The sequence below is a fragment of the Candidatus Chlorohelix allophototropha genome (assembly GCF_030389965.1).
Classification (GTDB): domain Bacteria; phylum Chloroflexota; class Chloroflexia; order Chloroheliales; family Chloroheliaceae; genus Chlorohelix; species Chlorohelix allophototropha.
In genome coordinates this window covers 2076172-2133842 of the sequence record NZ_CP128400.1, presented here as the reverse complement: position 1 = coordinate 2133842, position 57671 = coordinate 2076172, and the positions used below count along the sequence as shown (strand labels likewise).

At 50.4% G+C, this 57671-nt stretch carries 57 protein-coding genes (1 of these 57 running past the window's edge); 36 read left to right on the top strand and 21 right to left on the bottom strand.

The features are described 5' to 3' along the window. Positions 1-196: 196 nt before the first annotated feature. Entirely contained in the window at positions 197-322 is a 126-nt protein-coding gene (locus OZ401_RS21790; protein ID WP_341470639.1) for a hypothetical protein, read from the bottom strand. Positions 323-396: 74 nt separating this feature from the next. On the opposite strand from OZ401_RS21790, the gene OZ401_RS21785 reads away from it, so the two are divergent. After that, the gene (locus tag OZ401_RS21785) at positions 397-741 is read left to right on the top strand and encodes a DUF1801 domain-containing protein (protein WP_425607643.1); all 345 of its coding nucleotides are present in this window, start codon (positions 397-399) and stop codon (positions 739-741) included. A gap of 24 nt (positions 742-765) precedes the next feature. Beyond that, the gene (locus OZ401_RS21780; protein ID WP_341470637.1) at positions 766-1218 is read left to right on the top strand and encodes a YdeI/OmpD-associated family protein; all 453 of its coding nucleotides are present in this window, start codon (positions 766-768) and stop codon (positions 1216-1218) included. Between the two features lie 99 nt (positions 1219-1317). Here OZ401_RS21780 and OZ401_RS21775 read toward each other — a convergent pair whose 3' ends face one another. The 3 genes from OZ401_RS21775 to OZ401_RS21765 form a co-directional block, all read right to left on the bottom strand. Further along, positions 1318-2199, bottom strand: coding sequence for an alpha/beta hydrolase (locus OZ401_RS21775; protein ID WP_341470636.1), 882 nt, complete (start codon positions 2197-2199; stop codon positions 1318-1320). 118 nt (positions 2200-2317) lie between these two features. Next, positions 2318-3922: an MDR family MFS transporter gene (locus OZ401_RS21770; protein ID WP_341470635.1), complete on the bottom strand. Its 1605-nt coding sequence runs from the start codon at positions 3920-3922 to the stop codon at positions 2318-2320. Between the two features lie 86 nt (positions 3923-4008). Further along, entirely contained in the window at positions 4009-4512 is a 504-nt protein-coding gene (locus OZ401_RS21765) for a MarR family winged helix-turn-helix transcriptional regulator (protein ID WP_341470634.1), read from the bottom strand. An 86-nt stretch (positions 4513-4598) separates the two neighbouring features. Here OZ401_RS21765 and OZ401_RS21760 point away from each other — a divergent pair, with 86 nt between their 5' ends. The 6 genes from OZ401_RS21760 to OZ401_RS21735 all read left to right on the top strand — a co-directional run bounded on the left by OZ401_RS21760 (position 4599) and on the right by OZ401_RS21735 (position 12759). Further along, on the top strand, positions 4599-4781 hold the full coding sequence (locus OZ401_RS21760; protein ID WP_341470633.1) for a hypothetical protein: 183 nt from the start codon (positions 4599-4601) through the stop codon (positions 4779-4781). Positions 4782-4915: 134 nt separating this feature from the next. Continuing rightward, positions 4916-6055 carry an MFS transporter gene (locus OZ401_RS21755; protein WP_341470632.1) on the top strand — a complete coding sequence of 380 codons (1140 nt, stop codon included), beginning with the start codon at positions 4916-4918 and terminating at the stop codon, positions 6053-6055. After that, a complete protein-coding gene (locus OZ401_RS21750; protein ID WP_341471856.1) occupies positions 5968-6282 on the top strand; it encodes a hypothetical protein in 315 nt (104 codons plus the stop codon). Before OZ401_RS21755 ends, OZ401_RS21750 begins: the two co-directional genes overlap by 88 nt. A 317-nt stretch (positions 6283-6599) precedes the next feature. Beyond that, positions 6600-7457 carry a response regulator transcription factor gene (locus tag OZ401_RS21745; RefSeq protein WP_341470631.1) on the top strand — a complete coding sequence of 286 codons (858 nt, stop codon included), beginning with the start codon at positions 6600-6602 and terminating at the stop codon, positions 7455-7457. Between the two features lie 218 nt (positions 7458-7675). Beyond that, positions 7676-8521: a response regulator transcription factor gene (locus OZ401_RS21740; protein WP_341470630.1), complete on the top strand. Its 846-nt coding sequence runs from the start codon at positions 7676-7678 to the stop codon at positions 8519-8521. A gap of 212 nt (positions 8522-8733) precedes the next feature. Beyond that, positions 8734-12759, top strand: a complete 4026-nt coding sequence (locus tag OZ401_RS21735) for a PAS domain S-box protein (RefSeq protein ID WP_341470629.1) — start codon at positions 8734-8736, stop codon at positions 12757-12759. A gap of 126 nt (positions 12760-12885) precedes the next feature. Here the strand turns inward: OZ401_RS21735 and OZ401_RS21730 are convergent, their stop codons facing one another. The 4 genes from OZ401_RS21730 to OZ401_RS21715 all read right to left on the bottom strand — a co-directional run bounded on the left by OZ401_RS21730 (position 12886) and on the right by OZ401_RS21715 (position 19259). Next, the gene (locus OZ401_RS21730) at positions 12886-13026 is read right to left on the bottom strand and encodes a hypothetical protein (protein WP_341470628.1); all 141 of its coding nucleotides are present in this window, start codon (positions 13024-13026) and stop codon (positions 12886-12888) included. Continuing rightward, complete coding sequence (fxsT, locus tag OZ401_RS21725) at positions 13008-16283, bottom strand: FxSxx-COOH system tetratricopeptide repeat protein (RefSeq protein WP_341470627.1); 3276 nt, start codon at positions 16281-16283, stop codon at positions 13008-13010. The genes OZ401_RS21730 and fxsT overlap by 19 nt, the downstream gene beginning before the upstream one ends. Positions 16284-16439: 156 nt before the next feature. Then, the gene (locus OZ401_RS21720; protein ID WP_341470626.1) at positions 16440-17810 is read right to left on the bottom strand and encodes a nucleotide sugar dehydrogenase; all 1371 of its coding nucleotides are present in this window, start codon (positions 17808-17810) and stop codon (positions 16440-16442) included. A gap of 513 nt (positions 17811-18323) precedes the next feature. Continuing rightward, positions 18324-19259, bottom strand: a complete 936-nt coding sequence (locus tag OZ401_RS21715) for a HEAT repeat domain-containing protein (RefSeq protein WP_341470625.1) — start codon at positions 19257-19259, stop codon at positions 18324-18326. A gap of 153 nt (positions 19260-19412) precedes the next feature. Between OZ401_RS21715 and OZ401_RS21710 the strand changes: the two genes are divergently transcribed. Beyond that, on the top strand, positions 19413-20225 hold the full coding sequence (locus tag OZ401_RS21710; protein ID WP_341470624.1) for a phosphatidate cytidylyltransferase: 813 nt from the start codon (positions 19413-19415) through the stop codon (positions 20223-20225). 405 nt (positions 20226-20630) lie between these two features. Then, positions 20631-21731, top strand: coding sequence for a hypothetical protein (locus tag OZ401_RS21705; RefSeq protein WP_341470623.1), 1101 nt, complete (start codon positions 20631-20633; stop codon positions 21729-21731). Between the two features lie 124 nt (positions 21732-21855). On the opposite strand, the gene OZ401_RS21700 is transcribed toward OZ401_RS21705, so the two are convergent. The 5 genes from OZ401_RS21700 to OZ401_RS21680 form a co-directional block, all read right to left on the bottom strand. After that, positions 21856-21987: a hypothetical protein gene (locus tag OZ401_RS21700; RefSeq protein ID WP_341470622.1), complete on the bottom strand. Its 132-nt coding sequence runs from the start codon at positions 21985-21987 to the stop codon at positions 21856-21858. Then, positions 21971-22024 (bottom strand): hypothetical protein, encoded by a 54-nt coding sequence (locus tag OZ401_RS25845; RefSeq protein WP_341471845.1) that lies wholly within the window; start codon positions 22022-22024, stop codon positions 21971-21973. The genes OZ401_RS21700 and OZ401_RS25845 overlap by 17 nt, the downstream gene beginning before the upstream one ends. 38 nt (positions 22025-22062) lie before the next feature. Beyond that, on the bottom strand, positions 22063-22530 hold the full coding sequence (locus OZ401_RS21690; protein ID WP_341470621.1) for a MarR family winged helix-turn-helix transcriptional regulator: 468 nt from the start codon (positions 22528-22530) through the stop codon (positions 22063-22065). A gap of 2 nt (positions 22531-22532) precedes the next feature. After that, positions 22533-24068, bottom strand: coding sequence for a pyridoxal phosphate-dependent decarboxylase family protein (locus tag OZ401_RS21685; RefSeq protein WP_341470620.1), 1536 nt, complete (start codon positions 24066-24068; stop codon positions 22533-22535). A 297-nt stretch (positions 24069-24365) separates the two neighbouring features. Then, a complete protein-coding gene (locus tag OZ401_RS21680) occupies positions 24366-24836 on the bottom strand; it encodes a nucleoside deaminase (RefSeq protein ID WP_341470619.1) in 471 nt (156 codons plus the stop codon). Between the two features lie 352 nt (positions 24837-25188). Here OZ401_RS21680 and OZ401_RS21675 point away from each other — a divergent pair, with 352 nt between their 5' ends. Continuing rightward, positions 25189-25761: a copper chaperone PCu(A)C gene (locus OZ401_RS21675; RefSeq protein ID WP_341470618.1), complete on the top strand. Its 573-nt coding sequence runs from the start codon at positions 25189-25191 to the stop codon at positions 25759-25761. Positions 25762-25862: 101 nt separating this feature from the next. Here OZ401_RS21675 and OZ401_RS21670 read toward each other — a convergent pair whose 3' ends face one another. Continuing rightward, positions 25863-26045 carry a hypothetical protein gene (locus OZ401_RS21670; RefSeq protein ID WP_341470617.1) on the bottom strand — a complete coding sequence of 61 codons (183 nt, stop codon included), beginning with the start codon at positions 26043-26045 and terminating at the stop codon, positions 25863-25865. Then, the gene (locus OZ401_RS21665; RefSeq protein WP_341470616.1) at positions 26012-28426 is read right to left on the bottom strand and encodes a tetratricopeptide repeat protein; all 2415 of its coding nucleotides are present in this window, start codon (positions 28424-28426) and stop codon (positions 26012-26014) included. Before OZ401_RS21665 ends, OZ401_RS21670 begins: the two co-directional genes overlap by 34 nt. A gap of 39 nt (positions 28427-28465) precedes the next feature. On the opposite strand from OZ401_RS21665, the gene OZ401_RS21660 reads away from it, so the two are divergent. From OZ401_RS21660 to OZ401_RS21645, 4 genes are all read left to right on the top strand, one after another. Beyond that, complete coding sequence (locus OZ401_RS21660) at positions 28466-28651, top strand: hypothetical protein (RefSeq protein WP_341470615.1); 186 nt, start codon at positions 28466-28468, stop codon at positions 28649-28651. Between the two features lie 81 nt (positions 28652-28732). Next, positions 28733-30553, top strand: a complete 1821-nt coding sequence (locus OZ401_RS21655; protein WP_341470614.1) for a hypothetical protein — start codon at positions 28733-28735, stop codon at positions 30551-30553. A 37-nt stretch (positions 30554-30590) separates the two neighbouring features. Next, positions 30591-30848: a hypothetical protein gene (locus OZ401_RS21650; protein WP_341470613.1), complete on the top strand. Its 258-nt coding sequence runs from the start codon at positions 30591-30593 to the stop codon at positions 30846-30848. 54 nt (positions 30849-30902) lie between these two features. Beyond that, on the top strand, positions 30903-31475 hold the full coding sequence (locus OZ401_RS21645) for a hypothetical protein (protein ID WP_341470612.1): 573 nt from the start codon (positions 30903-30905) through the stop codon (positions 31473-31475). Positions 31476-31575: 100 nt separating this feature from the next. Here the strand turns inward: OZ401_RS21645 and OZ401_RS21640 are convergent, their stop codons facing one another. The 4 genes from OZ401_RS21640 to OZ401_RS21625 form a co-directional block, all read right to left on the bottom strand. Continuing rightward, positions 31576-32514: a hypothetical protein gene (locus tag OZ401_RS21640; protein WP_341470611.1), complete on the bottom strand. Its 939-nt coding sequence runs from the start codon at positions 32512-32514 to the stop codon at positions 31576-31578. A gap of 32 nt (positions 32515-32546) precedes the next feature. Further along, positions 32547-33524 carry a hypothetical protein gene (locus OZ401_RS21635; protein ID WP_341470610.1) on the bottom strand — a complete coding sequence of 326 codons (978 nt, stop codon included), beginning with the start codon at positions 33522-33524 and terminating at the stop codon, positions 32547-32549. 294 nt (positions 33525-33818) lie between these two features. After that, positions 33819-34394 carry a hypothetical protein gene (locus tag OZ401_RS21630; RefSeq protein ID WP_341470609.1) on the bottom strand — a complete coding sequence of 192 codons (576 nt, stop codon included), beginning with the start codon at positions 34392-34394 and terminating at the stop codon, positions 33819-33821. A gap of 26 nt (positions 34395-34420) precedes the next feature. Continuing rightward, the gene (locus tag OZ401_RS21625; protein WP_341470608.1) at positions 34421-35257 is read right to left on the bottom strand and encodes a hypothetical protein; all 837 of its coding nucleotides are present in this window, start codon (positions 35255-35257) and stop codon (positions 34421-34423) included. A 230-nt stretch (positions 35258-35487) separates the two neighbouring features. Here OZ401_RS21625 and OZ401_RS21620 point away from each other — a divergent pair, with 230 nt between their 5' ends. The 3 genes from OZ401_RS21620 (at position 35488) to OZ401_RS21610 (ending at position 38674) form a co-directional block, all read left to right on the top strand. Next, positions 35488-35754: a hypothetical protein gene (locus tag OZ401_RS21620; protein WP_341470607.1), complete on the top strand. Its 267-nt coding sequence runs from the start codon at positions 35488-35490 to the stop codon at positions 35752-35754. Positions 35755-35776: 22 nt separating this feature from the next. After that, positions 35777-38170, top strand: a complete 2394-nt coding sequence (locus OZ401_RS21615; RefSeq protein WP_341470606.1) for a tetratricopeptide repeat protein — start codon at positions 35777-35779, stop codon at positions 38168-38170. 207 nt (positions 38171-38377) lie between these two features. Then, positions 38378-38674 (top strand): hypothetical protein, encoded by a 297-nt coding sequence (locus tag OZ401_RS21610; protein ID WP_341470605.1) that lies wholly within the window; start codon positions 38378-38380, stop codon positions 38672-38674. A 164-nt stretch (positions 38675-38838) separates the two neighbouring features. Here the strand turns inward: OZ401_RS21610 and OZ401_RS21605 are convergent, their stop codons facing one another. After that, a complete protein-coding gene (locus OZ401_RS21605; RefSeq protein WP_341470604.1) occupies positions 38839-40317 on the bottom strand; it encodes a replication protein in 1479 nt (492 codons plus the stop codon). Between the two features lie 377 nt (positions 40318-40694). Between OZ401_RS21605 and OZ401_RS21600 the strand changes: the two genes are divergently transcribed. The 18 genes from OZ401_RS21600 to OZ401_RS21515 all read left to right on the top strand — a co-directional run bounded on the left by OZ401_RS21600 (position 40695) and on the right by OZ401_RS21515 (position 57505). Next, positions 40695-40970, top strand: a complete 276-nt coding sequence (locus tag OZ401_RS21600) for a hypothetical protein (protein ID WP_341470603.1) — start codon at positions 40695-40697, stop codon at positions 40968-40970. A gap of 261 nt (positions 40971-41231) precedes the next feature. Next, complete coding sequence (locus OZ401_RS21595) at positions 41232-42062, top strand: hypothetical protein (protein ID WP_341470602.1); 831 nt, start codon at positions 41232-41234, stop codon at positions 42060-42062. 20 nt (positions 42063-42082) lie between these two features. After that, positions 42083-42343 carry a hypothetical protein gene (locus OZ401_RS21590; protein ID WP_341470601.1) on the top strand — a complete coding sequence of 87 codons (261 nt, stop codon included), beginning with the start codon at positions 42083-42085 and terminating at the stop codon, positions 42341-42343. A gap of 3 nt (positions 42344-42346) precedes the next feature. Then, positions 42347-42886, top strand: coding sequence for a hypothetical protein (locus tag OZ401_RS21585; RefSeq protein WP_341470600.1), 540 nt, complete (start codon positions 42347-42349; stop codon positions 42884-42886). A 109-nt stretch (positions 42887-42995) separates the two neighbouring features. Continuing rightward, complete coding sequence (locus OZ401_RS21580) at positions 42996-44435, top strand: SUMF1/EgtB/PvdO family nonheme iron enzyme (protein WP_341470599.1); 1440 nt, start codon at positions 42996-42998, stop codon at positions 44433-44435. 126 nt (positions 44436-44561) lie between these two features. After that, complete coding sequence (locus OZ401_RS21575; protein ID WP_341470598.1) at positions 44562-47210, top strand: SUMF1/EgtB/PvdO family nonheme iron enzyme; 2649 nt, start codon at positions 44562-44564, stop codon at positions 47208-47210. 68 nt (positions 47211-47278) lie between these two features. After that, complete coding sequence (locus OZ401_RS21570; protein WP_341470597.1) at positions 47279-48778, top strand: SUMF1/EgtB/PvdO family nonheme iron enzyme; 1500 nt, start codon at positions 47279-47281, stop codon at positions 48776-48778. Between the two features lie 609 nt (positions 48779-49387). Further along, positions 49388-50209 carry a nitrogenase iron protein gene (gene nifH, locus OZ401_RS21565; protein WP_341470596.1) on the top strand — a complete coding sequence of 274 codons (822 nt, stop codon included), beginning with the start codon at positions 49388-49390 and terminating at the stop codon, positions 50207-50209. Positions 50210-50270: 61 nt separating this feature from the next. After that, positions 50271-50588, top strand: a complete 318-nt coding sequence (locus tag OZ401_RS21560; protein WP_341470595.1) for a P-II family nitrogen regulator — start codon at positions 50271-50273, stop codon at positions 50586-50588. A 2-nt stretch (positions 50589-50590) separates the two neighbouring features. Beyond that, positions 50591-50953, top strand: coding sequence for a P-II family nitrogen regulator (locus OZ401_RS21555; RefSeq protein WP_341470594.1), 363 nt, complete (start codon positions 50591-50593; stop codon positions 50951-50953). Between the two features lie 12 nt (positions 50954-50965). Next, positions 50966-51895: a radical SAM protein gene (locus tag OZ401_RS21550; RefSeq protein WP_341470593.1), complete on the top strand. Its 930-nt coding sequence runs from the start codon at positions 50966-50968 to the stop codon at positions 51893-51895. Between the two features lie 3 nt (positions 51896-51898). Next, a complete protein-coding gene (locus tag OZ401_RS21545) occupies positions 51899-53296 on the top strand; it encodes a nitrogenase component I subunit alpha (protein WP_341470592.1) in 1398 nt (465 codons plus the stop codon). Continuing rightward, the gene (locus OZ401_RS21540) at positions 53296-54648 is read left to right on the top strand and encodes a nitrogenase component 1 (protein ID WP_341470591.1); all 1353 of its coding nucleotides are present in this window, start codon (positions 53296-53298) and stop codon (positions 54646-54648) included. Before OZ401_RS21545 ends, OZ401_RS21540 begins: the two co-directional genes overlap by 1 nt. A gap of 113 nt (positions 54649-54761) precedes the next feature. After that, the gene (locus OZ401_RS21535; protein ID WP_341470590.1) at positions 54762-54971 is read left to right on the top strand and encodes a TOBE domain-containing protein; all 210 of its coding nucleotides are present in this window, start codon (positions 54762-54764) and stop codon (positions 54969-54971) included. A 25-nt stretch (positions 54972-54996) separates the two neighbouring features. Next, a complete protein-coding gene (locus tag OZ401_RS21530) occupies positions 54997-56295 on the top strand; it encodes a molybdopterin molybdotransferase MoeA (RefSeq protein WP_341470589.1) in 1299 nt (432 codons plus the stop codon). Positions 56296-56311: 16 nt separating this feature from the next. Next, positions 56312-56641, top strand: a complete 330-nt coding sequence (locus OZ401_RS21525; protein WP_341470588.1) for a hypothetical protein — start codon at positions 56312-56314, stop codon at positions 56639-56641. Continuing rightward, positions 56638-57003 (top strand): NifB/NifX family molybdenum-iron cluster-binding protein, encoded by a 366-nt coding sequence (locus OZ401_RS21520; protein ID WP_341470587.1) that lies wholly within the window; start codon positions 56638-56640, stop codon positions 57001-57003. Before OZ401_RS21525 ends, OZ401_RS21520 begins: the two co-directional genes overlap by 4 nt. 289 nt (positions 57004-57292) lie before the next feature. Continuing rightward, the gene (locus OZ401_RS21515; RefSeq protein WP_341470586.1) at positions 57293-57505 is read left to right on the top strand and encodes a hypothetical protein; all 213 of its coding nucleotides are present in this window, start codon (positions 57293-57295) and stop codon (positions 57503-57505) included. Between the two features lie 135 nt (positions 57506-57640). On the opposite strand, the gene OZ401_RS21510 is transcribed toward OZ401_RS21515, so the two are convergent. Further along, positions 57641-57671, bottom strand: the 3' end of a protein-coding gene (locus tag OZ401_RS21510) for a pyridoxamine 5'-phosphate oxidase family protein (protein WP_341470585.1). 470 nt of this gene lie beyond the right edge of the window; 31 of the gene's 501 nt are visible here — the last part of the coding sequence; its start codon lies off the right edge, out of view; the stop codon is at positions 57641-57643.

Sequence of the window (57671 nt, the reverse complement as noted above, 5' to 3'; positions counted from 1 at the left end):
GAATAGGATTTACAAAGGTAGCGAGTGTCACATCACGCAAAAAAAAGACCCGTATAAGCGTGAGGTCTTTTTTTACAAGAAACAGAAAAAGAATTTAATTCCGTCACCCCATACGAGGTACAGGCAAGCATGGCGGAATTATGCGAAACCTTGTTAAAGGCGGGAAGGCGTTATACTATTAGTGTAGCTTTTGATACTAAAGCTTTTGCCCGCTAACGGTGACATCGTTATCGGGCTTTAAGGTGTAAGTGGCGCAAGTTGGGAGTGGATGCAAAACACGGCACAAACCCTCGCCAAGCTTTTCCCTGCTGCGTAGTATCAAACCCTCCCTGAGCAGGAGCATAATGTAAACCCGGCGGTTATTGCGCCGATAATGAAGGAGTTTTTTAAATGAGTTTGAATATAGCGGTTACCGAGTTCATTGAAAAAATTAGCCAAGATTGGCAGGCAACAATTTGTAATCAGCTTAGGCAGGACATCCAGCAAGCTATTCCAGACGTGGCAGAACGAATACAGTATGGCAAACCCCATTTTTTAAAGAATGGCAAATACGCCGCTGTCATCGGCACCGCCAAGGAATGGGTAAGCTTTACCATTTTTAATGCCACTGCTTTGGAAGCGCCCGAAGGCTTTTTTGAATCGGGACCTCCCGAAAGAAAAACCATCAAAATCCGCAAGGGGCAGGCTGTGGATTACGATTTTTTAGCAAGCCTTTTTAAACAGGCAGCAAATACTATCTAAAATTAGCCTGCAAAGGAGATTTTTATGCAATTTCGGGCGAAAGTACAGCTTCACGGTAAGACTGCCACTGGTGTAGAGGTTCCAGAGGAAATCGTAAAGGCGCTTGGTTCGAGTAAACGTCCCGCCGTAAATGTCACGATTAACGGCTACACTTACCGTAGTAGCATTGCCTTTATGGGTGGAGTCTTTTTACTGGGTATCAGCGCAGAAAATCGCCTCGGGGCGGGCGTAGCAGCAGGCGATGAGGTAGATATTACTGTAGAACTCGATACCGCCCCGCGTGAGGTGACCTTACCGCCCGATTTTGCAGAGCTGCTTGAACAGGACACAATTGCCAAACAGTTTTTTGATAGCCTATCTTATAGCCACAAACGCCAGTATTTGCTCTGGATTGAGGGAACCAAAAAAGCCGAAACCCGGCAACAACGAATCGTCAAAGCGGTTGGTATGTTGCGGGAGGGGCGTACTCAGAGCTAAACACAAAGCTAATAATTATTAATTCTTTCTGGTTTCTTTTTACCCGACCTAAACCTGATTTACTTTACATAACTCTAGGTAATTTCTTCAACAAACCCGTTATTTCAACTCGGTAGCGAAGAAAGCGGTAACGCGGCGGATATACTCGTCTGGGTTGCTGCTGTATGCCCCGACATGTCCCACCCCCGCCAGCATCCAGAACTGGGTGACGTTTGCGCCCCCCGCCTCTTTCAACTTGTAGGCGTTATCCGGCGGCACGTTCCGGTCGCTATCCCCTTGAATTATAAATACGTGACGTTGCCCCAATTGTTTTATCGCCGCTTCCGGCTTAACCTTATCAAAATCTAGCCCGGTGGTTAGGCGACCTATCAGCGATACGCCCGGACTCCAAATACCGAGCATGTTGCCCAGACTGGCAAAGCCCGAATCGCTAACCCCCGCTTGGATGCCCTCACTCTGGCTCATCGCCATTATCGCCACCGATGCACCTAAACTCCAGCCCATTATGCCGATGCTGCCCGCTTTAAACCCCCGATTTTGCAGATAGCTAACTGCCCCAACGAGGTCATATTGTTCGCGCTGCCCGTAATAATGTCGCTCACCGTCCGATTGCCCGTGTCCGCGCAAGTCGAGCAACAGCAAGTTAAAGCCCTTTTCCCATAGCGGCTTGCTAATCGGTAGGGACGCGCTACGATTGGCGTTTTGCCCATGCAGCAAAATTAGGACGTGCGGGCTATCAGCTTTAGGCACAAGCCAACCGCGAATAGTTATTTTATCTTCGGCAGGGCTGGAAAAAGCTACTTCCTCATAAGGCAAACTGTAGGAAGCGGGGGTGAGCGAGCCTAACGCGCGATCCGATACAACCGTAAGAAACAACGCGCTATAAACAGACATGGCAACATAAACAAAGGCGAGAGAGAAAATTAGCGAGACCAGCGCAAGACGCAAGAGCTTGCTTTTGAAAATAGATTGACGCTTCATATTAGATGTGCCAAGTGAAAATATTTTTAGCTAAAACCGGGCGCATCGAACCGCTCACCCATTCCAAGAGAATTAACCCGTAGGGGCGTGGCACGACACGCCCGCGATGGGTTAAACCTTACGCCACCAATTCTTTCTCGGCAACCGCAGGCTCGCTGGATTTTTGCTTCTTTCCGCCGGATTTGATGCGAATGGAAGGAACGAACAGCGCCGCCAGAAATACTACCACCGCTACTCCGGTTGAAACCAGCAAGCCGCTGTGAATGGCGGCGGTCAGCAAAGTGCGCACCGTATCCACCAGCGATTCGGGCAAGCTGGCAGCCACCTTCGCGTTCAACAGGTTTTGCGGCTCTGAGATAGTCTCCAACAATTTGGCAGGCAACCCGGCAGCGGCAGGCGCGGCGGTGATTGCCGAAGCATAGCTGTTGGTAACGATTGTGCCGATTACCGCCACGCCCATAGTGCTACCGATAGAGCGGAAGAACTGCACGCTGGAAATGCCCACGCCCAATTCGCGCCGCGAGATTGATTCTTGCACCACGATGGTCATGCTCGGCATTACCTGACCAAGCCCGAAGCCCATTACCATCATATAGACCGTAACCGCCAACAGGGAGGTATTGGTATCAATGGTGAGCATCAGCAACATACCCACCACTGCCATGATGCTACCGCTGATGAAGGGCCATTTGAGATGTCCCACCCGCCCGATGAACTGCCCGGTCAAGATGTTGGCGCTGACCATTGCCAATGCCAGCGGGGTAGTGAGTGCGCCGGAACTGGAGGCGGATTGCCCTTTCACCACCTGTATAAAGAGGGGGATGAACAGAGTTGCGCCTAGCATTGTCGCGCCCGTAGTAAAGCTCACCACCGCAATGACGCTCACCGCTTTATTGGTGAACAGCTTCAGCGGTATAATCGGCTCGGCGGCGCGAGTCTCCACGAACAGGAAGACGAGCAGCATTATCACTGCGATGCCGAACAAGCCCAAAATTTGCGGGCTGTTCCATGCGTAACCGTTTGGCTCGGTGTGACCGCCCCAAGTGAGTGCGAGTAACAAGCTGACCACCGACCCGGTCATGAAGAACGAGCCAAGCCAGTCCACCTTACGCGCTCCGCTAGGAGTAGATTTGGGCAAATTGAAGATGAGCGCCAAAACTGCCACCACGCCCACCGGAACGTTTACATAAAAGACCCAACGCCAGTCGAGATTATCGGTGATAAAGCCGCCCAGTGCCGGACCAAGTAAGGAGGAAAAGCCGAAAGCGGCGGCGATAAAACCTTGCCAGCGGGCGCGTTTGGCGGGATTAGGAAAGAGTTCGGCAATCATCGCGAAGGCGTTGGATTGCAGCATACCCGCGCCGATACCCTGAAATGCGCGGAAGATTACCAGCCAAACCATTGAGGGAGCCGCGCCGCTCAAGGCAGAAAAGCCCACAAACACAAACACCGCAATCAGCAACAAGGTTTTGCGCCCGAACATGTCGCCGAGCTTTCCCGCGATAGGAATGGTGGCAGTAGAAGTGAGCAGATAGGCGGTGCTAACCCACGCGAACAGCGAAAAGCCCTGCAATTCTTCCACGATGCGGGGCATTGCCGGGTTTACGATGGTTTGATCGAGCGCGACCAGCAAAATGCTCATGATTATGCCGGACAACGCCAGTACCAAATGTCTGTTTTCTGAGTGTTGCGGCTTTTCTACCGCTGTTTCTTTAATAACCAATTTCTATAATCCTTTTTAGTAGGGGCGCATCGCGATGCGCCCGCGTTTGATGGTAAAATCTGGTAGATTTACCTCAAACCTCTTGTTTACTCATTTCCGGTTAAATTATTTTCTATATGTTCGAACAAACGATGCATTTGCAAGATTTCTTCATCGGAAAGCCCCGCCACCATGCGCTGCTCAAATTCGGCGATGCGTTCGGGGAAAGACTCGGCGATGGCGCGCCCCTTCTCGGTGAGAAACACGCGCATATTGCGGCTGTCTTGTTCATCCACGCGGCGCGTCACCAAATCATCACGCTCCATCGCTTGCAAGGTACGGCTAATAGAAGCGGGGTCAATCCCATAATATTTGTGCAAGGCGGACTGGATTACGCCATCGGGGTCGAGCGCTTCAATTAGAATGCGCATTTGGGGAATACTCAAGCCCATATGCTCTTCGTAGCGTGGAATAACCACTTTATTCGCCCGCGCCAACCGCAGCATCAGCGGCAAACGCGCCCCGCCCGCCCATGTTACGCCTTCGGTGAGACGTTCCCATGCAATTCTAGCTTTATGAACGGACTCGTTTCCGGCAATCTGGTTTGACATTGAGCTTCCTTGCTTACAAATAATTGACCCAACAATGATTGACAAATCAACCATTGATATGACAATGATAATAAGATTTCGTTGATGTGTCAATAGTATATACGATTAATTTTGGGGGAAGGAAAAGAGAGCCACCCATCGAGGGCGTGTCGGAATACACCCTTCGTGTGGTGGCACAATCGGCGGGATTGGGGCAAAGGCGCGAACACGTGAGATTCGGGTTCGTAGGGGCGCATCGCGATGCGCCCGCGTTTGATGGTGAAATCTGATGGATTTACCCCAATTCTCGTTTTACGGATTTAATTGTTAATTTTCATGAATACGCCCTTTATCCCGTTGCTGCCCGGCAACGACCACGCCGATGCGGTGAAAGTTTTGGGGAAAAATCGGTTAGAATACTAAAATGAAGTTACTTCCTCCCACCAAGCAAGGATATTGGACGGTTTGGGTGGCAAACCTCTCGTTTTTTGCCGCCTATTACGCCTTGCTCATTCCCTTGCCGCGCTACCTCACCCAAATTGGCTTGCCCGATTGGCAAATCGGCGTGATATTGGGCGCGTTCGGAGTCGCGGCGGTGGTGGGGCGACCGCTGGCGGGGATTCTTACCGATAGCTGGGGTTATCGCCAAGTGCTACTCTTGGGAGCGGGTTCGCTGATGGTGGGCGCAGCGTTCGTGAGCCTAACCACCGACCCGGTATTGCTTTTCGGCTTGCGCTTGCTACAAGCATTCGGCTACGTGGCATTTACCACTGCCGGAACCGCCCTAATCTCGGCGTTGGCGTTGCCGGGACAACAGGGCGCGGCGTTAGCGTTGTTCGGCGCAGCAGCAAACGTGGCGATGGCGTTCGCGCCTGCCCTTATCAACAGCTTGCTCGATGTTCTCACCGTTAAAGGTACTTTCTGGCTGGTAGCGGCGTTGGCGTTGGGAGGCGGCGCGTTGTCGCTGGCATTGCATATCGAGCCGCAACCGACCCGCCCCAAGCGTAGTTGGCGGGTCATGCTGGCAATTCCGCGCGTGCTGTATTGGCAAATGTTGGTGGCATGGTTAGTGGGCTTGGGCTTTGGGGCGTTCCTGCAATTTCTGCCGATTCTGACCGAACGGCGCGGGCTAGAACCTACCGGGCTGGCTTACGCAATTTACGGCGTGGGCATCATCCTAACGCGCCTTGCCACCGGGCGTTTGCAGGATCGGGGCGATCGCAGCCGCTTGCTAGCCTTCGCCTTTTTGCTGTTGGCAGCGGCGTTGCTAGGGCTGGCGTTTGTGGACTTGGAAGGGCTATTGCTGGCAAATATGCTGCTGATGGCGGCGGCGATGGGCATCCTGCATCCCGGCGTAATGGCTAATCACGTAGAGATGGTTTCGCCGAACGAGCGTTGGCGCGGGGTGGTGGCATTTTATCTGGGCTACGATACGGGCATCGGCATGGGAAGCTGGCTGTTAGGGCTGGCGTTGGAATGGTACGGGCTGACGGGCATGTATCTGGTAGCCGCTTTGGGGGCGCTACTGGGCTTAGCCATTACGCTCAGGCAACACAAGGGTTAAAACCGGACGCATCGGAATGCGTTCCGGGATGCGCCCTTCGGTTCGGTGGCGCAATCGAGCGAGATGGGGGCAACATACGCAATCAATACCGGGCGTGTCGAGCCACGCCCCTACGAATTAAAACCATCTCACCCATTCTAAGAGAATTAACCTGTAGGGGCGACGCTCGCCCCATTCGGGGTGCAGGTGAGTCGCCCTTTAACCTGTGTCTGTTGACAATAAATTAACCCTGTAATATTATTCACTATAATTAATGAAACCTAAAATTTTCCTAAAATTCTGTTTAGGTATTGCTAAAATCGTGTACTTTAAGTTTTGAATATCTCTTCCGCTTGCCTTCTTCAAAAGCGCGTTCAGGCAATTTCCTGTTAATTATTGGATTTTTTAATTTGTAGCTGTAAATCAGGGTGTTATAAAACCCTTGCCCGTATTCAGCGGGTTTTTACAGTAGAAATTACGCGCCTATTTTGGAATTAAAATGTTTTAATATGTAGAGGGCAACAGTGGAGATAGTTGTAGTAAAGATGGGCTGGTAAGTAGTATTATGACCAAGAAAATTTTGGTGATTGAAGATGAAGTGGAAATTGGCATTAACCTGTGCTATATGTTGGAAGCCGCCGGTTATGAGGTTATTTCCGCACAAGGTGGCAAGCATGGTATTGAGCTTGCCCGCCAATTCCTTCCCGACCTGATTCTCTCTGACATCATGATGCCCGATATTGACGGTTATCAGGTGCTAGAATCGCTGCGCAAAGACCCTGCCACGCTTGCCATTCCGGTCATTTTCCTAACTGCCAAAAGTTCCCACGAAAACATTCGACAAGGTATGCAACTCGGCGTGGATGATTATATCTGCAAACCCTTTACCCATAGTGAACTGCTGGAGGCGGTTAAGGCGCGTTTGCGAAGACAAAACTCCCTGAAAGCTTCCTTACTGATGCCCGTTTCAAACGAGCTATACGCCGCCGCAAACTCTATCAAAAACATGCTATCCAGAGCGCAGGATGAAGCGCAAACGCCGCCTGTTGCCGCCAATTCTGATGAGCCTGAACCTGAACCGGAAGCTGTCGTACCCGTTCCACCAACTTCCAGATTTGATTTCGGCGAGCTTATAATTGATTTTGAACTTAGAAATATTTCGGTGAATGGGCATGAAGTTAAACTCTCACCGCATCAGTTCAACTTACTGCACTATTTGGTTGAGAACGCTGGAAAGATTGTTTCCCACAGAAATGTGCTGCTCAAGGTGTGGGGACCTGAGTATGAAAAAGAAACCCAATACCTGCACGTATTTATTAGCCAGTTGCGCCAGAAAATAGAACCAAACCCTTCTAACCCACGTTATATCCTTACTGAAAGAGGCTTTGGCTATCGCTTTGCCGAACCAACCCCTATCACCTAATTTTTAATTTTCTATGCCATTTTACCCATGCTTAACCCACCAGCGTGGTTATACTAATATTCCTTTAAAAAATTAATAACAAAACTTTAGTATAATCGCTTGAATTTTAATGTTCTCTTTAGATTTAGTTGCTATAATTCTACTATAAAAAGTGCCTGCCATATGTGGAGATAGTTTTGTAATGTGCAAAGCTGACCTAAACTTGAGTAGGGATTGCAATGAAAATCTTAGTGATTGATGACGAGTTAGAAATATTAACTAACCTTGTGTACCTATTAGAAGCTGAAGGTTACGAGGTTCTTTCTGCGCAGAACGGCACAACCGGTATTAATCTTGCCAAACAATTCCAACCCGCCTTGATAATTTCTGACATCATGATGCCCGGCATTAGCGGTTATCAGGTGCTAGAATCGCTGCGCAAAGACCCTGCGACCCTTACCATTCCCTTTGTGTTCTTGAGCGCAAAAAGCACGCACGATGACATACGGCATGGTATGCAACTTGGCGCAGAGGACTATATCAGCAAGCCCTTTAGTCAGGATGAGTTGCTGGAAGCAGTTAGAGTGCGTTTGGAAAGACATGCTTCCCTGAAATCTTCGATTCTTATGTCTGTTTCGTCCGAACTGCTTACTGCTGCCAATTCCATCAAACAGCTTATTTCCACGATTCAGGATGAGAACAACGCGGTTTATAACGAGGTTGCTCCCGAACAGGAGGCAACTCCGGTTGCTGCGCCGCATCCTGCCCCCTCGGTTTTTGTTTCCCACAAGCTCACCGTTGATTTTGAGCTTAGAATCGCTATGGTAGAGGGTCGAGAAATAAAACTCTCACCCCATCAGTTCCAATTACTGCACTATCTGATTGACAATGCCGGAAAGATTGTCACGCATAAGAACATTTTGTTCAACGTCTGGGGTTCTAAATACGAGAATGAAACCCAATATTTGCATGTTTGTATCAACCAATTGCGCCAGAAAATAGAACCCGACCCTTCCAAACCTCGCTATATAATTACTGAAAGAGGCTTTGGTTATCGCTTCCGGTCGGGAAGTATTAATACCTAGTACTAAAGGAAAATCCTACTCTAGACTAGGTACTATTTTTTTGAAATTCCTGCCGATTCCTCAGTAATTTTTATACTAAATAAGTATTTATTGGTTATAATTGAATCTATATACTTTATATATGATTAGAGTTCTAATCATATAATTAGTGCTGTCTCTAATATTGGTGCCACGCAGCTATTTCTAATCCTTCGTTTTATGAGGTAATGTGGATGAATAATCCCAATAAAAGCGCCAATCCTTTGCATGAGCAAATCTTAGAACATAACCCGTTGCTTATGACCGGAGAGGTAATGAATACCGGAGTGACTACTGCTTTTCCCGAAACGCCTTTGTTGGAAGTAATCAAATTGATGCTCTACCACTCGGCTGATTCGGTGGTTATTGTCAGTGAAGCAGACAGAACCCCGGTTGGGATTATTACCACGCGCGACATTTTGCGCCTTACAATCGAAAACCAAGCGCTTGCCAACCTACGCGCTGAAAACGTTATGTCCGGTGTGCTCATTACCGCCCTGCCGGATATGCCTCTACCTGAAGCTTACAATTTGCTAGAAACTCACCATTTGGGGCAGCTTGTAGTTACGGGCAAGCAAGGCGAGTTAGCCGGAACCATATCGCGGGCTAACTACGACCCGGCGATGTTATTTAACGTCATTCCGCGCAGTGAGAATCAAAAGTGCCAACGCCAAGAGGCTGAAGAACGTATTCAGAAACTCAGCAAGCTATATGCCACAATGAGCCAATCCAATCAGGCGATAATCAGAACCGACTCTCGCGAGAGCTTGTTCCACGAAATTTGCCGAATAGCGGTTGAATTTGGCGGTATGAAAATGGCGTGGGTGGCAACGCCGGATTATGAACGAAAAGTGCTGGTTAAAGCTTCCTGCTACGGGCGAGATTTGGAATATCTGGATACTTTGCTAATTTCGATTGACCCCGAAAAACTGGAAAGCAAAGGAATAGGCGGCAAAGCTTTTCTCGAAAAGCAGCATTTTATTGCCAACGGTTTTACCGAAAAAGAATCAAATAGACCTTGCCACATCGCCGCCAAAGCCAAAGGGCTGGCTGCTGCTGCCGCCTTCCCGTTATTCGAGTCCGGCGAAATAATCGGGCTATTAATTCTATACTCCGGTGAAAGCCAATATTTCGACCCCGAAATTGTGCAGTTGCTGGATGAGATGGCGCAAAACATTTCCTTCGCGCTGGAAAAGTTTACTTTCGAGAAAAAACGCGCCGCCGGCATCAGGGAACTGGAAAAAAGCAATGAACGCTTCTCCAAAATTTTCTACGCCAGCCCTATCTCAATGTCTATTTTCAGAGCCTCCGACTTTAAATTGCTTGAGGCTAACGATAGTTTTTTCAAGCAGACAGGCTTTAGCCGGGAAAACCTTGCCCAATTTCAGGGAATTGCCCCTAGAGAGAAGTTGTATCCAAGCCTGCAACAGGCTGATAAATTTCTAGAAGCTTTAACCAATAATAGTAAGCTCACTGATTATGAGCTTGAATTTTATAATAAAAACGGTGAAATCCTTATTATGCTGCTTTCCACCGAAAGCATGGAATTAGGCGGCGAAGCATGCTTTGTGATTCAGGCAATTAATATCACCGCGCGTAAACGCGCCGAAGAAGCTTTGCGTATGAGCGAAGCTCGCTTCCAAACTTTTATGAATAATAGCCCGGCTTTAAGCTGGATTACCGATGACAATGGAAATATTGTTTACCTCAGCCCTACCTACGGACGAGTTACCGGAATCGATGTGGAAAAAGCTACGGGCAAGAGCGCGTATGAGATCTATCCAAAGGATTACGCCGATGATTTTATTGCTACGATTCGGCAGGTAGCTGAAACCGGACAGAATGTGGAAATAGTAGAATCTTTCCCACGTCCCGATGGTACGCTTGGCTACGTGCTTTCCTATAAATTCCCCCTTCCTCATTTTTCCGAGCAAAGGTTGGTGGGTGGGGTGGCAATAGATATTACCGAACGCGAACACGCCAAAGAGGCATTGCGCTTGAGCGAGGAGCGTTATCGCAAAGTAACCGAGCTTATTACCGATTATGCCTATTCTTATCTGATAAACCCGGATGGCACTTATACCCCCGAATGGTTTACCGAGGAATCTTTCTATCGCCTGACCGGCTATCGTCTTAGTGAAATAGATCAAGATAATATTCTCATGCTTATTCACCCGGATGATAGAGAAGAAGCGCGTAAAAACTTTAGAGCGGCTGCTGGCACAGAAAAATTCAGAAGCGAGTATCGGATAATTACCAAAAGCGGGGAAGTGCGCTGGATAACCTTCCTTCGACAAGCAGAGTGGGATATTGGGCATGAGCGGGTCATTCGGATGTTCGGCAGCCTCAAGGATATTACCGAACGCAAACTTGCGAAAGATGCGCTACGAGAGTCAGAGCAGAAATTTATCAAGCTTTTCCGCGCCAACCCGGCCGCCATCACTTTAGGTAACATGAATAATGGTTTTTTCGTTGACGTAAACGATAAGTGGGTCGAATTGACCGGATACAAACCGGAAGAGCTTATAGGGCATGATTTCCGGGATTTGCACCTTTGGCAAATTCCTGAAAACGGGAAAAATATAATAACTGAATTGGTTACAAAAGGGTACTACCATAATTTTGAAACGAAATTGTACAAGAAAAATGGGGAAACTATCGATGCGCTTAATTCCTTTGACCTAATCGAGATAGACGGGCAAATGTGTGCCTTAAGTTTCAGCATTGATATTACCGAACGCAAGCGCGCCGAAGAAGCGCTACGGGATAAAGAAGAACAGTTCAGAGCGTTGGTGGAAAACTCGCCCGACCTGATTATGCGGATGGATCGACAATTGCGGATGGTGTATGGTAATCCGGCTGTTTTGAAATTCAGCCACCGTAGCCAGCAGCAAATTTATGGAAAAATCGGCACCGAAATGGGCATGGCGCAGAGTACTTGGAATAGCGTTTGTGAGATGGCGCAAAAAGTAGAAGAAACCAAAACTATGCAGGTAACCGAAACAAACGGAACTGTACATGATCAAATGTTTTATTTCCAAACTCGCCTGATTCCCGAATTTAACGCTAGCGGTGAAATTGAAACTTTGCTTTCGGTGACCACCGATATAACCGCCTTAAAAAGAGCGCAAGAGGAATTGATCAATCAGGCGCGCTTCAAAACCCTGTTTGAATTTTCTCCGGATAGCGTTATATTGATGGATAGGGCGGGGACTATTATCAGCCTGAACCGCGCTGTCGAAGAACTACTCGGCTACTCCCCCCAAGAATTGATCGGTAGAAAGGGTGTAGATTTCAAGCTAATTCCACCCGACATTTTCGAACAGTTTATTGCGGTTATGATAAAGGCTGAAAATAGCGCGTTACCTTACCTTTTTGAATTTGAAATAACCAAGCGAAACGGTAAGCAGCTTGCGGTTGAAGCGCGGGCGCACGCGCTTATGCTGGAGGGGCAAACCCATATATTAATTGCCTTTCGGGATATTACCCGGCATAAGGATTTGGAGTATGAACTCCGGGCTGCCATCGAAAAGCAGCGCGAATTGACAGAGTTAAAATCCCGTTTTGTTTCGATGGCATCGCACGAATTCCGCACTCCGCTCACTATTATTCTTTCTGCGGCACAATTGCTGGAGAAATATATGGAGCGTTTTACCCCAGAGCGGGTTGCCGAGCTTTACAAACGCATCGTGGTGTCGGTTAGAAACATGACGGACTTATTGGATGAGATGCTTTTCCTGAACAGAGCCGAAGCCGGTAAGTTGGAATGCAAGCCCACTATGCTGGATTTAAGCCTGTTCTGTAACGAGGTGGTGGAAGAAATTCGATTTGGGGCAGGTACGCAGCATTTCTTCCAAATTGAGATTGCGCCACCGCCTCGGCTTATTGCTGCCGATGTAAAGCTGTTGCGTCCGGTTGTGGCAAACTTGCTGTACAATGCCGTCAAGTATTCCCCGAAAGAGCGCACCATTCGGTTCAAGCTGGAATATACCGCTACCCAAGCGCATGGCACAGTCATTGATGAGGGCATCGGCATACCGTCAGAAAACCTGAAGCAGTTGTTCGAGGTGTTCTATCGGGCGGATAATGTGGGAGACATTCAGGGAACAGGGCTAGGTTTGGCAATTGTTAAGAAGAGTCTGCTAGCACATGGCGGCGATATTGAAATCGAAAGCGCCGAAAACAAAGGCACTACCTGCCGCTTCTGGATTCCGATTTAGCAAAACCGGGCGTGTCGAGCCACGCCCCTACGAACCCGAACCAAATCTTATGAGAGTTAATTCGTAGGGGCGCATCGTGATGCGCCCGGTAATTAACCCATCCGGAGGGCGTATTTGAATACGCCCCTACGAACCCGAATCTCCCCCGCCCGTGCCGAGCCGAACCCTCATGTTTGCGCCAAACCAACGTATATTTGCACCGTCCGGGTAGTCCGGGTAGGGGCGCATTCCGATGCGCCCGGTTTTAACTACTCCCCTCGCTGCCACTTAATCTTCCTGAACTTTTGCTTGCCTACTTGTTTTGCGTCCGAACCCCGCACCTCTTCCAACCACTCCGCCGTATTTTGTGTATCGGGATGCCGCGAACCGAACTTCTTGAGGCAAATTTCCAGAGCGCGGGAAAGTAACCGCTCCGCCTCCGCCCGTTCCCCCATCTTATACCGCAACACGCCAAGGTTGTTGAGATCTCTCACCACATCGGGATGCTCCGCGCCTAACGCCTTTTCATCAATGGCAAGGACGCGTTGGAGGAGAGGCAGGGCGGCAGGCAGGTCGCCCATATCCTTTAGTAATAACCCAAGGTTGTTGAGGTTTTGCGCCACATCGGGATGGAACTCGCCCAACTGTTTCTCCCGGATAGCAAGGGCGCGTTGGCAAAGAGGCAGGGCGGAGGCGTAGTCTCCCATATCCTGTAGCAAGCTCCCAAGGTTGTAACAACCTATCGCAACGTAAGGATGGAACTCACCCAACTGTTTTTCGTGGATAGCAAGAGAGCGTTGGTAAAGAGGCAGGGCGTTTTGCAGTTGTCCCATGCCCCTTAACAATCCTCCCAGATTGCCGAGGCGAATGGCAACGGTGGGATGGTCAGAACCGAGCGTTTTCTCACTAATGACAAGGGCGCGTTGGAAGAGAGGCAGGGCGGAGGACAGGTCGCCCATAGCCTGTAGCAAGCTCCCAAGGTTGTTGAGACTGGAAGACACATCGGGATGCTCTGCGCCTAACACCTTTTCATCAATGGCAAGGGCACGTTGGTAAAGAGGCAGGGCGGAGGCGTATTCTCCCATATCCTGTAGCAATAACCCAAGGTTGATGAGGCGGGCGGCAACGGTAGGATGTTCCTTCCCTAGCGTTTTCTCTCCAATTTCTATGGCGCGTTGGAAGAGGGGCAGAGCGGAGGCGTATTCTCCCATATCCCTTTGCAAGTCCCCCATGTTGTTGAGGCTTTGCGCCACATCGGGATGGAACTCGCCCAACTGTTTCTCCCGGATGGCAAGGGCGCGTTGGTAAAGAGGCAGGGCGGAGGGCAGGTCGCCCATATCCTGTAGCAAGCTCCCAAGGTTGTTTAGGCGGGTAGCAACGGTAGGATGTTCAGAGCCTAGCGTTTTCTCTCCAATTTCTATGGCGCGTTGGTAAAGAGGCAGGGCGGAGGCGTATTCTCCCATCGCCTTTAGCAAGACCCCCATGTTGTTGTACCACACAGCCACATCAGGATGTTCAGAGCCTAGCGTTTTCTCTCCAATTTCTATGGCGCGTTGGTAAAGGGGCAAGGCGGAGGCGTATTCTCCCATATTCTGTAGCAAACTCCCAAGGTGGTTGAGGTTTGTGGCAATGTCAGGATGCTCTGCGCCTAACGCCTTTTCATCAATGGCAAGGGCGCGTTGGAAGAGGGGCAGGGCGGAGGCGTATTCTCCCATCTCCCGAAGCAAGCCCCCCATGTTGATGAGGCGAATGGCAACGGTAGGATGTTCAGACCCTAGCATCTTCTCACTAATGGCAAGGGCGCGTTGGAAGAGGGGCAACGCTTGCCGGTAGTCCGCTCGCGCATTTTGCAGGTAAAGCGCAATCTGGTTGTACAGGTAGCTTGCCGCTGCCAATGCCGCGCCCCGTTCCTCGGCGTAGCCCGCCACCGCCATCCCCACTTCCAGCAGTCGCCCGCAATCCTCCCACGTCTCAAATTCCACATCAGGGTAAGCCGCCCACAGCAGCTTTGCCGCTTGCTCTAGCCTTGCGGTGTCCGTGCCTTGCGCCGTCCGCAATGCCAGCCCCACCAAGCGGTGCAGCGTCAGCCCTTCCCCGCTTACCTCCGCCAGCGAATAGCGTTTTATCGCCCCGATTGCGTCGTCCCAGTCCAGTTCATCCCCCGCCGTTGCTTCCAACCGCTCCGGCAATTCCTCCGCATTCTCAAGGAACAGGCTGAAGGGGATTTCCGCCACTCCTAGCCACGCGCACAACTCCAGCAACTCCGCTCCCGCCGGGTTCGCTTCCCCCAACGCTTTGAACGAAATCTCCCAAGTGGTGGCAACCGTGTCGTTGTGGTAATCCTCCGGCGCATTGCTCCGCTTCAGCAATTCCATTCTCCGCTTCTTGAACAGCTCTAGGTACGATTCCCCGCTCTTGGATTTCGCATTCATGTAGGCGGCTGCCTGTTCCAACGCCAACGGCAAGCCCCCCAACTCTTGCGCCAATTCTTCGAAAGCTGCTTCGCTGCGTTCTGTGCGCTTTTCAAGGAACTGCACGCTCTGGCTCTGCCCCCATATTTGAGCAAACAAAGGCTTGATGCTCTTGCCCCAATCGCCGTTGTAGCGCGAGGTAATCAGGGTTTGCCCGTTGCCGCCGTTCGGTAGATAAGGGCGAATGTCGGCGGGTTCTTCCACGTTATCCAGCACCAACAGCCAATGGGTGGGGCAAGTGCGTAAGTAGTGAAGGGCGAGGGCAATCGCCTCGGCTTGTTCGGTTGCGCCTTGCGTTGCCAAGCCTAACTTGAAAGCGAGATCAGCAAGGTCAGAGCGCAGGGAAGTCGCGAACTCGGCGTTGACCCACCACACCAAATCGAACCGCTCTTTGTTGCGGTAAGCGTATTCCACCGCCGTTTGGGTCTTGCCCACTCCGCCCAAACCCGCCACCGCTTGAGTAATCGCGTTCGTCTGCGCCGATTCGAGGGCATCCAGCAAATCCTCGCGCCCGGTGAAAAAGGCGTTGCGCTGATGGGTAAGATTCCAGATGGGCGGGAACGTGCCGGGATAGCGCGGGGCAGGGCTAGAATCGTTAGCGGTTTGCACCATTCCGGGGAAGCGCGGGGCGGTATCCGGTCTGCCCGTACCTTTGAGGGTTTTACGAATTTCTTCGAGCAATTCCTCGCGCGCTTGCGCCTCCTCCTTGCCGAGCAGCTTGATGCGAGAGAGCGACTTGAGCAAGCCGAGCTTCTTAGAGTCGCACTCTGCCACTAACACGGGGATAATCAGCCGTTTCTCTCCGGTGGGGTCATCGGTGAAAAAAGCTGCCCACTCCGGTAGAGTGTAAAGCGAGTTCAGATAATTATCAGAGAGGATAGCGATAATGCGCTGCGAGGAAATAATCGCGTTGTGCATATAAACCGCGAAGTTAGTACCCGGCAGCGAATCCCACGCTTGAATGGTGAGGGAGTAGCCATCCTGCTCAAGCAGCCAAGCGACCCATTCCGCCCAACCCTTGTCGGCTTTGTTGTAGCTGATGAAGAAATGTTTTTGCGGTTCGTGCTGACTCAAGGCATTATCCCCGGCAAGGCTAAAACGCAGGTTAAACCATCGCTAAACTACGCGATTATTATAGCGGGAAAAGCGCGATTGGCACAAGCACAAATCTCAGGGGATTGGGGCAATAAAAGAAGGGCGCACCGGAATGCGCCCTTTTGTTATGGCTTCTTACGAAGCGTTTCGCTTTGCGTTAGCGGTCGAGCTGACCGACAAGGGTTGATATACTAAGGTAGTTTCTTTTTCGCGTAGCAGCTTGATAACTTCCGGCTTTGTATCATTAACCCCGCTGACATCCAGCACTTTATCCTCAAATTCGGTTAGCAATTGGTAATTGAACATCGAATAAGGGATGGTAATAACCACCAAATCGGTATCTTTCAATAGCAATCTGCTCAAGTGATTGTGCTGAAGTTCGCGTCCATCTTGCAGGGTAATTTGCCGCACATTGGGGTCGCTGTAGGTAACAACCGCCCCTTTCAGCATAAGCTCTTCAATCAGCGTAACCGAAGGGGAGTCCCACATCCCGAACTTTTCAAGCTGCTCACCAATTCCTAGTACAAGAACCTTCGCCCAAATTAAGGGCTTGCCTAACTGGTTCAACTTTTCCATAATTCGGTAAACTAACTGGCGGGAACGGTCACGATTAATCTCATTTGCCAGCCCCACCAAGCGCGGCTCATAATTGGAGAGGTTGTTTTTATTGTGAAATTCCATCGGGGGGTAATCTCTAACCCTCCCAGAACCCGGAGAAAAAGCTCTAAAGCCGGACGGGTTGGATTTAGCAGCGGTAATTATCTCGGTGGTACTTACTCCCAGCCGTTGGCAAAGCTCATCAAACTCGTTTATCAGGGCGGTATTGACGAGTCGGTAGCTGGTTTCTAGCAACTCGGTCAATTCGACTGCCAACACGCTTGAGACCGGAATTATTTGGTCAAACACCATGTTGTAAAGGGTAGTAGCAATTTTGCTACTGAGTGGGGTTATGCCGCCTAATATCTTTGGAATTTGCGACAACTCGTATTTTTTATCAATTTCTTCCACCCGTTCAGGACTCAGCGCCAGCAAGAAATCCTTGTCAGGAATTAAGCCCCTTTTACTAAAGGGTTGCAAGAATAGCTCATCGATAGCGCCGGGATAGGGAATTGATTCGACAATTATCAGTTTGCCCGGTTCCCAGATTTCAAGCAACGCTTCGACAGCATTCTCAATATAGCTGAGGTCGAGCTTGCGCTCTTTATTAAGGGTGGTAGGGAGGCAGATTATATAAACATCGGCATCCCGCAATTCTTCAAAATTAGCGGTAGGGTGGAACAAACCCGATTCCAACAATTTTATAAGATCGAGGGATGTGATACTTGCATTATACGATACACCGCCGCGCAATTCCTCAACAAGCGCTTGCCTTACATCGTAACCGAACACCTTAAACTTTGCTTGTGCAAAAAGCCTCGTCAGCGGCAAATTTGTATTTCCTAACCCAATAATGCCGATAAGCGCAGTTTGCTGTTCAAATTTCTCAATTAATTCAGACCAATACAAAATAGTCCCTCCAACTCCACTCAATGAAACGACCCCACGGCTAATTACCCTTAGCCTCTAGCACCTTAAACCCAACTAGGTGCGGATTATCTTAATATATATTTAATTATGCATGTTCAGCTAGAAATAAACTTTTTATTGAAAAAGCGCTTTTTAAATTACACTTTTCTCATTTTAATTGCTATTAAAGTAGAGGTATATCTCACAATTTGGAGGATATTTCAGGCTGAAATGCAAACTTACTCTTTGCTGTTAATACAGACTTATTAATAAAGCATTTAGATAAATTTTAGTAAACCTTTAGGCAGGCACTGTAATCTATTTAATTACTCATGGTAACATCATAATTTACGGTTGTCAATGTTAAAAAGAAGATTAATAAAAATATTTTAATAAGAGTTTCTTGGGATTAGGGATTTGATTATTACTCGACTGTGGCGGGGTATTGCTCAATCGAAATGAGGTAACGGCGCGTACCGGGTCGGATACTTAGGGTGCGCGCCGCTATTCCGGCTAATAATCAATTACATTGAGGGGGTTTTGGCTAAAGACAATCTCTGCCAATGCTTCCTTTGCGGCTTCACGTATAGTGGTGCTTTCGCTCTCGGCAAGAACTTTCAGGGTGCGGGTGGCTTCTTGTCCGCCCACCTGTCCCAACGCCCAAATTGCTGCCAAGCGCACTTCCGGGTCGTGGTCTCTGGTGAGCCTGAGCAGTGGGGTAAGCAGTTCGGTGCTGCTTTGTTCGCCTGCCGCGCGTACCGCTTCGTAGCGTAGGGCGGGCGATTCGTTGCTCAGTTCCTGCCCGATTTCAGGCAACCAGCGTTTGTCCACCGTGCGTCCCATTGCCGCCAATGCGCTGGATTTGAACAACTCGTCGTCGCTTTGGTACGCTTCTGCGATAAACTGGCGCACTTGCTCATCCTGCGAAAAGTAGCCAAGCGCTTCTAAGGCACGCCGCCGCACTTCCAGCGAATTGGTTTTCTTCTGGAATTGGGTCATTAAACTATCATGCACATTCTTGTTCCAGCGACTGGGTAGCTTGCCCAGTTCTGCCAGTAGCGCGAAACGGCTCATGCTTATGGTGGCTTTTTCGCGCACTTCCTCGGAGGGGTCGCTTTCCATCAAAGGAATGAGCATACGCAGCATATTATGTTCTTCGTATTCCCACAGCCCTTCGAGCGCGATAACCCGCACCTTAGCATCGGGGTCACGTAACATATATAAGAAGAGCGGGTTAAAATCTTCCTCTACCTGCTCTTCGGCATATTCTACCAGCGCTTCGGCTATCTCGCGCCGCCGCTCTACCGAGAAAGTACCCCACGCTTGCTCGAATTGCGCTTGCTGTTCCGATTCAAGGTTGGAAAATTGTTTAATAATGCGTTTGCTCAGGCTTTGCTCTTCATCGGCAAGCATCGCCAGATATTCGTTATAAGATTTCTTTTCTGCCATTTATAGTGTTCTCCATCATAAATTTCCAACATACCGAATAATTTTAACATAAATCGCAAGAGGAGTAGAGCTTAAGCAGTAGCGGCTTGCACATGCTATAATTTTGGCAGAAGCTTTGTGGGCTGCGGCTATTATTTTTGAGAAGAGGTTGGCATGCTAGTCACGCGGATATTGAGCACGGTGGTGCTCGTCCCGCTCGTTCTATTATTTTTGTTCTTTAGCGTGGAGACTACTGCCTTGCTCGCCGCAATCGGTGCGGTAATCGGCGCATTTGAATTTTACGATATGGCGGTGCGCTCGCCTTACAAATTTAATCCTGTACGGTTGTTAGGCTATGGGCTGGCAGCGTTTTTATGCCTCGCCGGATACCTCAACTCGCTGCCCCTGATGTTGCTGGCAACTGCGCTCTACGCCCTTATATCCGGCGCAATCATTCTGGTACGCCCTGTCAATTCGAACGAACCCGCGCTCCGTAACCTCACCAATTGGGGCATCAGCCTGTTGGGATCGCTTTATCCCGCCTTGCCGCTAGGGCTTGCCGCTACCTTACGCGCCGATAGCAACGAATCACTCTGGTGGATTGTGCTGGCGTTGGTGGGTACATGGGGTACCGATACGGGCGCATATTTTGTTGGTCGCTTACTGGGAAAACACAAGCTTGCCCCCAAAATCAGCCCGAACAAAACCATAGAAGGCGCAATCGGGGGTGCGGTGGCGGGCATGGTTGGGGTTACGCTGGTGGGTGTGCTGGCTCTGCATATTCCGCTCTACTATACTATTCCGCTTGGGCTGACGCTGGCGGTGGGCGGTATCTGCGGCGATTTGTTCGAGTCGTGGTTCAAGCGGCGCTTCGATACGAAAGATTCGGGCAAGCTCATTCCCGGTCATGGCGGTTTGCTCGACCGCATTGACGCGCTGCTGATAGTCCTCACCCTTACTTATCTTTTCAAGCTGGTGTACAGCTAAAATCTGGCGCATCGGAATGCGTCCCTCTAGCACAGGTGTCATTAAATTATTTTTACAAATACTTTAGAATATTCATATATAAATTTAGGGTAATATTTATAAATAGTTTAAATAATTGAGTTAAAATAAAAGTGGATGCTGAGTGTGTTCTCAGCTATCTCAGATCGTGTTGAGACCCCTTTCTAAAAGCCGGGCTGTGTGAATTACCCCCGGCTTTTTTTCTTATTTAAAAGTTTTAAGCATTATTTTTACCGAAATATTAACCAACTTGTTTTAATTTATACTCAACTTGGCTTACGTCTGTACCTTTTTTTCGCTTGTAGCTAATTGAGGTGCGCTAAAGCTTTTTACGTTGCACAAGTTTGTCTAATCTAATATGAACGCGCCAAGAAAGGCACACATAGCATGCGGTTATTAAATATATTTCAAGCGTTTATGCTGTTGATAGTATTAGCTCTGGGAGCGTGCGGGGCTACGGAAGCAACTCTAACGCCTGTTGTGGTTCAGCCGAGTACATTTACTCCTACCGCTACCACAAGCGCAATAACTCCTACACCTACAACCCTTGCCGCGACTCCTACAATAGCGGCAACCCCAACCGCTACCACCCTTGCAGCAACTGAAATACCCACACCAGAAGGTCCAAATATTAGCGAAAAACAGATTTACGAGCAAATGCCCTTTCGTGAAAAAGTAACCGGCAGTCGGGATGTGACGGTAGCGGGCGTAAAGATGAAGGTTAATATTGGCTATATCGGTGACTTAGCCCCAAATGGAAGCACTGTTCTTGCGCAAAATAAAAGTCTTACTACCCTGAAGATTGCTGCTACCAAAATTGCCTTTAGTGACATGTATACTGATGCTGCGCTACAACAGACTTTAGCTCTGTATTTTGGGGTAAATAGTATGGCTCTTCGCAATAGACTAAACCCATCGTGGATGGATACCTTTGATCCAAAAACAGACCCCGGCGCAGTGAAATATATTAACAACTTTAATTTAAATAGCGGAACTTCTTTAGAAATCGGCTCACAAAGACCAAATCGAACTAAAATGAAACTTTCGGAAGTCAAACAAGTTTCAGTTATGATTACCTCAAACGAACCAAAAGATGGGGCAGTATCAGCTATACCCGGTTTGAGTACTCTTTATGGGGTATTCGCGCATCCCCTTGAGACAGGCTACGAAGTAATTATGACAATATCTCTTGACCCCCTAGGCATTGCAAAAATGGAAAAGAATTGGAATACAAATAATGACCCTGAAGTGTCAAAAGAATTACCGGCGTTAGAAATATATCTAAACTGGACACAATGTTTTGGAGGAGTATTTAATGATATGAATCTTAGATGGCCCACCGAAACAACCTTTGCAGCAATTACCAATGCCTACGCTGAAGTAGGGGGCGGACCCTATTCGAAAACATTATTTGACTCAAAAGCTACACTTGAACAAATCGTAAAAAACAACTTGTTTAAGATTCCTTATCTCTCGACTGCGCCCTAAAATGTTACAGTTCTAGCGCGGAGAAAAAAGTAAGACAAAAGCCGGATGGTGTGATTATATTTCCCATCCCGGCGTTGGTAGCGCTCTCGACTTTGCGGCGGTTCTCAGGAAGGTTGCACCAGAGCTAATACTCGCTTTTGTCCGCTTTCAAGCGCCATTCCTCGAACGCTTCTAGCCCTTCTTGGCGCAAGAGTTGGGTCATGGGGATTTTGCGCTGCTCTAGCGGACGCGCCATTTCATCATAGATACCAGACATTTAGCTTGATATCCGCTTTTAAGAGATTAAGGACCATAGGCTCACCCATCACCCCAACCCCGATAAACCCGATCCTCATAGCGGAACTCCTAAGTTTCTAAAGGAAAAATATTCCCGTATTTCTTCAAGGGTGGTCAAAAATTCATTCCACCTTTCCTTGCCAAAATTGTCCGTAAAACCATTTTGAATTTTCTCCCATTCAACTATGGCCTGTTTCACCACTTCCTGCCCTGACGGGGTAAGCTCCAGAGTTTTGGTAACACCTTTGGATGTGGCGGAAATTTTGAGCCATTTTTTTTTCGCCAAAGGCGCCACTTCCCGGTAAAGCGTGGTTCGTTCCAGGTTCAAATGTGCTGCCAGCTTCATTTGCGAAACGGGTTGGTAGCGCGATACGTTTACCAAAATGGCATATTGAGTAACGTTGAGGTCAAACGGTGCCAAAAAAGCATCATAAGCCCTGCCGACCACTCTGGAAGCCATTTTTAGATTGGTACAGGCGCATTGTATCCTGGCAAACTCAGGCGGGGTTTCTGTTTTATTCATTTTTACCCGTTTCCTTCCTCGAGAAATTTACTGTCTGCCAGCAATTCCTGTCCATAATTCACTACCAACTGGCAAAGCAGTTCAAAGTCTTCTTTGCGGCTGCGGTGGTTGGTAATGGCTACTCGAATGGCAAACCGGCCCTGTATGCGAGTGCCAGAAGGAACCGCTTTACCACTTTCTTGCAGCCGCAATAATATCTCCTGGTTGAGCCGATCCAATAGCTGTGCATCAAGACTTTCCTGGCTTGAGGGGTTAAAACGGAAGCAGACAATACTCAGTTCTACCGGTGCCAGCAGTTCCAGCAAATGTTCCTGCTCAATCAATTGTTTAAGATAGGCTGCCTGACGGATATTCTGTTCAATCAATTGTCCGAATAAATCTATACCATGAACTTTCAGAGAAAACCAAATCTTAAGAGCCTTAAAACTCCTTGAAAGATCCACTCCTCTGGCTGCAAATTCCAAGGGCTGGGCGGCAATACCCCGGTTTAAGGCGGTTAAATAACTTGGGGTTATGGAAAAAGCACTTTGATGGGCTGTTCTATCCCTGACTAGTATACAGCCTGCCTCGTAGGGCATGTATAGCCACTTGTGCAGGTCAAAAGCCAGGGAATCTGCCAGTTCCAATCCGGAAACCAACCCTGCCTGAGATGGCGTAAGCTTTACCAGAGCACCGATGGCGCCATCAACGTGAAACCACAAACCTTCCTGCCGACAAATCCTGGCAAGCCCTTCTAGGTCATCAATTGCGCCTGTGTTAACAGTCCCCGCGTTGCCAATCACACATATGGGATTTTTCCCCTGTGCTTTGTCCCGGCGGATGGTTTCTTCCAGCTCAGCCAGGTTAATCTTGTATAAGGCATCAACCGAAATTCGTTTTAAGGATTTATCCCCCAACCCCATAAGCTCGACTGCTTTCTGCGCCCAGCTATGGGTTTCAGTTGAGCAGTAAACCACAAGTTCTGCTCTTGTAACGGCAGGCTGTTGCAGCCCCTCCGCTCGCACATCAAATCCGGCTTTGACATTCCTCGCAACTGCCAAGCCAAGAAGGTTAGCAACCGTGCCACCACTTGCCAGCACTCCGGACGAAGTAGCCGGAAACCCGAGTAGCTCTGCCAACCAGCGAATAACCTGTTCTTCCACGTAAGCGGCTGACTGGTCGTACCCGGCTACGTGCGAATTCATTCCGGAGGCAAGCATATCAGCCAACATGGCATATGGAGACCCGGTTCCCATAACCCATCCCCAGAATCTGGGATGGATGTTGCCGGTAGGGTAAGGTAAAATCAGTTCTTTGAACTCCTCATAAACGTCACCAGCCGCTTCAGCCGCCAAGGGTAAAGGAGCCTTTAGTTTTTGTTTGACCTCTGCCGGAACGGGCTGCCAGACCGGGCGTTCCCTGACATTCTGGAGAAAATCGAACATGTCATCAAGCATCTGGTGACCCAGACTTTTTAGATCTTCCCAGTTTTCAGGATCGAGGGTTTGCTCGATTATATCTTCAGAAAATACAGAATTGGGATCAGGTGACGAGATCATATAGTAGAACTTATCCTTTCCTTTGATATATACTTGTAACTTATGATGTATATACATCATAAACCAAAATATTGCAAATCAGGTCACACTGGAGTGTAAGCAAAGTAAGGGTAAAAATTGGTTCTGTCCCACTTTTGATACCGTTGGCGAACTAATTTTACCTATGAAAAGGGTTTGAAAATAGCACTTTTTGGAGCGATTTAAGGCAAAAAGCAATAAAAATGCTCGGTTTTTGACCTAAATTGGAGAAAATAGAAATATTTAGGAGTTCGCCAACAGTAGCAGGTTGCACCAGAGCTAATACTCGCTTTTGTCCGCTTTCAAGCGCCATTCTTCGAATGCCTCTAACCCCTCTTGGCGCAAGAGTTGGGTCATGGGGATTTTGCGCTGCTCTAGCGGACGCGCTATTTCATCATAGATAAAGGAGTCGTCAAAACCGATAGCCTGAGCATCGGTGCGGGTGTTAGCGTAGTAAATCGCGCCCAAACGCGCCCAGTAGATTGCGCCCAAGCACATTGGGCAGGGTTCGCAGGAAGTATAAATGACACAGCCCGATAGGTTATGGGTTTGTAGGTTGGCACAGGCGAGACGGATGGCGTTAACCTCGGCGTGAGCGGTGGGGTCGTGGGTGAGCGTAACCGAATTTGCGCTAGCCGCGATGATTTCGCCATCGCGCACTATCACTGCCCCAAAGGGACCGCCGCCCTCTCGCACGCTTTCTTCCGCTAGGCAAAGAGCCTCGCGCATGTAAAGTTCATGTTGTTTCATCGAGTAAGATTATAAGCGCAACCGTGTACTAAGGCAATTCCGCCATTAATGATGGAATTATTCCATTATTTGTGACGGATTTCATAAACGTAAATATCTAGCCCATTAGTATTCACAAATAGTTCTTTTATAGTTCTTTTTTATAATTTGTACTATAGCTCTAAAATGTATTCAATTTTACAATTTAAGGGGTTGTGAAACTTTGGGCTAAACTTAGCCTGTAGGATTAGCAATAATGCGCCTGTTTGTACTTACCCACGTGGCATTACGATGGATTTTTCTGCCTTTATGAAGTCCATCATCGATATAAATATGTTGATGCAAAGTTACAATTACTAGTTGGAGGTTTTTGATGCGCTTTTTCAAAACAGGTTCATTTTTCATGGTATTACTTTTAGTGCTGGCGGCTTGCGGTGATAATACTGCTACTCCGGTGCCTGCCGCCACTACTGCGGCTGCCACTACTGCCGCTGGCGCAACCACTGCCGCTGCTGCCGGAAAGATTCAGGTTAGCGGCGCGTATATCAACGCTCCCAAACCGGCTACTACCACAATGGCGGGTGGAATGGCTACCACCGCTGCCGCCACCACAATGGCGATGGGTACTCCCGGCGCAAGCGCGATGGTCTCGACCGGGATGTTTTTGACCATCAATAACAGTGGCGCAGAAGCCGACAAGCTATTGGGCGGACAAACCAGCATTGCCGATGCGGTTGAAGTTCACACCTTTGTCAATTCAAAAATGGTGCTTGCCGAAACTGCGCCCGTACCGGCGAACGGTTCGCTGACGCTTGCTCCCGGCGGTCTGCACATCATGTTAATCGGAGTCAAGCAACCACTAACGGTTGGTCAGAAAGTGTCCGTGACACTGAACTTTGAGAAAGCCGGTAAGGTGATAGTCGAGGCTGAGGTTCGCGCCTCCTAACCACGAACCTACCTCGGAGACAAGGGACTAGGGAACTTTAAGAAATTAATTCGTAAATAGACCAGAGGGCGTATTCAAATACGCCCCTACGAACCCGAATCTCATCGGTTCGTGTGTGTGCCACAATCCCCGTGTTTGTGCCAAACCAACGTATCATTGCGCCGTTCGGGGTATCCCCCATCCGGGGCATACCCTTTCAGGGTACAGGCAGCAGGGCACATTCCGATGCGCCCGGTATTAACCAACGCCCCTACGAACCCGAACCCCGCACCTGCGCCAACCATCTCTTCGTGATTTGGGTAGAAGGATGTTGTGAACCGAGCTTCTTGGTGAAAATCTCCAGAGCGCGGGAGAACAACCGCTCCGCCTCCGCCCGTTCCCCCATCTCATACCGCAACGCCCCAAGGTTGTTGAGGCTGTTTGCCACATCGGGATGGAACTCGCCCAACTGCTTCTCCCGAATGGCAAGGGCGCGTTGCAAAAGCGGCAGCGCGGCGGGCAGGTCGCCCATCGCCTGTAGCAATAACCCCATGTTGTTGCAACCAGTCGCTACCTGTGGATGGTCTGCGCCAAGTTGCTTTTCCCAAATGGCAAGGGCGCGTTGGAAAAGCGGCAGCGCGGAGGCGTATTCTCCCATCGCCTGTAGCAATAACCCCATGTTGTTGCAGCAACTTGCCACGTTAGGATGGTCTGCGCCAAGTTGCTTTTCCCAAATGGCAAGGGCGCGTTGGAAGAGAGGCAGGGCGGCGGGTAAATCTCCCATCGCCTGTAGCAAGCTCCCAAGGTTGTTGAGGCTGGTCGCCACATCGGGATGGAACTCGCCCAACTGCTTCTCAAAAATGGCAAGGGCGCGTTGGAGAAGGGGCAGGGCGGCGGGCAGGTCGCCCATCGCCTTTAGCAAGCTCCCAAGGCTGGCGAAGCCTGTCGCCAAAGAAAGATGGAACTCGCCCAACTGCTTCTCAAAAATGGCAAGGGCGCGTTGGAGAAGCGGCAGGGCGGCGGGCAGGTCGCCCATCGCCTTTAGCAACATCCCAAGGTTGTTGAGGCTTTGCGCCACATCAGGGTGTTCCGAACCGAATGACTTTTCCCGAATAGCAAGGGCGCGTTGGTACAAAGGCAGGGCAGCGGGCAGGTCACCCATCGCCTGTAGCGCCATTCCCAAGTCGTTCAGGCTTTCAGCCACATCCGGATGTTCTGAACCGAGCGACTTTTCCCGAATAGCAAGGGCGCATTGGAAATAGTTCCGCGCCTGTCGGTAATCCGCTCTCGCACCGTATATATAAGTCCCAATCTGGTTGTACAGATAACTGGCATCTGCCAAAGCCACGCCCCGTTCCTCCGCGTAGCCCGCCGCCGCCAGCCCCGCTTCCAGCAACTGTCCGTATTCCTCCCACAGCTCTATTTTCTTACTCAAATCCCCAGAGGGGTAAGCGGCATGCAGCAGCCCCGCCGCTTGTTCCAGTCGGGTGGTGTCCGTGCCTTGCGCCGTCCGCAGCGCCAGCCCCACCAAGCGGTGCAGCGTCAGCCCTTTCTCGCTCACCTCCGCCAGCGAATAGCGTTTTATCGCCCCAATTGCCTCGTCCCAATCCAGTTCATCCCCTGCTGCTGCCGCCAATCGCTCCGGCAACTTGTCCGCATGCTCAAGGAACAGGCTAAAGGGGATTTCCGCCACTCCTAGCCACGCGCACAACTCTAGCAATTCCGCGCCTGCCGGGTTTGCCTCCCCCAACGCCTTGAACGAAATCTCCCATGTGGTGGCAACCGTGTCGTTGTGGTAGCCCTCCGGCGCATTGCCCCGCTTCAGCAATTCCAGCCTCCGCTTCTTGAACAGCTCTAGGTACGATTCCCCGCTCTTGGATTTCGCGTTCATGTAGGCGGCTGCCTGTTCGAGCGCAAGCGGCAAGCCCCCCAACTCCTGCGCCAACTCCTCGAAAGCGGGGTCAGCTCTTCCCACGCGCTTTTCCAGAAACTGCACGCTTTGACTCTGCCCCCATATTTGGGCTGGCAAAGGCTTGATGCTCTTGCCCCAATCGCCATTGTAGCGCGAAGTAATCAGGGTTTGCCCGTTGCCGCTACCGGGTAGATAGGGCAGAATATGGGCGGGTTCTTCCACGTTGTCCAGCACCAACAGCCAATGGGTGGGGCAGGTTCGTAGGTGTTGGAGGGCGAGGGCAATCACTTCTTCTTGTTCGGTTGCGCCGGGGGTCGCCAGCTTGAGGGCATAGGCGAGGTTGGCAAGGTCAGAGCGCAGAGAAGTCGCGAACTCGGCGTTGACCCACCACACCAACTCGAAACATGTTTTATTGCGGTAGGCGTATTCCACCGCCGTTTGGGTTTTGCCAACACCGCCCAAGCCAGCCACCGCTTGCTGAGTGATGGCGGAAGTCTGCGCCTTTTCGAGGTCAGCCAACAAATCCTCGCGTCCGGTGAAAAAGGCGTTGCGCTGATGCGGCACCTGAAAAATACGATTTTCAGACGAGGGCAACGCCAACAAGCTTTCCAGTCGCTCAATCTCTTTTTCGATGTCGCCAATTTGGAGGGGAATATGAGCAGGGACATTAAATTGCCCGAATCCGGCTAACTGTACCTGAAGGGTGGCAAGGTTCTTTCGGTGGTTTTCAAGCTGTCTTTTATAAGAATCGCGCTCGGAAAAGTTATCGCTCAAGGCATTATCCCCGACAAGGCTAAAACGCAGGTTAAACCGTTGCTAAACTACGCAAACATTATAGCGGGAAAAGCGCGATTGGCACAAGCGGGAAATCTCATGGAATGTGCCACCCATCGCGGGCGTGTCGAGCCACGCCTCTACCAACGCGAACCTCACCCGTTCGCACCTATACCAAATCCCCGTGTTTGCGCCAACCCACACGAGGGCGCATTCCCCCAATAATGTTGACATGCGCCGCAAGTTTTGTTATTGTCCACGCATGGGCATACAGGCGAGATATATCGCTGAGGACGACTTGGCACAGTGAAAAATCTTCTCAAACGGCTGAAAGGGCTAACGCTGGTTTTGCTGATTTTGCTGGCGGCGTGCGGTAGCGAAAGTTCTGGCTCGCCCGGCTTTAGCTTCCAGACCCCCACGCCCACCGTGTTGCCGCCCTTCGCCGCCGCCTCGAACCTTACGCCCACACCCGATTTGCAAGCCAACAACGGCGCAAGCGTAGCGCCCCCCACTGCCACGCCCACTACCGTACCGCCCACGCCCATCGTTCCGCCTACGCCCACCGCCCCGCGTGAAGCAACCTTGAGCGGGGATGATTTGGGCATCGCCGAGTGGAGTGACACCCAAATCAGTTGGTCGCCCAACGGCACAATGTTCCTGCTGCAAGCGGGTAGCCCCAACAACCCCCTCGCCTTTTACTTTCTGGTGCGCCCTCCCGCCAGCGTAGTTGCCAGCTACAAGCTCAGTCGCTCGGCATTTTCCACTTTCCAGTGGTCGCCCGACAACCGCTACCTGAGCTATATTCAGCAAGATGCGGACGGTGGCGCAGGCGCGGTGAAGCTGATTGACACCGAGGGGATTGCCTATCAAGCCCTTGAGTTGTTCAAGGGCCCATGCACCGGGGCGCAATGGGTTGGTTCGGGCAAAGTGGTGGCAGCGTGTGGCAACGCAGTCTATCTGCTCGATACTTCTGGCAAGAACGCGCCCGAAAGCATTTTCAAGCTGGACGAGCAAGGGCGTTTCCCCGGTTCACCCATTGCCCTTTCGTTGGTGGCGCGCGCCCTTCCCTCACCTGACGGTAAAAGCGTTGCCATGTTCGGCTTGCAGACCAGCCTAAGCGCGAAAACGCCCATCGGCGAAATCGGTTTCCTCAACCTAGAAACGCGCAAATTCGATGTGCTAGATCGCAATGATCGCCCGGTTGCGCCCGTGGATTGGACACCCGATAGCAAGTACCTGATTCTACGCAATTTAACTTCCGATTGGACGGTTTCCTACACCTACGATTTTTACTTGGCAGACCCCGCTAAACTTAAGATTGCCCGCAACCTCACCAAATCGAATCCCAATTGCGACCCGGTGCTTGGCAAGTTAGGCTGTCAGGGAGTGCAAGCCAGTACCGCCCAAACCAGCAACATCTTTTTTGCGCCCGATGGCAACCACTTTCTGACAACCGCGTTGCGCTACGTGCCGCGTCCCAACGTGGGTTTGCAAACCGCCGAGCGCATCCTGAGCGGAACTGTCAGCGATGGCAAGCTCACCCAATTGGTGGAAAACGCGGCGGGCGGCAAAGTCGTCAGCCTGATGTGGCTACCGGGCGGGCATTATTTCTATAGTTTTGTGCCGGAAGGAGGCGGGGCGCGTTTGTTTCTGGACGGCAAGCCGTTGACGGTGAGCGCGATTCAGCCCAAGCCCACCGCTACCCCCACACTCAATTCTAGCTTGCTGGAAGGTTCGGTGTACGGCTTTCAGGTTCAAACCAGCACCAGTGCAAGCGCCAGCACCACCGCAAGCCCTGCCGCGACTCCTGCACCCACTAACGCGGCAAGCCCTGCACCGACCACCACTGGCAGCGTCACACCCGCGCCTTCTTCCAATATCGTGACGGTGGTAGTGACCACTTCCTCCGGTTCTGCGCTTACACCGCTTGCGCCCGACCTTACGCCCTTGCCCACCCTCAAGCCGATACCCACGCCCACCACTGCGCCTAAAGTCAGTAAGGATAAGCCGCTACTGTTTGGCTATTACGCCTCGCCCACTGGGAATTGGGTTATTTCGTTGGAGAAAATCAGCGACACCCGCGCGGCGCAATACCAAATCCGTCTGATTCCCGCCAGCTTGAAGTAAGCGCAAAAGCGGTGAGGGGGGTGCAGGTGGTGTCCCCTTGAACTCACTCACTCTCCTTCTCTCCGGTTGGCGTAGCAGTTTAGAAGTAAGAGCAAAAGCGATGGGGGGTGCAGGTGGAAAGCCTGCCGGGGTGACAAGGGGTGTCCCCTTGAACTCACTCACTCTCCTTCTCTCCGGTAGGCGTAGCAGTTTAGAAGTAAGGGCAAAAGCGATGGGGGGTGCAGGTGGAAAGCCTGCCGGGGTGACAAGGGGTGTCCCCTTGAACTCACTCCCTCTCTCTCCTTCTCTCCGGTAGGCGTAGCAGTTTAGAAGTAAGAGCAAAGCTTGAAAGGAATGCTATAATTAGCGCATGGGAAAGAAGTTTAACCTGTTTTGGGAAGTAACGAAATATTGGCTACCGCTGGTGGCGCTCACCACAGTTTTTTGTGCGCTGGTGTACGTGGTGGCGCAAAACAACCTGAGAAGCAACGCCAACGACCCGCAAATTCAGATGGCGGAAGATGTCGCCGCCAACCTTGCCAACGGCACAGCCCCCCAATTGCTCGACAAAATTGACATGGCGAAAAGCCTCGCCCCCTACCTGATCGTTTTTGACGATAGCGGCAAGGTTCTTTCCTCCTCCGCCACACTGGACGGGCAAACTCCGCTGCCACCTTCGGGCGTCTTCCCCGATGGCAAAAGCAAAGGCGAGTTACGGTTCACTTGGCAGCCGCAATCGGGCGTGCGAAGCGCGGCAGTGTTGGTGCACTTCAGCGGCAAGGATTCGGGCTTCGTGTTGGCGGGTCGCTCGCTGCGAGAAGTGGAAAAGCGCAAGGATAGTTTAACCCAATTGGTGGCGTTGGGCTGGTTAGCAGCTATAGTTGTCACACTACCGCTCGTTCTGTTCTTCAGTTGGTATCCCCGCCGAACAGCAAGAGCGTAGGTTACGGCAAACGCTCAGAAGGGAACACTAGCCCCTCGCCTCGAATCAAAACAAGGGGCGAGAAAACCCCTTGTTTGAACTAATCTATTAATTCTAGCGTTTAGAAATCGCCGCCTGAGCCGCCGCCACCGAAGTCGCCGCCGCCGCCGCCGAAATCACCACCGCCACCACCGCCAAAGTCTGCGCCAGAGCCGGCATCATTACCATCGCTAGAGCCGCCGCCGCCCCAACCGCCTTGGTTGCCGCCGCCGCCCCAACCACCTTGATTGCCGCCGCCCAACGCCCTGCCGATTTCGTAACCGATTACGCCACCCAACAGCGCGTTACCGATACCACCGCCCTGCTGCTGTTGCGGGGGATAGTAACCGGGACCCGGACCGTAGCCGGGTTGTTGCGGGTATTGGGGATATTGGGGCTGCGGATATTGCGGCTGCACATACTGAGGCTGCACCCCGCGAGGACCCATTCGCCGCCGCGCCGCAATCACTAAGAAAACAATCACCAGCAGGATACCGCCGAAGATTACAAAGCCGACAAAGCTACCCGCGCCGCTGCTTATACTGCTGGCATTCTTTGCCGCATTGATAGCCGCTGTTACCGCGCCACTCCACTGACTTGAGTTGGTACGCAACACCACCGCTGCCGCCTCTTCGATATTGGTTGATTCGGTGGCAGTGATACCCATCGCCGAACCCGGATCCACCACCACCGTTTGCAGGCGCGAGGTAGCATCGGTGCGGTTGGAAATACCGATGGTCAGCGTGGTGGTCGCGCCGGTTTTGTTCACTATGTAAGTTTTAAAGCTGGTTTTATTGCTGTACTGATTGCTGGTAACAATGTACACATCAAAGGGCAGGCTTTTCACCTGCGCCGTCAATGCGCTACGGTCTGCTGCGCTGAACAGATTCAGCGGGTCTTCAAAGGTAAGAACGCCAGCGGCATATATGTTGCTCATAGGGAGAAGCAACAGCCAACCCACCAACAACGCCAGCGCACCCGCCAGCCAACCCTTTTTAGTTTTCACCAAAATATTAGTCATAATTTGAAATACTCCTTTTTACTCCGGGCAAATTACAGGTTTTGCTTAACCGTTCGGTCAACTCTTTGCAAAGTGCTGCTAATCGAATTCATCTGAGCTACGGCTTCCTGCTGCTTCACGTTGAATTGCCCCCACTTGAACAACAGGGTAAAGGTGCTGGCGCTTTTGATTTCGCGGGCAGCCTCGTTGGCTTTCGTCACCTGCATTGTACCCTGCGCAAAGGTTTGTTTCGCCTCTTCCCGGATATTATCGGGCAAAAACTCCACTTCCATACTCAGGCGATACACCAAATCGCTCACCTCGCTGGCGCTTTTCTCCAGCGTTTCCACCTTCTTGCGCCACACGGTTTTGGTGGTATTCATTAAATAGAAGAACGCGCCCAACACTACCAAAATCACCACCGCTATAATAATCAACGGCACCACCATCGAGGCTTGCTCATCCTTCTTGACCTGAGCCTGCGCGGTGGCAGTAGCCGTCTTTACCGTAGCGTCAATCTTATCGGCGGTATTCTTGCCCAAATCGGCAAGGTTCTGCGCGATACTATCATTATAGAAGCTGGCTTTGGAAGTGGGCAGCAGCGCGTTTGCATCACTCGCCGACACCAAGCTAGGGTCTATACTCAAACCGCTGCTGGTGGCGGGCAAATTCACAAGGACAACCGCTTCCGCGCCGCTTAGCTTACTGCGCACAAACCCGGCACAGTTGAACATTGAGGTAGAGGCTTTGCACTCGGTAGGCATGGTGGCATCATCCACCAATGCCAAATAAACCGTTCGTTTGCGATCTTTCAAAGCTTTTGCCGCATTCGCCAGCGTAACACGCGCCCCGTTTACATCCTTCAACTGCTTGGAAGCGGCGTCCGAGATATAATAGCCGTCCTTACTCAAGCCGTTGAGCATAATGGTAGAATCATCCGCGCTGGCAACGCCCAGACTCGCGAACAGCATAAATACCAGCGCAAACACGCCCAAGAGAGAAAATATTCCTTTTCGCCCGATCCTTTTCATTGTGCCGGATACTCCTTCCAATGTCTGAGAATTAACCAGTATATAGCCAGTATAGCACCAAATTATTGTATGTTACGGCTATATTTACGCAACAGCGGCATTAAAGTTTCCTAACCTGATATGACAGTGGTCAATGAAGCTTTGAGGCGGGCGAATAGCGCAAAATCGGGTTACTCAAGGTTTATGGGCATAGAAAAGGGAAAGCCCATATATATGAATGCAAAATGCTTTCCCTTTAACTCCCTACTCTTTATTTGTCCCGGTTAATTTTCGCTCAAATGTGGCTCAAGTTGGTTAATGGTTCTTCTTTACAATAGAGTCAATACTATCTCTTTTAGGGTCGCTTATAATATCCTTACCTTTTAATTGATCTCCGAAATCCCTACGGGCAAGGAAACGGAAACCATCAATTCTTAAACGCTCAACTTGCCCATCTTCTTCCAATTGGTAGTAGGGAAGAAGCGGGGAAAGCGAATCACTATTAAATTCCCATACAAGTTGTGCATTTTCTGGTTTTTTAAATTTTGAAAGAACTCTCTTTCTAGACTCTGCCAAGTAAATCGAAGTAGCGCCGCTAGGAAGGAGCACGCTTTGCAAATAACGGTCGCCTTCTGCCTGCTGTAACGCATTTATTCTTACGACAGCTTCAAGCGGTTCACCATTAATAATTACCTTAAAACAGGTAATGTAATAAACTAAATCAGTAGGAGCAAGTTGATGCACCGATACCGGGTTTCCCAATAATTCAGGGTCTGCTTTGTTCCAGCCCGGTCTTCGGGTTAACTCAACCTCCATTAGCAGTTGCGCTGAAAGCTTTTGCGCCTCATTAGAAGTAATTAGAGCTTGGCTTTCCGGCTCGTGAGGTGTCATCCGACAGTCTCCTTTACTTTGCAGGCTTACTTATTTGAAGTAATCAGGGTAGCTTCAAAATCAGGCAAAATTACACAAATATTGAAATCCCAGTTCCCGGCTGACCATGTGTAGTAACCTAGCAAGTCTTGAGGCGAGGCAGAATATTCAGGGACAAAAAGCCCATTTTGAGCTTTTATATCCAGAAATTGCGCACAATCCTCCGCAACATGGGGATCGCCTACATATGGCGTGATGCCTTTCTGGCGCTCTTCTTCAGTAATGGCTAATTTGGGGTTTGGGTCATATACAAAAAATGCTTTGACTTGAAAAGCGGTATCTTCAATACTTTCTATTTCCTTATTTGCCAGATAACCTTTTATCACAACCCAATGCGTGGTCTTTTTTTTTGTTTCCTGTGTATCATCTTTTATCTCTACAAGGTAGCGCAAGATCGGTACAGGGTATTTGCACTGGCTAAGTGTCCAAGCTATCTTACGCACCAAAGCCTCTCTGGTTGAGTCCAAAGCATCGCTTACAGTATATTCTTTTAAATCCGCGATTGAATTGTTGATTTGCGGATGCCGTTTTTGGCGAATCTTTTGATTGAGATATTTAGCAACTGCTTTGGGGGGGGCTTCTAAAGTAGTATCCTCTCCATAGATTTTCTTTTCTTGGTAAAGTAGACCATTATCAATAGTTTCTTGTACCCACCACTTTTCTATATCACCCGCTTCTAAATCGCCTACTACTGTGGATAAAATCATTTGAACACAGGCAGACCCGCAATAAATTGCATCGCTTTGGCGGTGATAATCCACTGGAATTTCAAAAGAGCTATAAACTGTCATATATCCTCCGCTTATATAACAATAAATACTCAAAGGTTCTATTTTAATTTTAGCATGGTTTATAAAATACTCAATCTTTAGTGCTTGATATGCTTTGCAATTGGTGTAAAATTATTACTAAGTATAGAGAAGTCACTCACACTTTCAGATTTAAACAAATACCAAAATAAATGCTCCCGTTAATGCCGATAGAGACACCACAAGGTGTAACTATATAGAATCACATTTGTATTAGTTTAGTCAGCCAAGCTAGGAGGCGCAGAATGGCATTAGAACTAGTAAACATCGAGGATGCAAAAAAACCTGTAAGAGAGGGTGGCATTCCTAATCGTAAGTTTATAGCAGAGTTTCGCAAGGAGGGCGATGCCGCAAATCCGGACGGTATCAAGATATTCGCAGTAAAAAAAATGAGCAGAAATAAAGCTCTAGAGCTATTTAATCTGCTTCGTGTCGAAGGTGACCCAACATGTTTTGCCCTTGTCCTTACTACGGACGCAAGTGGAGATGGCGGATACATAATAAAAGGGTAATAAAGGTTTAGAAAGTTAAGGAATGACCATACCGCTCCAATCCACTTTCATTATCGGGCGCGAAACCGAACTGGCTCTGGCTAAAACGCTGCTCACCAGAACTAGGCTATTGACCCTGAAAGGTCCGGCAGGAGTGGGTAAGACGCGACTTGCAGTTCAACTGGCGGGGGATTATTTAGCTGAGTTTTCTAATAATGTTTATTTCGTTTCCCTCACCCCTGTCAGTCAACCCGAACTGGTACTTTCTGCCATCGCGCAGGCTTTAGGCATTGCGGAGGAAAATGAAAACGGGGAAAAGTCGTTAAGCAGCCAGCTAAGAAAAAAACTTGAAGATAAAGCATATTTGCTAATACTGGACAACTTTGAGCAAGTGCTGGAAGCGGTTAAGGATGTAAAGGCTTTAATACAGGCTTGCCCCCTCCTTAAAGTGATTATCACCAGTCGTGAGCTTTTGCGGATAAAAGAAGAAACTCACCTAGATTTACAACCGTTGCCTTATCCCGAACCGGATAAACTGCCGCCCCTTGACCAACTGGCACGCTTTCCCTCTATCCGACTTTTTTTGGAAAGGGTGCGAGCTTCCTCCCCCCAAGTAGATTTGACTCCCCAAAACGCCCTGACCATCGCCCAAATATGCAAGAAATTGGATGGCTTGCCCCTCGCGCTGGAGTTGGCGGCGGTACGGGTACGAGCTTTCGGGCTGGAATATCTGGAACAAAACCTGAACCGCAGCCTTTACATTTTAGGCTACGGCAATCGGGATTTGCCCGAACACCAACAAAATATGCGGCGCACCATTGAATGGAGCTATCATTTATTAAACGCGCAACAGCGAAAACTTTTTCGGCGGTTGGGGGTATTTGTGGATGGCTTCACGGCGGCGGCGGCGGAAGAAGTAGGTAAAGCGGCGAATGAGACGCTGAATATTCTGGACGAGTTACAAGCGCTGGCAGATTGCAGCATGCTACAGCTTAAAGAAACCCCCTCGGGCATACGTTTTAGAATGTTTGAAACCATCCGTGAATTCGCGATAGAGATACTGAACGAGGCAGGCGAAGAGAACGTTTTCCGGCTTAAACATGCTACCTACTACCTTAATTTAGCTACCAAAGCCAAAGAGGGGCTTTCGGGAGCAAGGCAAGGCGAATGGTTGGAAACCTTAGCGGGGGAACAGGGCAATCTTAGAGCCGCCTTAAATTGGTCACAGCATAATAACGCCGCGCTATTTATAAACCTCTGCGCGGTATTATGGCGTTTCTGGCATTTCAGAAGTTTACTAGAAGAAGGCAATTTATGGTTCAGACAGGCGGTAAATTTATTAGAACAGCCATCGGAAAACTCTTCCCAACAGTTTGAAGTGGGCGCGATGGTTTTAAACGGGGCAGGCGCAATGGCATTGACACGGAGGGATTATGCTGCTGCCAGAACTTATTTCCTAAAAAGCCAACAATTCTGGCTGAGGGCAAAAGAGACCTTAAACCTTCAAACGGCTGAGGAACGGGCACAACTTCAAAAATGCGACAAAGGTATTTCCAATGTCTTAGGCAATTTAGGCGTTACTGAAGCTTTTTCGGGCAATCACCTTTCCTCCAAAGAATACTTCGAACAAAGTTTGAAATTAAGCGAAACCATTGGAGATATAAGTAGTATTGCAATGGACTGCAACAATCTGGGATTAGCCTCACTACAACTTCAACAACTTGAAGCAGCTCAGAAATATTTTGAAAGAAGTGGGCAGCTTTTCGAACAGCTTGGCGATATTAGCAATGTGGCTATTTGCCGCTTAAATCTGGGGCGATTAGATGGAAAGCTGAAAAAATATGAAGGCGCGCTTGAATATATCCGGCAAAGTTTTGCTACTTCCCTATTGCTAAAAGATAACAACAGTATGGCTGATTGCGTTGGAGAGTTTGCGGTAATCGCCGTAGATATGGGATATGCTGAAATTGCTAGCCAACTCTTTGGGTTGGAACAAGCCATCAGGCAAGAGTTTAACATTCCTTTACAAGGCACTGCCGAAAGTCGTTACAACGACTACTACCAGCGTCTGAAAGAGCTTTTAGGCGAGGAGAGCTTTGCCAAGCGGCTGGAACAGGGGCGCAATCTTCGGCTGGACGAGCTTGAGGATTTTGTTAAGCGCGAACTGATGGAGAAGAAGCGCAAGCCTACCAAATACCCGAACGGGCTAACCGAACTGGAAGTGAATATTTTGTGCCTGCTGGCGCAAGGGCTAAAGACGGTTGATATAGCCGAGCGATTGAATTTCAGCAACAAGTATATCAGCAACAAATTGACCGAGATTTACAGCAAAATCGGGGTAGAGAGCGACAATACCAATAGAAACCGACGCGCCGAAGCGGTGAAGTATGCCAACGACCATCGTCTAGCAGCGGCACTGGCAAAGTCCCCCGCCTAATAATTCCCTTTCCCCTCACCCAAAACATGGGAACTTTTTCCCCCCAATTTCCCGCTTAACCTTCTAAAATTAATCTTGTAAGAAGGTAGAAGCAAAAAACTTCTACCGAACGCTCAAACCAAGCGAACCTTTTCACAGAGGTCTGACTTGAGGGGTATCTGCCAAAATTATTAGAACAGGGTGCGGGCTTGATAGGGGGAAACGTATATGAAAACGCAAGTAATGCTAGAAGAACTTCATGAGCAATGGCATGCGCTGGCTAACCAGTTGTTGGTAGCTTCCTTAACAATGGAAATGTGCGGATCGGCTAAAAATTTGAAGGAAACTGATTTTCAGGTGGTGCAGCAGGCGCTTCTCCAAGCGGTACAACACTTGAAAGAGGCTAGGCAGACAATAGGACACCTTGAAGACCAGCCTGCCCCCCCCTCGGAAGGGGTGCAACGCCCCCCACTGATGCTGATCGTGGATAACAGCCTGAAGGGAAAGCAGGCAAACGTATGTTAGTGAGCTACATTAGTAGGGGTTACTATACAGGCGCAAGCTTTGCAGAGCAAAAATCATAAGACCTGTATAGTAACCCGCTCTTGTGCCAAACTGCTATGCCATCCTCGGCAACCGATTTCTTAGTGACTACCCGCTTACATAAAACTATAAGAACAAGCCAACCCTTATGCCAGTGTGAGCGAACAGGGGCGATCCGCGCAACGCCGTAGCGCCATCCGCAGCAGCGCGATGTCCGATTGGCTAAGCTGTGCGATGCGCCAACGTTCTTGCAGGTGCAGCGCAAACTCAAGCATGTCCGCGCGCGCCTCTAGCAATTCCAAAGTGCCTGACCGCAAGTGCGCGGCAAGATCGGGGCGGTTTAGCGGCCCGTCCAGTTCTTCCAGCGCACCTTTGAAAAGCTCGGTCGAGTCGATAAGCGACTCCGGCAGCAAAACTTTACCGTTGGTGTGTCCTCCGGTAACAGCTTCGGGCAAATCGTCTTGGGGTGGACTACTTTCTTCAAGCGGCAAAGGCGTTTCCTGCGACAAGCGGCGGCGCTCCTCTAGCAACGCGCTAACGTAGGGAAAAGTCGGCTTAGCGGGCGGCACAACCGACAGAGCGGGGGCGCGATAATCCGCCTCCAACGCCTTGAGCAAAAAACCCGCCGGGTTAGCTACCTGTTCGCGGCGCACGCGCTCGTATAGCAAAGCCAGCTTTTCGCGCAAATAAGCGTGAGGGTATGCGCCTAGCAAACGTTCAAGGGTCTTGCGCTCGTAGCCCAAACGCTCAAGTTCTGCCTCCAGTTCCGGCTCAAGCTTACGTGCTAAATTATCAGACGTAGGCGGCAACAACATGTTGTTGTTATCTTTTATTTGTCTAATTAGTTGTTTACTGTCATGTTGTGGGTAGCTTTGTGCTACTACCCCAGTATCATTTTGAAACCCCTCTCGGTGCTTATTTGCTACTACCCCCTGTATCAAATTGCTACTACCCGGTATCGCCACGCTACTATCTAAGGGGGCAAAAGCGGGAATCGGCAAGCTACTCTTAGAAATAGTCGCGGCGATGGTAGGCGAAATGTTTGGCGGCTCGCTTGGGGGTGGTATCAAATTGCTACTACCCGGTAGCGTGGCGCTACTATCTAGCGGAACAGGTGGTATCAAATTGCTACTACCTTTACTCTCAGGAGAGTATTCATTCTCTGAATAGTTTTTATCAGAGTAGGAGGTTGGCGATAGCGTATCGGCGGTGGCAAAGCTCAAGCCGTAGATTTTGGGTTGGTTGCCGGGTTGATAGGGGTTATCTTGCGTCTGTTCCCAGATGATGCCCTTGCTCAGTAGCCCATCAATTCCGCGCAGGACGGTGGTTTTCGCCAAGCCTGTGCCGCAATCGAGGATAGTACCATCGCGGCGGCGAATCCCGTTGCAGAATTGCTGGAGTGAGATGGCATCGGCGGGCTTGTGGAAACCGAGGGTGCGCCGAATAATATAATGAAGCACCTTGAACTCGGCTTCGCTCAGGTGCGCCATCAGGTGGTCGGTCACTTCATCCAACACGGCATAGCGGTTTTGACTGCCGAAGCCGCCAAACACAAAAGCAGGTTGCCGCGCCGATGCGCCGCCCTCCCTAAGAGAATCAGGTTGTTGTAGTCCGTTTTTACTCACTCGTGCCATCTTGTCGGGTTCAGGCTAATACAAAGAGTGATACACAATATTCTGAATGTAATAATAAAGTGCGCCGGGTGGGTGGGCAAGCGCCTTTACTAGATTACATAACTATACTCATGTATTAATACTTTATAGCACGCGATTCTGAACCTGAATCGTTTACTGCATGGTGCGCATGTACTTACTGCATACCACACAGATGTTTACTGCATGTCACACCAAAAAAGTAAAGCACAAATGTTCTATTACTAAATGTTATAACCCGCTTTGGAAAGTTTGTCAATCCTTTTTATAGAAGGGGCAATTGGGGGGGATTTGTGCAACCGCACGATAGGGACATATCCCCGTGATGAGATGGCGTATTTCTTAGGGATGTGGCAGGGGAGGGGGGTTCGGATTGGTATACCCCATTCGGGGATACCCTTTCAGGGTACAGGCAGTATGGGCGTGGCTCGACGCGCCCGGTTTTAACGCACGAAGGGCGTATTCAAATACCCTCTACGGGAACGGAAATGGCGCAATTATTTGGGGATGTGCCACATATCCCGCTCAAATCTTTACTGCATACCACACGTAGCGGTAAATTATTCACACTACTCTTTACCGCATACCACACGCACGTTCAGCATGTGCAAAACTTTACGGCATGATCTTTACCGCATACCACACCATAGCATGCGTGTTCGCCTCAATTCTTTACCGCATACCACACGAAAATTGCCTATAGTCGCCCTTTTTTGAGTCTAGCGCGTTTATCGCATACCACACGTGAGGCTGAAGCGGTAAATTCGGCGACAGCCCTGCGGTAAACGCTTCCGCGCTGGTGTGTCCGGCAGTAAACGGCGTGTGCCTGTAATTTTTTGCCGTTATAATGGGTTATATAATATAGTAGCCGGAAAAAAGGAGGATTTATGCGGGTAAGCTTGGCGCTAATTCTATTATTCGGTCTGTCATTGTTGCTGGGCGCGTGCGGAGAGGCTGCCACGCTGTATCCACCTACCCCCACCATTCCAGCTACGACTCCCACCTTCACCATCCAAGTGCCTGTACCACCCAAACCTAAACCTGCACCCGGCTGGGAGTTTCGTTGGCTTCAGGATACAAGTTGCACCCTCCCCTGTTATGAGGGTATTACACCCGGTAAAACTTCCGCCGAAGAAGCAATGACGCTACTCCAGCAAAATCCTCTGGTTTCAGCGGTGTCAATAGGCTATTTTGAAGGAGATGCTTATGGCTTTATTGCGTGGGATTGGGTAGATGCGAAAAAGAGAGCAGACGGTAGCATTGGAACGGGCGGTTATATACAATACGATGCCACAAAACCTACCAGAACAATTTATTCTATTAGTCCCGCTCTTCCTCAAGTACCATTGAAAGAAGTCATCAAGAGATACGGCTATCCCACGCACGTTATCGCACCTTTTAGCTGGGAAGACGCCGGACGTTCACTCTACTACTACCTGTACCTGATTTACCAGCCACAAGGTTTGATACTTTATAATAAGTACTATACCAAAGAGCCGCCCATAAATGAAGATATTAGCTTTGGAAAGCTAAGCATTGTAAACCCTGATTATATTAGTAGCCAACAAAAGCTCTATGGCTTTCCTGCCGACCCAAGCTTTATCGTACCGTGGGAGGGCTTCAAGGATTTTCGCTACTATTGTCGTATGACCGATAAAGGTCAAATAGTGAAATGCGATAGTGTTCTGGATGCTTACCCCAACGGGAAACGCAAATAAGTCAGGAGGGCGTGCGCCTGATGTATGCTAAAGGTTTCCGGATTGGTATGGGCGTTATTATCTCAATCTGTGTGCTGGTTTTAGCGGGTTGTGGGGACAGTAGCTCTACCCCAACCATTCCCGCTACCATTCCCCCGACCTCTGCAATTGCGTCTACCACCTCCCCAAGCCCTAATCCGGCGCAAGATTGGCAAGCGCACTGGCTCAAGAATATTCCATGCCGTCTGCCTTGCTGGGAAGGACTGAACCTGCCTCAGCTTGATGTTCAGGAAACGCTGTGACAAATGAAAAATAATCCCCTTTTTACGGATGTTACCTACTATGAAGGAACTGAAATAGAGGAGATCGGTTGGGATTGGTTTACTAAGAGTGGCAGAAGTATTATGCAGTTTAAGAAAGGAAGCCAGAGCCTGTACAGCGTGCGCCCTAACTTTACCGCCCGCTTCAAGTTGAGCGAGGTAGTCGCCAATTTTGGGACACCTGACTATGTAGAAGCCGGTGCGGTGCTGGATGTTACAAACACGCAAAGGAACAAGTATTGGCTTGCCTTTATTTATCTGGGCACAGGTCTGATTGTTGTTTCAAATAATATCAATACCCTACCAGTGCTTAATGACCCTGCTCTTTTGATAGATGATGTGTATTTTATCTATCCCTCGGTAGAAGGTTACGAGGCAATGTACGGAAAGGGCGCTTTGAGATTCTTAGTGCCGTGGCAGGGCTACAAAGATTTTCTGTTTTACTGCCGTGACCCCTACGGGGATGGGCAAAAAGACTGCAACTGGATTGTGAGTCGGCTAGCAACCGCCACTCCAACAAAATAACGCTCCGTTGGCGGCGTGGCGTTGAACCCGCAGTAGCGAAACTTTGCCCGTTTGGGTATAATTAAACTGTAGTTGCGTTAGAGCTAAACCCTACACCGGAGCGCAAACAATGCCCGACCCCGCCAAACTGAAAGTGTTTCTGTGCCACTCGCATAAAGATAAGCACAGAGTGTATGAACTCTATCAGCAGCTACAGAATGAGGGCTGGATTCAACCTTGGCTGGACAAGGAAGACCTGACACCGGGTGACAATTGGGAGCTAGAAATACCCAAAGAGGTGCGTCAGAGCCACATAGTAATTGTGTGCTTGTCGCCTAATGCTACCGATGCTGCCGGGTATGTCCACAAAGAAATTAAACTTGCGCTGGATGTGGCAGACCAGCAACCGGAAGGAGCTATATTTCTCGTTCCGCTCAAATTGGAAGAGTGTCGAGTTCCAGAGCGGTTGGGGCATTTACATTGGGTTGATTATTTCGAGGCGGGTAGTTATGCGCGGTTGTTGAAGTCGTTCAAGAAACGCGCCGGGCAAGTGGGTGTGTCAATTTCCTCTGTTGCCGCTTCCCATGTCGAAAAACCGTCCGTTGCTACGCCAAAACCCGCGCCAGTAGCCCCGCCCGTTAGAAAAGAGGCAGAACCGAAACCCACGCCCGCGCCTACAAAAACCGAAGCGGAACGATTGCTCGATGAAATTGCCGCCCCCAACACCACGCACCAACGCCGCATGGCAATCGGCGACAGGTTGAGCGAAATCGGCGACCCGCGGCGTGGCGTGGGCTTGCGCAAGGATGGGCTACCCGACATAGCGTGGTTGGCGGTTTCGCCGGGCGGTAGGTTGGAAGTAGCGAAACAGACTTTTGAAGTACAGCCCTTCTACATCGCCCAATACCAAGTAACCTTTGCCCAATATGAAGCCTTTGTGCAGGCAAAAGACGGCTACCAGAATCGGGAGTGGTGGCAAGGCTTCCCGAAAGAATACCAGCCACAAGCACTTAAAGGGCAGAAGCAAATGAGATTGAACAATCCGAGGGACAATGTGTCGTGGTATCAGAGCGTGGCGTTTGGGCGTTGGTTGAATCGGTATATGCGGGGTTTGCAGTTACCCAATCCGGGCGGTGGAGGTAATCAGTTAATAGTGGGCAATAACGCGCAGGTGCGGTTGCCTTTGGAACGGGAGTGGCAATGGGCGGCGCAGGGTGGGGCAGAGCAGCGCAAATATCCGTGGGGCGTGTGGCAAGAGAGTTGTGCTAATACCAGCGAAGCGGGTTTGAAGCGAACAACGGCAGTGGGCATGTACCCGCAAGGGGCGGCGAAATGCGGGGCAATGGATATGAGCGGCAATCTGTGGGAGTGGTGTCAGAACAAGTGGGAAAAGCCGGACGAGGTAGCGGTGGACGAGAGCAGGAACAGTCGAGTGCTGCGGGGTGGCTCTTGCTATGGCGATCAGGTTGGGGCAGCGTGCATGTTTCGTTATGGCTATGGTCTTCCACTAGACGGATATTTCGATTGCGGGTTTCGGTTGGTGGTATCGTCCCCTATTGCGGGTCTTTGAAACCGCCGAGCGCATTCATCCACATCCTAACGCCTCTCGGTGAAGCAGCAGTAGCGAAACTTTGCCCGTTTGGGTATAATTAAACTGTAGTTGCGTTAGAGCTAAACCCTACACCGGAGCGCAAACATGCCCGACCCCGCCAAACTGAAAGTCTTTCTGTGCCACGCCTCACCGGATAAGCCTGCGGTAATCCGGCTATATGAGCGACTTTCTATATTATCGTGGGTAAAGCCGTGGCTGGATAAAAAGGATTTGATTCCGGGACAGAACTGGCGGGTGGAAATTCCCAAAGCAATTCGGCAAAGCGAAATTGTGGTGGCGTGTCTCTCGCGGAACTCCATCAATCGGGAAGGCTATGTTCAAAAAGAGATTGGTGATGCGCTGGATGTAGCTCAGGAGAAACCGGAAGGTACTATCTACATGATACCTTTGCGCTTGGAAGAGTGCGAAGTGCCAGAGCAGTTGAGCCAATGGCATTGGGTAGATCATTTCGAGGAGGATGGATTCGAGCATTTGCTGCGGGCGTTGCGGATGCGTGCCGAAAAGCTCGGCATCGTCATACCCGAAACGCCGATTGCTGCTCTCCCTATCGAAAAGCCGCCCGCGCCGCCCGTCTCAGCTCCATTCAACGAAACGTCATCCAATGCGATAACCGACTTGGAGATTTTGCAAAAACTGTTAGTTGAAACTAAACGCCGACTGACGGTGCTGGAGTTGCAGTACGCGCAATTCGGTAGTCTTAACGCGCCCCCTCACTTGATAATCCAGCTTGAAGATGCGCGTAAGGAAATAACTATTCTGGAAAAGCGCGTGTTGGCTGCTCAGGTTGCCTCTCCTATTTCGCCCGTTGCCACTCCCCCTGCCGAAAAACCGCCCGTTGCTACGCCAAAACCCGCGCCAGTAGCCCCGCCCATAGTAAAAGCGGCAGCGCCACAACCCACGCCCGTTTCGTCTGTACCCGAAAGCGAGCAAACCCGCTTGTTGCGCGAAATCGGCGAGTTTAAAACCACGCACCAACGCCGTATGGAAATCGGCGACAGGTTGAGCGAGATGGGCGACCCGCGTAAGGGTGTAGGCGTGCGCCCGGACGGTCTACCCGATATAGCGTGGCTGGCGGTTGCGCCGGGCGGCAAGCTGAAAATTGACATACAAACCTTTGAAGTGCAACCCTTTTACATTGCGCAATACCAAATAACCTTTGCCCAATACGAGGCGTTTGTACAGGCAAAAGACGGCTACCAGAACCCGGAATGGTGGCAGGACTTTCCAAAGGAGTACCAACTGCAAAAGCTGCATGAACAAAGACAGAAATGCGCAAGTAACCCGCGTGATAGTATATCGTGGTATCAAGCGATGGCGTTCGGGCGGTGGTTGAATAAGCGCATGCAAGGTTGGCAATTGCCGAGTCCGAGCGGTAGCGGCAGTCCATTGATAATCGGGGAGAACGCGCAGGTGCGCTTGCCGCATGAATGGGAATGGCAGTGGGCAGCGCAAGGGGGCAGCCAACAGCGCAAATATCCGTGGGGCGCGTGGCAAAAGGGTTACGCCAATACGGATGAAGCGGGCTTGGGTCGAACAACGGCGGTGGGGATGTACCCGCAGGGGGCGGCAGTATGCGGGGCGTTGGACATGAACGGAAACCTGTGGGAGTGGTGTCAGTACAGGGGGTTGAGTCTGGGAGCAAGTCTTGATAGTCAAGTGTTGCGGGGCGGGTCTTACTACCACTATCATGATCTTGCGTTCTGCTCATACGGCACGTACAACGATCCGTACCGCGATCTCGACTATTATGGTTTTCGGGTGGTGGTGTGTTCCGCTAACGCGCCCCAATCTGCGCCTACTCCCGTAGCAAAGGCAGCAGCACCAAAACCTGCGCCTACCAAAACCGAAGCGGAACGATTGCTTGATGAAATTGCCGCCCCCAACACTACGCACCAGCGCCGCATGGAAATCGGCAACAGATTGAGCGAAATCGGCGACACACGGCAAGGCGTGGGCGTGCGCAAGGATGGTATCCCCGACATAGAGTGGCGGGCGGTTGCGCCGGGCGGCAATCTAGATATTGAAAATTATCCTCGTAGGAAACAGACCTTTAAGGTACAGCCTTTCTATATCGCCCAATACCAAATAACCTTTGCGCAATACCAAGCTTTTGTGCAAGCAAAAGACGGCTATAACAACCGCGAGTGGTGGCAGGGCTTCCCCAAAGAATACCAGCCGCAAACACTTAAAGGGCAGAAGCAAATGCGCTTGAACAACCCGCGCGATAACATCTCATGGTATCAGAGCGTGGCGTTTGGGCGTTGGCTGAACAGGCGCATGCAGGGCTGGCAATTGCCGAGTCCGGGCGGTGGGAATAACCCGTTGGTGGTGGGGCAGAACGCGCAGGTGCGCTTGCCAACTGAATGGGAATGGCAATGGGCAGCGCAAGCGGGTAACCAAAAGCGGGCATATCCTTGGGGAGAATGGAAAGAAGGCTACGCCAACACGTATGAAGCAGGTTTGGCACGAACAACGGCGGTGGGCATGTACCCGCAAGGGGCAGCAGCATGCGGCGCAATGGATATGAGTGGTAACGTGGAGGAGTGGTGTCAAAACAAGTATGAGCTACCGGAGAATGTGGCGGTGGACGGTATGCAGCGGGCGGTGCGGGGTGGGTCTTTCTATAACAATCAAACTTTTTCCTGTGCGTACCGTAGCCTCAGTCTTCCGAGCCACGTTGGCAACCTTATCGGTTTTCGGTTGGTGGTGTCGTCTCCTATCGCGGGTCTTTGAAACCGCCGAGCGCATTCATCCACATCCTAACGCCTCTCGGTAAGCAACGGTAGCGGAACTTTGCCCGTTTGGGTATAATTAAACTGCAATCGCCTACCGATAAACCCTACGCCGGAGCGCAAACAATGCCCAACGTACCCCCCAAACTGAAAGTGTTTCTGTGCCACTCCTCCGGGGATAAGCCCATAGTGCGCGAATTGTACCAGCGTTTGAAAGCTGAAAGCCACTGGCTTGAGCCATGGCTGGACGAGGAAGAACTATATCCGGGACAGCCTTGGCAGTACGCCATTGAGAAGGCATTGGAAGAAAGTCACATCATCTTGGTGTGTCTTACGCCCGAATCGGTGGCAAAAATTGGCTATGTACAGGCAGAGATAGAAACCGCGCTTTACTATGCCAAGTATATGCCGGAAGGGTTGAGCAATATCATCCCCTTGAAACTGGCGGAGTGCGAAATTCCACGAAGGTTGAGCAAATGGCAAGCGGCGCGGTTCTATGATGAGCGTGGGCGCGAAATGCTGTTGAAAGGGTTGCGCCTCCATGCCAAGAATTTCGGCATTGTAATACCCGAACCGCCTGTTGCTACTCCCCCTGTCGAAAAGCCGCCCGTCCCGCCCGTTGCAGTTCCACAACCAGCCCCGCCCGTAGCAAAGGCGGCAGAGCCGAAACCCGCGCCTTCTGAAAATGATGCTGAGCGGTTGCTAGATGAAATCGGCGACCTTACTACCACGCACCAACGCCGTATGGAAATCGGCGACCGCTTGAGCGAAATCGGTGACACGCGGCGAGGGGTGGGCTTGCGCCCGGACGGTATCCCGGACATAGAGTGGCTAGCGGTAGCGCCGGGTGGTAAGCTGGAAATTGAGAAACAAAACTTTGAGGTACAACCCTTTTACATTGCGCAATACCAAATAACCTTTGCCCAGTACGAAGCCTTTGTGAAAGCGGCGGACGGATATAACAACCGGGAGTGGTGGCAGGGCTTCCCGAGAGAATACCAGCCGCAAACACTGAGTGAGCAAAGGCAGAAAGGCTTGAACATGCCGCGAGATAACATGTCGTGGTATCAGACGGTAGCGTTTGGGCGTTGGCTCACTCAGTGCATGCAGGGCTGGCAATTGCCGAATCCGGGCGGTAGCGGCAGTCCATTGATAATCGGGGAGAACGCGGAGGTGCGCTTGCCAACCGAATGGGAATGGCAATGGGCGGCGCAAGGGGGCAGCCAACAGCGCAAATATCCGTGGGGCGCGTGGCAAAAGGGTTACGCCAATACGGATGAAGCCGGTTTGGGTCGAACAACGGCAGTGGGGATGTACCCGCAAGGGGCCGCAGCATGCGGGGCAATGGACATGGGCGGGAACGTGTGGGAGTGGTGCCAGAACAAGTACGAGAAGCCTAAGGAAGTGGCGGTGGACGCGAGCGGTAAGTATCGTGTGCTGCGGGGCGGGTCTTTCCTCGTCAGTCAAGCTAATGCGTCCTGCGTGTACCGCTACTTCAACCTTCCTCGCAACGATCTCAACTTTTTCGGTTTTCGGTTGGTGGTGTGTGTCGCTAACGCGCCCCTCTGAACTCTGAATCCTCTGGACTCTGAGCAACGCATGAAGGCGACTCGCCTGCACCACGAATGGGGTATACGAACCCGAACCCGTTCTGGTAGGGGCGTGCGCCCGGTTTTCACACCCGAACCCCTTCTAATATGAAAAACAAATGAGAGTCCAAAGATAAACTAACCCCCGCAAAAGACAATCGTTTAGCCCTCTCCTAACTTCTAGTCACCTTTTGTACAATTTAACCATTATACTCATAACTAAATTTGAGCATTTCACATATAGATTTATTGTTTACAATAAGTTATTATTATAAATAACAGAAGGGTGAAGAAACATTTACGAAGTTTACCAAATTTTTACCTTTCGCTACTAGGATACTGTGAACGAGCAACCGATTATGCCTCTGTAAAGGGTTTTCAAGCTCAAATATCCACCGACTAGCTAAGGTTTAAACAAACACTACTTCCCTGCAAAGTTGCAGTTTTCCAATATTAATAAACATTTGGCTAATCCAGCCACGAGCGCCATTATTTATATGCCTGATAGCAATTAAACTTATCAGGTTTGAATTGTTGTTGCCGAAATTATAGCGGCGACACAACATCTTTGATTTTATGGGAGGTAACCGTGAGACAAGTTGCATTTTATGGTAAAGGTGGTATTGGGAAGTCCACCACACAGCAAAATACTGCTGCTGCTCTGGCTTCGATGGGTAACAAAATTATGGTGGTGGGTTGCGACCCCAAAGCCGACTGCACCCGCCTACTGTTGGGCGGCAAGCGACAAGCTACTATGCTCGACACCCTGCGGGAAACCGGCCCTGACAAAATCACCCTCGATCAAGTTATCGCCGATGGCTATAAAGAAGTGAAGTGCGTGGAAGCGGGCGGTCCTGAACCGGGCGTAGGTTGCGGTGGACGCGGCGTTATCACCGCCATCCAGACTTTGCAAGAACTGGGCGCATACGAAGATAGCATCGACTATGTTTTCTATGACGTACTTGGTGACGTGGTATGTGGCGGTTTCGCAATGCCCATCCGCGAAGGTTATGCCGAAGAAATTTACATTGTGGCTTCCGGCGAGTATATGGCGCTTTTCGCCGCTAACAACATTTCCAAAGGTATCCAGAAGTTTGCCAGCCGTGGCTATGCTCGCTTAGGTGGAATTGTTTGCAACTCCCGCTTGGTAGAAAATGAGCGTGAACTGGTCGAGGAATTTGCTCGCCGTATTAACACCCAGCTTATTCATTTTGTACCCAGAAGCAAGGATGTACAACGCGCTGAAATCAACAAGAAGACCGTGATTGACTACGATAACTCTCTGCCACAGGCTCAAGAATATCTGGAACTTGCCAGAAAAATCAGCGAAAACGATAAATTTACCATTCCTACCCCCATCAGCCAAGACGAACTAGAAGAGCTGATGAGCCAGTACGGAATTATTGATTAGTCGCGCCGGGCGCAACTGACTGCGCCTACTACATTGCCTGAGAAGGTAGGAGACAAAAACGATGAAAATGATCCGCGCTATTGTAAGACCTGAAAGAGCCGAAGTGGTAGCCTCCTCCTTGGCGGCAGCCGGTTTCCCGGCTCTAACCCGCATGGATGTATATGGACGGGGCAAGCAAAAAGGCATCTCGTTTGATTCTATCAAATATGAGGAATTGCCGAAAAGCCTGCTGATGATTGTGGTTGAGGACGAAAACGTCAGCAAAGTAACCAGCATTATCCAAGTTTCCGCTTTGACCGGCTACTACGGCGATGGCAAGATTTTAGTAACCCCGGTCGATACTGCCTATACAATCCGTACCGGAGAAGAGGGGCTATAACCATGAAGGAAATAGTCGCGGTTCTGAGAATGAACAAAGTCCAGCACACCCGTGATGCGCTGGCTGAAAAAGGTCATTACGCAATGACCGTGAAAAATGTGCTAGGTCGCGGTAAACAAAAAGGGCTTCAGTACGAATTAGAGGGGGATAGTGGGCCCCAGTTTACCGAAAGTCCCCGCATCCATTACATTCCCAAGCGATTGCTAATGTTGCTGGTGACGGATGATCATGTTCAGGAAGTAGTGGAGACTATTATAAAAGCCAACCAGACCGGCAATATCGGTGATGGAAAAATCTTTATCTGCCCGGTGGAGGACGCAATACGGGTTAGAACAAAAGAAACTGGCGACAGGGCTATTCTGTAAGGAGTTAGATTTATGACTTTTACCACTGCGCTGGATTCCCAGCTACAACCAGATTTGTCCGCAAAAGTTGCGGCTCATCCCTGCTATGGCAAAGCTGCCCACTTCCGGTTTGGACGTATCCATGTGCCGGTAGCGCCAAAATGCAATATCCAGTGTGGTTACTGCGTGCGGAAGTATGATTGCCCGAACGAAAATCGCCCCGGTGTTACCACTAAGGTGGTTAGCCCGGAACAGGCGTTAACCACGATTCGTCAGGCGATGAAAGCCGACTCGCGAATGACCGTTCTCGGCATCGCAGGTCCCGGCGACCCGCTGGCTAATTCGGCTTCTCTCGAAACCTTTCTGCTGGCAAAAGAAGAGTTTCCGGGGTTGGTCAAGTGTGTATCCACCAATGGGCTGGCTTTGCCCGAACGAGTGGAAGAACTGCACAAGGCGGGCGTAACCGCGCTCACCATCACCATCAACGCCGTTGACCCAGAAGTAGGTCAGCACATTTACACGCATGTACGTTATCAGGGCAAAACCTACCGTGACCGTGAAGCTTTCGAGATTTTAAGCGCGAACCAATTGGCAGGGCTTAAAGAAGCGGTGCGGTTGGGTATGGTGGTAAAAGTCAATTCGGTGCTTATTCCCGGCGTAAACGACCAACATATGGTGGAAATTGCGCGAGTCGTCAGCGCGTTAGGGGCTTATGTAATGAACATCATGCCCTTAATCCCACAGGCAAAGTTCAAAGATGTAATCCCTCCCACTCCGGCGGAATTGGCGGCTATCCGTACCGAGTGCGAGAAACATATTAAGCAGTTTATGAATTGCAGGCAATGTCGCGCCGATGCTGTAGGCGTACCGGGTGAAGAGGATTGCTCAACTGACAATTCCTGTACTCCCAAGTTTTTGAACGACCAAGCTCCGATGAACCTGCAACCCAGAAAGAAGGTGTAACTGATGGCAGTTTTGAAATGCGATGCAACTATCCCCGAAAGGGATAAACATATACTTATCAAAGGGGAGGGACAGGACGGTAAATGTTCGATAGCCTGTAACTCCGCTACAACCCCCGGTGATATGACCGAGCGCGGTTGTACCTACGCCGGATGTCGCGGTGTGGTGGGCGGGCCCGTGCAAGATGCCATCCAGCTTACCCACGGGCCTATCGGTTGTGCTTTCTTCTCATGGGGTTATCGCCCGCACATCGCCGATAGCGATTTCCACATGAAATACACCTTCGTTTCCGATATGGACGAATCAAACGTAGTATTCGGCGGTGAGAAAAAGCTTTTGCAATCCATTATCGAAGCAAACGAAGCCTTCCCCGAAGCCAAAGGCGTTTTCATCTACAACACCTGCACCACCGCCCTAATCGGTGACGATGGCAAGGACGTAGCTAAAATTGCCACCGAGAAAATCGGCAAGCCCGTAGTTTTCTTCCCTTGCGAAGGTTTCCGGGGCGTTAGCCAATCCGCCGGACACCACGTAGGCAACGAAACCATCTTCAAGAATCTGGTAGGAACAGCAGAGCCGGAAGAAGACTCGGCTTACTCCATCAACATTTTGGGCGATTACAACATCAAAGGCGACTTACGCACTTTTGAACCGCTTTTCGAAGCAATCGGCTTGAATATAGTCGCTCGCTTCACCGGCAACGTCAAAGTGGACGAGCTGAAGGTGATGCACCGCGCCAAGCTCAATGTAATCCACTGCGCCCGTTCTGCCACCTATGTTGCCGATATGATGGAAACTAAATACGGCACTCCTTCCATTAACGTAACCTTGTGGGGCATTGAGAATATGTCCAAAGCTTTGCGCGATACCGCTGCCTTCTTTGGGCTAGAACATGAGGCAGAAAAGGTCATCAAGCGCGAAGTGGCTAAGGTTATGCCGAAGATTGAGTATTACCGCAAACGCCTTGCCGGGAAGAAAGTGTTCATCTATCAGGGCGGCCCTCGCGCTTGGCACTGGCCCGAGTTGCTGGCGGAACTTGGCATGGAAACCATCGGCGCGGCTACCACCTTCGGTCACGCTGACGATTATCAGAAGATTTACGAAAAGGTCAATGATGGCGCGTTCATCATTGATAACCCGAACGTGCCTGAACTGGAAGAAATCCTGCTTACCCTGAAACCTGACCTGTTTATTTCCGGCAACAAAGAGAAGTATGTGGCATACAAGTTGGGCGTACCATTTGTAAACGGTCACACCTACGAAACAGGGCCCTACGCAGGCTTCTCCGGTATGGTCAACTTCGCCCGTGATATGGACAAAGCATTGTCCGCTCCGGTCTGGAAACTGGTAAAAGATATGGCGCAGCCCGTACCGGGTGGGCTAGAAGAGGAAGTGGCATAGTGAGCACAGTTGTTAAACAAGAAAGAGCGGTTTCGATTAATCCGCTACGCGCTTGCGCACCAATCGGCGCTATGCTGGCTACCTTCGGCATACATGGCGCGCTTACCATCAATCACGGCTCTCAAGGTTGTGCTACTTATCCCCGTCACCAAATGGCGCGTCATTTCCGCGAACCGGTGGAAGTGGCGACCAGTTCGCTGACCGAGAGTACCACCATCTACGGTGGACGTGAGAACTTGCTGGCAGCCATAAAGAACGTCTATGAACGCTTCAACCCTACGATGATTACGGTTTGCAGCACCTGCTTATCCGAAACCATCGGCGATGACATCCCCGCGTTCATTGACGAGTTCAAAGGGCTGAATCCAGAAATAGATATTCCGATATTGGCGGTAAAATCTCCATCCTATGTAGGTACGCATATCACCGGCTTTGATAATTTCTTGAAAGAGTTGGCGTTGGCGTTACCTCGCAAGACTCGCCCCAACAAACGGGTTAACATTATCCCCGGTTGGGTTAATCCCGGCGACATTCGCGAGATTAAAGAAATCTTGAGCGAGATGCAGATTGATGGGCTGGTGCTAACCGATTATTCGGATACGCTGGACGGCGGTTTGTATTCGCCTCGTCCCCATTTCCCGAAGGGTGGCATTAGCCTTGACGAAATCAAGGACTCGGCTAATGCGCTCGGCACAATCGCTTTGCAAAAGCATGTGGGTGGAGAAGCGGCGCGGGTTTACAAACGGCGTTATGGCGTTCCGGCTCACGTTCTGCCGATGCCGATTGGTATGGCAAATACCGATCGCTTCATCAAAACCCTGTCTGAAATAACCGGAAAGCCCGTATCGGCTGAACTCCAGTCGGCACGCGCCCGTATGCTGGATGCAATCGTGGATACCCATATGATTACTACTGGCGCAAAGGTCGCAATCTACGGTGACCCTGATTTGGTAGAAGGTTTGGTAAGGCTGGTAGTGGAAATGGGTATGGAGCCGAAGTATGTGGCAACCGCCACCGACTCCAAAACTTGGCCCACTGATTTGATGGCTCTGTCGGAAGAATTCAATCTGGATATGGAAATCATGCCTAAAACCGACCTCTACGCTATCCATAAAAAGATGAAGGCGCATCCGGTGGACTTGTTAATCGGTCACTCCAAAGGCAAGTACATTGCTGACGAGGAAAAAGTCCCGCTCATCCGCGCCGGTTTCCCGGTGGAAGATCGCTATGGCTATCATCGCCGTTCGGTGGTGGGCTACAAGGGTGGCGTTTATCTGGTGGACAAAATTACCAACGCCCTACTCGCCAAGAAAGGCGCACTGGTAAGCAACACCCTGCTTGAATTTAAATAGAACCAACCTTCTTGCAAATACCCCATACGGGGCACAGGTAAGGATTTCCGGGCAAGAACGCGCTCGGAAATCCTCTTATTTTCAGAACAATATCAATTAAACGGTAGAAAATAATGAAAATCAGCGCACGCAATCAATTAAAAGGTACGGTTAAAGAGGTTAAGCTAGGGGCGATTATGGCTGAAATATTGGTCGAACTGGCGACAGGCGAAGAACTGGTGTCGGTTATTACCCGCAATTCGGCGGTAAGCTTGGATTTAAAGGTTGGCGATACGGTTGCCGCCGTCATCAAATCCACCGAGGTTATGATCGGTAAAGAATAAGCATTAAAAGATTGAGGAGTAAGTTATGCCTCCAGTACAAAACGCCGTAGTAGAGCGCGGCAGAAAAATGAAAGCCTCTCCCTTCCCAATGATAGAGCCGGAAGAAGCCACCCGCCTGATTGCGGAAAACGTAGCTTCACCCGCGCTTAGCGATACCGAAACGGTCGCGCTTATTGTCGGAAAAGGGCGGGTACTGGCAGAGGATATTTACTCAACCGTTAACATACCCACTTTTGATACTACTCCCATTGATGGCTATGCCCTTTTCGCCGAAGAGGGCAGGCAAGAATGGCAGGTAATCGGTGAGCATCTCGCCGGGGAAATGGGCTATCTGCGGGTAGAAGCGGGTACGGCAATACGCATTATGAACGGCGCACCCTTGCCGGAGGGCGCAAATTCGGTGGTAATGGTGGAATTTACCAACGAAACGGATAACGTGTTGAGCTTATCCATTCCGGTTAAAGCGGGCGATAATATTCGGCACATCGGGCAGGATATAAAAAAGGGGCAACTGGTGCTAAAGGCTGGCACGGTGATGGGTGCGCCCGAATTAGGCTTGGTGGCAATGGTAAACCGGGCGAGCTTCAGAGCCTATCGCCGTCCTCGCTTGGGCGTTATTTCGGTAGGTGACGAAATTGCCGAGCCGGGGGATTTGTCAAAACCAGAAGCAGTTTACGATTCTAACCGTTTCAGCCTTGCCGCTGCCCTCACTGATGCCTATGCCGAAGCCATTCCTTTGGGAATTGCGCCCGCCAGTAAAGAGGGCTTGCGTACCATGATAATGGATGCGCTCGAAATTTATGATGGCGTGGTGACAAGCGGCAGCCTTTCGGTTGGCAAAACGGATATAGTAAAAGACCTGTTAGAAGAGCTTGGGACTATCCATTTTGGTAGGGTCAACCTTAAACCGGGCAAACCCTTTACCTTTGTGACCGCAGAAATCAATGGGAAGCGCAAACCCATCTTTGGCTTGCCCGGTTCGCCCGTTTCCAGCCTCGTCTCTTTTGAATTGTTTGTGCGTCCGGCTGTTCTGAAAATGGGTGGTCGCGCAAAGCGGCATCGTCCCACCATTCAGGTTCAAGCCGAGCATGACATTGCCCATGCTGCGGATAGGAATGAATACGTGCGGGCAATCGTGAGCCAGCAATTCGACCCTGAAACTAGAAGCTACACTTTCACCGCTCGTACTACCGGGGCGCAAAACAGCAGCCGCTTGATGTCTATGTTGGAAGCAAACGCCCTTTTGCGCTTATCGCCCGACCCTCACGCGGTCAAAGTCGGTTCTTATATGACTGCCGTTCTTTTGAATTGTACCGAGATATAAATTCTGGAGTTCCTGTATGGCATGTGAAAACCCTGATTGCAAACATATACCCGGTTTTGATGGGATAAACGGCTACCATAGCATTGAAATCCCTGCCCCTTGGCACAATCAAGCCAATCGGCTGCTTTATAATCCCAAAACCAAAGTGTTTGTATTAAGCCCCAATTCAGCCCTAACCTTCGCGGCGCGACAACAAGCCTTAGCAGAATTGCTACAACAGCGAAACGTGTTGATCGAGTTGTTCACCACGAATCCGGGGATAGGGCATGAAAAGCTTTGCCTGACAAACAAACCTGAGGGGAACGCTGGATTGCCTGTGTTAATAGTTCAGGAGGCGGGCATTTGAAAATCGCAGTAGCTACTAATGACGGTAAAACCATCAGCGTGCATTTCGGAAAATCGCAATATTTTATGGTGGTGACGGTGGATGAGGGCAAGGAGGTAGCGCGAGAATTGCGCGATCGCAGCGTGCCTTCTGCCGCTGCTGCGCTCGGCTTTGCTGAGGACGAGGCGAATACCCCCAAACACAATACCGACCATCTAGCCGATTGCAAGGTGGTAATTTCACGCGGCATGGGTGGGGGGATGCTGTGGTTTTTGCAGCAAGCCAAGTACAGAGTCATCTTAACCGAAGTGGCGAATATTGACCGCGCGATTACTGAGTTTCTAGAGGGGCGGCTACTAAACCACCCCGAATTTGTTCAATAAACGGGGGTACAGAGGGAACGCCTGACGGGGTCACAAGGGGTGTCCCCTTGAACTCACCACCCCTCCCCCTCAACTTGGGGGGTGCAGGGGGAACGCCTGACGGGGTCACAAGGGGTGTCCCCTTGAATTCACACCCCACCTCCTCAATTTGGGGGGTACAGGGGGAACGCCTGACGGGGTGGCAAGGGGTGTCCCCTTGAACTCACCACCACCCCTCCTCCTATACAGAGGACGCAAGGAGTCAATGTAGTGCCGGACTCGGCGGCAATATCCGGGTAGGGTGAAAATTATGTGGTATGCGGTATCTTTTCGGCAGGATACACTAAGCGGTGAGGTAAATCCGGTAGGCATAATTGATGGTCCCTTTGAGAAGATTGAAGAAGCTCGAAAGGTGGCAAAGGTGAACGAAAGCCAATACCACTGGGGTGACGACTGGAATTACCAGTGCGAAGCGCGTTGGGCTTCCAGCTACGATAATGCCCAACAGTTTGTGTTTGAATAATACCATTAGTGCAAGCTATAAAAGGTGGCAAGTGACAGAGAAAAAAGCCTAGAGAGGGTTCGAGTATATGCCTCGAACCCATTTTCTGTTGTTAAAATACCTACTGGCGCACCTTTTGGTTGTTAGAGTGATTGCCTAATTATTTTGCCCTTGCTTTTTTCTAACC

What these genes read in the sequence shown, in the direction of transcription:
- OZ401_RS21780 (WP_341470637.1), top strand. Translation starts at nt 766, where the DNA reads ATGCAATTTCGGGCGAAAGTACAGCTTCACGGTAAGACTGCCACTGGT.
- OZ401_RS21775 (WP_341470636.1), bottom strand. Translation starts at nt 2,199, where the DNA reads ATGAAGCGTCAATCTATTTTCAAAAGCAAGCTCTTGCGTCTTGCGCTG.
- OZ401_RS21765 (WP_341470634.1), bottom strand. Translation starts at nt 4,512, where the DNA reads ATGTCAAACCAGATTGCCGGAAACGAGTCCGTTCATAAAGCTAGAATT.
- OZ401_RS21755 (WP_341470632.1), top strand. Translation starts at nt 4,916, where the DNA reads ATGAAGTTACTTCCTCCCACCAAGCAAGGATATTGGACGGTTTGGGTG.
- OZ401_RS21750 (WP_341471856.1), top strand. Translation starts at nt 5,968, where the DNA reads ATGGTACGGGCTGACGGGCATGTATCTGGTAGCCGCTTTGGGGGCGCT.
- OZ401_RS21745 (WP_341470631.1), top strand. Translation starts at nt 6,600, where the DNA reads ATGACCAAGAAAATTTTGGTGATTGAAGATGAAGTGGAAATTGGCATT.
- OZ401_RS21740 (WP_341470630.1), top strand. Translation starts at nt 7,676, where the DNA reads ATGAAAATCTTAGTGATTGATGACGAGTTAGAAATATTAACTAACCTT.
- OZ401_RS21735 (WP_341470629.1), top strand. Translation starts at nt 8,734, where the DNA reads ATGAATAATCCCAATAAAAGCGCCAATCCTTTGCATGAGCAAATCTTA.
- OZ401_RS21715 (WP_341470625.1), bottom strand. Translation starts at nt 19,259, where the DNA reads ATGGCAGAAAAGAAATCTTATAACGAATATCTGGCGATGCTTGCCGAT.
- OZ401_RS21710 (WP_341470624.1), top strand. Translation starts at nt 19,413, where the DNA reads ATGCTAGTCACGCGGATATTGAGCACGGTGGTGCTCGTCCCGCTCGTT.
- OZ401_RS21705 (WP_341470623.1), top strand. Translation starts at nt 20,631, where the DNA reads ATGCGGTTATTAAATATATTTCAAGCGTTTATGCTGTTGATAGTATTA.
- OZ401_RS21700 (WP_341470622.1), bottom strand. Translation starts at nt 21,987, where the DNA reads ATGTCTGGTATCTATGATGAAATGGCGCGTCCGCTAGAGCAGCGCAAA.
- OZ401_RS21690 (WP_341470621.1), bottom strand. Translation starts at nt 22,530, where the DNA reads ATGAATAAAACAGAAACCCCGCCTGAGTTTGCCAGGATACAATGCGCC.
- OZ401_RS21685 (WP_341470620.1), bottom strand. Translation starts at nt 24,068, where the DNA reads ATGATCTCGTCACCTGATCCCAATTCTGTATTTTCTGAAGATATAATC.
- OZ401_RS21680 (WP_341470619.1), bottom strand. Translation starts at nt 24,836, where the DNA reads ATGAAACAACATGAACTTTACATGCGCGAGGCTCTTTGCCTAGCGGAA.
- OZ401_RS21675 (WP_341470618.1), top strand. Translation starts at nt 25,189, where the DNA reads ATGCGCTTTTTCAAAACAGGTTCATTTTTCATGGTATTACTTTTAGTG.
- OZ401_RS21670 (WP_341470617.1), bottom strand. Translation starts at nt 26,045, where the DNA reads ATGGTTGGCGCAGGTGCGGGGTTCGGGTTCGTAGGGGCGTTGGTTAAT.
- OZ401_RS21645 (WP_341470612.1), top strand. Translation starts at nt 30,903, where the DNA reads ATGGGAAAGAAGTTTAACCTGTTTTGGGAAGTAACGAAATATTGGCTA.
- OZ401_RS21640 (WP_341470611.1), bottom strand. Translation starts at nt 32,514, where the DNA reads ATGACTAATATTTTGGTGAAAACTAAAAAGGGTTGGCTGGCGGGTGCG.
- OZ401_RS21635 (WP_341470610.1), bottom strand. Translation starts at nt 33,524, where the DNA reads ATGAAAAGGATCGGGCGAAAAGGAATATTTTCTCTCTTGGGCGTGTTT.
- OZ401_RS21630 (WP_341470609.1), bottom strand. Translation starts at nt 34,394, where the DNA reads ATGACACCTCACGAGCCGGAAAGCCAAGCTCTAATTACTTCTAATGAG.
- OZ401_RS21620 (WP_341470607.1), top strand. Translation starts at nt 35,488, where the DNA reads ATGGCATTAGAACTAGTAAACATCGAGGATGCAAAAAAACCTGTAAGA.
- OZ401_RS21615 (WP_341470606.1), top strand. Translation starts at nt 35,777, where the DNA reads ATGACCATACCGCTCCAATCCACTTTCATTATCGGGCGCGAAACCGAA.
- OZ401_RS21610 (WP_341470605.1), top strand. Translation starts at nt 38,378, where the DNA reads ATGAAAACGCAAGTAATGCTAGAAGAACTTCATGAGCAATGGCATGCG.
- OZ401_RS21595 (WP_341470602.1), top strand. Translation starts at nt 41,232, where the DNA reads ATGCGGGTAAGCTTGGCGCTAATTCTATTATTCGGTCTGTCATTGTTG.
- OZ401_RS21590 (WP_341470601.1), top strand. Translation starts at nt 42,083, where the DNA reads ATGTATGCTAAAGGTTTCCGGATTGGTATGGGCGTTATTATCTCAATC.
- OZ401_RS21585 (WP_341470600.1), top strand. Translation starts at nt 42,347, where the DNA reads ATGAAAAATAATCCCCTTTTTACGGATGTTACCTACTATGAAGGAACT.
- OZ401_RS21580 (WP_341470599.1), top strand. Translation starts at nt 42,996, where the DNA reads ATGCCCGACCCCGCCAAACTGAAAGTGTTTCTGTGCCACTCGCATAAA.
- OZ401_RS21575 (WP_341470598.1), top strand. Translation starts at nt 44,562, where the DNA reads ATGCCCGACCCCGCCAAACTGAAAGTCTTTCTGTGCCACGCCTCACCG.
- OZ401_RS21560 (WP_341470595.1), top strand. Translation starts at nt 50,271, where the DNA reads ATGAAAATGATCCGCGCTATTGTAAGACCTGAAAGAGCCGAAGTGGTA.
- OZ401_RS21555 (WP_341470594.1), top strand. Translation starts at nt 50,591, where the DNA reads ATGAAGGAAATAGTCGCGGTTCTGAGAATGAACAAAGTCCAGCACACC.
- OZ401_RS21550 (WP_341470593.1), top strand. Translation starts at nt 50,966, where the DNA reads ATGACTTTTACCACTGCGCTGGATTCCCAGCTACAACCAGATTTGTCC.
- OZ401_RS21545 (WP_341470592.1), top strand. Translation starts at nt 51,899, where the DNA reads ATGGCAGTTTTGAAATGCGATGCAACTATCCCCGAAAGGGATAAACAT.
- OZ401_RS21535 (WP_341470590.1), top strand. Translation starts at nt 54,762, where the DNA reads ATGAAAATCAGCGCACGCAATCAATTAAAAGGTACGGTTAAAGAGGTT.
- OZ401_RS21530 (WP_341470589.1), top strand. Translation starts at nt 54,997, where the DNA reads ATGCCTCCAGTACAAAACGCCGTAGTAGAGCGCGGCAGAAAAATGAAA.
- OZ401_RS21525 (WP_341470588.1), top strand. Translation starts at nt 56,312, where the DNA reads ATGGCATGTGAAAACCCTGATTGCAAACATATACCCGGTTTTGATGGG.
- OZ401_RS21515 (WP_341470586.1), top strand. Translation starts at nt 57,293, where the DNA reads ATGTGGTATGCGGTATCTTTTCGGCAGGATACACTAAGCGGTGAGGTA.